Below are 57,671 nucleotides of genomic sequence, written 5' to 3' on the forward strand. Positions count from 1 at the left end.
CAAGGCCATCCGCGACCTCGCCACCGACGTCACGCTGCCCGCCCTCGAGATGTACACCGAGGGCCTGCTGCCGGATTCGTCGACGCTCGAGGCGTACCTGGCCACCGAAGACGGTGCCGCGCAGGCGGCGGCTCCCGCAGAACATACCGACTCCCCGAACTAGGAGCAGCTATGAGTGCGATCATCGAAGTGCGCAACCTGGTGAAGACGTTCGGACGAACCCGGGCGTTGGACGGACTCGACCTCGAGGTCGGCGAAGGGGAGGTGCACGGGTTCCTCGGGCCGAACGGCGCCGGAAAATCCACCACCATCCGCGTCCTCCTCGGCAGCCTCCATTCCGACAGCGGTGAGGCGGCCGTCTTCGGACGCGATCCCTGGCGCGATGCCGTCGCCCTGCACCTCGACATGGCGTACGTCCCCGGGGACGTGACCCTGTGGCCGTCGTTGTCCGGCGGCGAGACCATCGACCTCCTCGCGCGGATGCGCGGCGGACTGGACGAGACCCGCAAGCAGGATCTGATCGAGCGCTTCGACCTCGACCCGCGGAAGAAGGGGCGGGCCTATTCGAAGGGCAATCGTCAGAAGGTGGCGTTGGTGTCGGCGTTCTCCTCGAACGCGCGCCTGCTGCTGCTCGACGAACCCACGTCGGGCCTGGACCCGTTGATGGAACAGGTCTTCCGGGAATGCGTCGCCGAGGCCCGCGACCGCGGTGTGACGGTGCTGCTGTCCAGTCACATCCTGTCCGAGGTGGAGGCGCTGTGTGAGCGGGTCACCATCATCAGGTCGGGACGTACGGTCGAATCCGGGACACTGGCGTCGATGCGGCATCTCAGCCGTACGTCGATCACCGCCGAACTGCTCGGTGACCCCGGCGATCTGAGCCGCATCGACGGCGTGGCGGACATCGAGTTCGACGGGTCGACGCTGCACTGCCAGGTCGACAGCGAACATCTCGGCGAGCTCATCCGGGTGCTCGGCGACACCGGGGTACGCAGCCTCGTCAGTCAGCCGCCGACCCTCGAAGAACTCTTCTTGCGGCATTACGAGATCGACGACGGTACGACGTCGTCCGACACGGTGGAGAAGGTGCGGGCATGAGTACCGCCACGGTGTCCCGGTACCGGCCGGTGGAGCCGGCGCCGGTGTCTTCCTCGGATTTCACGGGGACACTCCACTTTCTGCGGTTGTTCCTGCGCCGGGATCGGATCGCGCTGCCGCTGTGGATCCTGATCTTCGCGTTCGCGCCCGCGCTGTACGTCGCGAGCATCGCCGACATCTACACCTCCGACGCTCAGCTGGCGGAGTTCGCGGCCACCACGGCGGCCAGCCCCGCGCAGATCGCTATGTACGGGCCGATCTTCAACTCCAGCCTCGGTTCGGTGGGGGTCTGGAAGGCCGGGATCTACTACACGCTGATCGGGCTGGTGGTGATTTTGACGGTCATCCGGCACACCCGCGCGGAGGAGGAGACCGGCCGGGCGGAGCTTCTCGACTCCACCTCCGTCGGACGGTACTCGGGCCTGACCGCGGCGCTGCTCCTCGCCGGCGGCGCTTCCGTCGTCACCGGGATTCTTTGTGCGGCAGCGTTGCTCGCCTGGGACCTTCCGGTGGGCGGTTCGGTCGCGTTCGGGACGTCGCTGGCCTGCTCCGGTCTGGTGTTCACGGCGGTCGCTGCCGTTGCGGCGCAGGTGAGTACCGGCGCCCGCGTCGCGCGCGGCGTCGCGTTGACGGTGCTCGGGGTCGCGTTCGCGTTGCGCGCGGTCGGTGACGCCGGGTCCGGCACCCTGTCGTGGTTGTCACCGCTCGGCTGGGACCTGCAGATCCGTCCGTATGCCGACGAACGCTGGTGGGTGGTCGTCCCCAGCCTCGTCACGGCAGTCGTACTCACCTGGGCGGCATACGCTCTCCTGCGCCGACGGGATGTCGGCGCCGGCCTGATCGCTGAACGTCCCGGCCCCACGGACGCGTCGCCGGCGCTCGCCGGAACTCTGGGACTGGCGTGGCGGATGCACCGCGGCACGCTCGCGGCCTGGACCGCCGGGCTCGGACTGTACGGCCTGCTGATAGGCAGCGCCGCGAAGGGGATCGGTGGCCAGGTCGGCGACAGCCAGACGATCCGGGACATCATCACGCGGATGGGCGGTTCGCAGTCGCTGGAGGAATCGTTCATCGGTTACGCGTTCACCATGCTCGCGGTCGCCGCCGCGGCGTACGCGATCTCCGCGTCGTTGCGGCTGTATTCCGAGGAGAACGCCCAGCGCCTCGAACCCGTGACGGCCGGTTCCGTCGGCCGCGTCCGGTGGGCGTCGAGCCACATCCTGTTCGCGTTGCTCGGGCCTGCGGTCGCGATGATCGTGGCCGGAGTGGCCGCCGGACTCACATACGGCGCATCCATCGGCGACGTGGGGGGAGCCCTGCCCGACGTGATCGGGGCGGCGCTCGTGCAGCTTCCCGCGATCTGGATGCTCGCCGGAGTGACGGTCCTCCTGTTCGGTGTGGTCCCGCGGTTCACGCCGGTGGCGTGGGGCGTGCTCGTCGCGTTCCTCCTGATCTTCATGGTCGGGTCGATCGCGCAGTTCCCGCAGACGGTGCTGAATCTGGAGCCGTTCAGCCACGCCCCGAAGCTGCCGGGCGGGCAGTTCGAGGCGACGCCGATCGTGTGGCTGCTCCTGATCACGGTCGTGCTGATCGGGGTGGGCGTCGCGGCGTTCCGGCGGCGCGACCTACGGTGAGCGCCGGCCGGTGTGCACACTGAAGGCATGGCACGTGTGCACACCGGTGAGTCCGTCCTGGCCCGGACGGTGCGGATAGTCGAATCGTTCCGTTCGGACGATTCGTTGCTCACGGTGTCCGAGATCGCGCGACGGTCCGGTCTCCACATCTCCACGACGTCGCGGTTGATCGACGAACTGGTGGGGTGCGGCTGGCTCGAGCGTGAGGAACGCAAGGTGCGGATCGGGGTCCGCCTGTGGGAGGTCGCGTCGCGGGCGTCCCCGACCCTCGGGCTCAGGGAAGCGGCGATGCCGTTCATGGAGGACCTGCACGCCGTCGTCGGGCAGCACACCCAGCTCGGTGTCCTCGAAGGTGACGAGGTGTTGTTCATCGAGCGGCTCACGGCACCGGGTGCCGTGGTCAACTACACGCGCATCGCGGGCCGGATGCCGCTCCACGTGTCTTCGTCCGGGCTGGTCCTGCTCGCGCACGGACCGGCGGAGCTTCAGGAGCGCATCCTGAACGAGCCGTTGAAGGTGTACACCGACAACACGATTCGCACTCCACGGCAGCTGCGAGGAGTCCTGGCCGACGTGCGTCGGCACGGCTACATCCTCTGCGCCGGCCACCTCTACCCGGACACCACGGGCGTCGCGGTCCCGGTGCGGGACGGCCACGGCAAGGTGGTCGCCGCGCTGTCGGTCATCGTGCCGAACGACGAGAAGGCGTACGCGCAGATCCCCGCGCTTCAGGCGGCGGCGAAGGGCATCACCCGCGTGATGGCGGCGGCGCCGCAATGAGGCATGCCCAGGTGGCAGACGCCCACGGATTTGCCGGAATCCGGCGCAATTGCGCGGGCGGCTGACCAATGTCTGTGAGGCTGTGCGCGGTGGACTATCCGCCCCGGCCGTGCCACGGTGGAATCGGAACCACTTCTCCCAGAAAGCGCAGCATCATGGAAAGCACCTCGCAACCCAGCCCCCGGGAATGCCCGGACTGCCACGCGCTCACCGCGGACCTCGAGGCACACAAACTCTGGCACTCCCGGCTCGTCCACGACATCGCCACTGCCGTCGACAAGGACATCAGCCGGAGGGCGCACACCTGATAACTCAGCCTCGGCGGCGTCCGGGCGGGCAGCGAACAGCTTCCGCCCAGTTGAGTGACCCCGGTAACATCCCGACTTTCAACTATTGAAAATGATCTGGCGGCTCACCCCCGGCTCGGAAGATCCTCGAACAAACGCGAGATCGAGGAGTCGAGATGCCACAGAACCCGGTTTCTTCCGGTGCGCCAGCAGACGCGGCGCTGCGAGTTGTCGCCAAAGAGCTTGTCGCGGACGGTGTTGTCGCACTGACCCTGCGCCACCCCGACGGGCGGCGCCTGCCGGACTGGGCGCCGGGGGCCCATATCGACCTGCTGCTCCCGAACGGGCTGACGCGGCAGTACTCGCTGTGCGGCGACCGGTGGGACGCGTACAGCTACCGCGTCGGGGTGCTGCGGGAACCGGCGGGCCGGGGCGGGTCGGCGTACGTCCACGACGTACTCGCGGAGGGTGATCTCGTCGGGGTCGGCGGTCCGCGCAACAACTTCCCGCTCGTCCCCGCACCGAGGTACCTGTTCATCGCCGGTGGTATCGGGATCACCCCGCTGTTGCCGATGGTCCGCCAGGCGGAGCTGATGGGCATCGACTGGCAGCTTCTGTACGGCGGCCGCACCCGCACGTCCATGGCGTTCCGGGACGAACTCGCCGCCTACGGCGACCGGGTGTCCGTCGTGCCGCGGGACGAGCAGGGCCACCTCGACCTGTCGGCGCATCTCGCCGCTGCCGACGACGACGCGAAGGTCTACGTGTGCGGGCCCGGGCCACTGCTCTCCGCCGTCGAAAACTGTTGCGCGGACTCGCCCGTCGGCATGCTGAGGACCGAACGCTTCGTCCCGAAGGATCGCGGCGCGCCGCTGCGTGACGAACCGTTCGAGGTCGAACTCGCGCGCTCCGGCCTCGCGGTGACGGTGACACCCGGCGCCAGCGTCCTCGACGCCGTGCAGGCGGCCGGGGTCAATATCCTGTCCTCGTGCCGCGAGGGCACGTGCGGGACCTGTGAGACCACCGTCCTCGCCGGCGCCCCCGACCACCGCGATTCCGTCCTCGACGACGAGGAGCGGTCCGCCGGCGACTGCATGCTCATCTGCGTCTCCCGGTCCTGCTCCGACCGCCTCGTGCTCGACCTCTGACACACCCACCCGAAGGGAATCACCGTGACGATGTTCGCCCCCGCTCCCGCGTTGCCCGTCAGCGACGCCGACCCGTTCGCCCTCGACGTCCTGCAGGACCCGTTGCCGTTCCAGGCAAATCTGCGGGACGCCGGCCCCGTCGTGTACCTGCGGCGGTACGACGTCTTCGCGCTGGGCCGCTACGAGCAGGTCCATGCCGCGCTGACCGACTGGCAGTCGTTCCAATCCGCTGCCGGGGTCGGCCTGAGCAACTTCCGGTACGAGACTCCGTGGCGTCCGCCGAGCATCCTGCTCGAGGCCGATCCGCCGCATCACGACGCTCCGCGTGCGGTGCTGAGCAAGATTCTGGGCCCCCGCGCGCTGCAGAAACTGCGGGCAGCGTGGATTCAGGATGCGGAGGCCCTGGTCGACCAGTTGCTCGCGAACACAACCGAATTCGACGCGGTCACCGACCTCGCCGCCGCGTTCCCGCTGCGGGTCTTTCCGGATGCCGTCGGCATTCCCGATGCCGGACGGGAGAACCTGCTGCCGTACGGGGACCACGCATTCAACAGTTTCGGTCCTGTCAACAGTCTGGTGGAGAAGGGGGCGCCGCGGGTGGCCGAGCTTTCGGGCTGGGTCAACGCGCAATGCGCTCGCGATGCGCTCACAGGCGACGGTTTCGGCGCGCAGATCTGGGCGGCGGCGGACCGCGGCGACATCACGTACGAGCAGGCGCCGCTCGTCGTGCGGTCGTTGCTGACGGCGGGGGTGGACACCACGGTCAACGGACTCGCGGCCGTGCTCTACGCGTTCGCGACGCATCCGGAGCAGTGGGCGAGGCTGCGGGAGAACCGCACGCTGGCCCGGACGGCGTTCGACGAGGCGGTCCGGTGGGAGTCGCCGGTCCAGACGTTCTTCCGCACCGCCACCCGCGACACCGAGATCGGCGGTACGACCATCCCGGATGGCAGGAAGATCCTGATGTTCCTCGGCGCCGCGAATCGGGATCCCCGCCGGTGGGAGAATCCGGACGCGTTCGATCTGGGCCGCAACCCGTCCGGGCACGTGGGGTACGGGATGGGAATTCACCAGTGCGTCGGCCAGCACGTCGCCCGGCTCGAATCGGAGGCGCTGCTGACGGCACTGGCCTCCCGAGTGGACTCCCTGGAGATTGCCGGGCCGGTGCACCGGCACCTCAACAACACGTTGCGGTCCTGGGAATCCGTGCCGGTCACGGTGCGGTTATCGTAGGCGAGAAAACCATACGTACGTATGTATTGACCGTCGCACCGACGGTCCCGCCGACACGATGCTCTCCCCGGCCGCCGCGGGCGATCACCGAGCAAGCGGCGGCGGCCGGGGGGAGCAGCTGGTTACGACGTGGCGGAGGTGGACTCGTCGATGTCGAAGAGTTCGCCGATCAGGCCGCCGAGGAATCGTCGGTGTTGTGACGATATTTCGGCGGCCGCTGCTTCGTCCCGGGCCGCGCACAGTGTGATCAGGTTGTCGTGGTGTTCGATGGCGTCCTGCCAGCCGCGGAGGCTGGAGAACTTGCGGTAGTAGATCCGGTGGATCTGCGGGTGCACCTGGTGCATGAGGCGCTTGAGAAGTGGGTTGCCGGCAGCGTCGACGATGACGCCGTGGAAGGTGTCGTCCGCAGCGAGGGCCGCACCGATGTTGTCGGTCTTGATCGCCTGCGCGAGGTCGTCGTTGGCGGTGCGCATCACGTCGATCATGTCGTCGGTGAGGTTGGGCACCCCCGTTTTCACGGCCAGCTGATCCAAGACCTCCATCACCGCCAGCGTCGCCTCGACATCGGCGCGGTTCAGCGGGGTGATCCGGGTGAAGGCGGCGGGTTTGGCCTCGACGAGTCCGGTGTCGATCAGCCGGGTCAGAGCCTCACGCACCGGGGTGCGGCTCAGACCCAGATGTTCGGCCAGCTCGCTGTCCTTGACCTTGGATCCGGGCGCGAGCTCACCGGTGACGATCGCGTCGCAGATCCGCTCGAACGCGACGTCGCTCATGCGGGGGCGCTCCACCGGATTATCACGCAACATACTGGATACTGTACTCTGCACGCCGCACGCTCCCGGGGTCCGCGTGGGTGAGTGCCGGGCGCCTTGTCGCGACGATACCGGGCGCGTCTTCGTCGACTGTTCATTGTCCGGGCCCCGACTACCCATCCGCGCTGCGTCGCCCGGCGAGAACCTTGTCGCCGAGTTCGTCGCCAGGCCCGCCCCCGGCCGCAGCCGGCCCGGAGCTGGGCGTTGCCGCAGACCGACCGGCCTTCGCCTCGGCTTTCTCCTCGGACTTGTCGATCACCGACGCGGCGAGGGAGTTTCCGACGACGTTGACCGCGGTGCGGGCCATGTCGGCGATGAAGTCCACCCCCAGCAGGAGCGCAACGGCTTCGGCCGGAAGGCCGATGGTGTTACCTGCGGCGATGAGCACCACGATAGAGGCGGAGGCAACACCGGCCATGCCCTTCGACAAGATGACCAGCACGCCGACCATCAGCAGCAGAGTCGGGATCGAGGTGTCGACGCCGTAGGCGTTGGCGAGGAAGACAAGGGCGACAGCCTGGTAGAGCACGGAGCCGTCGGTGTTGAACGAGTAGCCGAGCGGAACGACGAACGAGGTCGTCGAGCGGCTGACTCCGAGCCCCTCGAGCTTGAGCAGCAGGGGCGCGAGCACTGCCTCGGAGCTGCGGGTGACGAACGCGAGGCCGACCAGATTTCCGATGGCCTTAAGCATGGTGACGTACTCGACGCGGAAGATTGCGGCGATGATCGGAAAGATGACGCCGAGGATGATCGCCATGCCGACGTAGACGACGGCGAGGAAGCCCAGCAGGCTCGACAGGTTCCCGAACCCGTAGTGCGCGACGTCGTAACTGATGAAGCCCAGGACGCCGAGGGGTGCGAGGCGAATGACGTAGCCGACCACCTTGAACATCGCGTTGGCGAGCGAGTCGAGCACGGACGTCATCGGTTTCGACTGCTCACCGATCGCGGCGAGTGCGACGCCGACGAATCCGGCGAACACGATCACTGCCAGCAGGTTCCCCTCCGCGAAGGCGGCGAAGACGTTCTTCGGGACAGCGTGCAGGAGTAGTTCGTGGAAGTCGATGCCCTGCTCGAGGGTCTCGACGGAGGCTTCGTCGGCGCCGGCGACTGGGGCGCCGGAACCGATGTCGAGCAGCTTCGCCAGCGCGACGGCCATCAGAAGGATGATCGTGGTGACGATCTCGAAGTACAGGATCGCCTTGGCGGCCATGCGCCCGACCTTCTTCGCCGAATCCATGCGCGCGATTCCGAGCACGATGAGCGGGAAGACCAAGGGGACGACGATCATCTGAACCAGGTTGAGGAACACGTCGCCGGCCAGTTTGAGTTGCTCGCCGACGGCGGGGGCGAACGTGCCGATGAGTGCGCCGACGCCGACGGCGATCAGTGACTGCACACCGATCGGCAGCTTCCAGAACTTCCACCACTTGCGTGGTGTGCGAGACGTATCGGCGTCCTCGGGTGCTGTCGCCGAGTCGGCAGGGATGGCGGGGGATGTCGTCATTCAACGGCTCCAATATATTGGATGTGGTGTACTGTGCGACAACAGTGATCGACGTCATAGGTCCTGTCAAGTAGAACGGCGAAATAGGTGTTGGTGGAAAAATTGAGCGACAGCGATGTGCGGATCGAGCACGACTCGATCGGAGATCTGGCGGTACCGGCGGCGGCGTACTACGGCGTCCACACCGCCCGGGCGATGGAGAATTTCGCGATCACCGGGTCCACCATCGGTCAGTACCCGGCACTGGTCGCGGCGTTGGCGACGGTGAAACAGGCTGCCTGCCTGGCGAACCGGGACCTGGGCCTCCTCGATGACCGGCGGGCTGATGCGATTGTGGCCGCGTGCACGGAGATTCGTAATGGGGCACTACTCGACCAGTTTCCGATCGATCCGATCCAGGGCGGAGCGGGCACCTCGTCGAACATGAACGTCAACGAGGTCATCGCGAACCGCGCACTCGAGATCCTGGGGTTCGGACGCGGCGCCTACACCGAGCTCGACCCCCTCACTCACGTGAACCTGGGGCAGTCCACCAACGATGTGTATCCGACCGCGATCAAACTCGCGCTGGTCGAGCATCTCCGACTGTTGATCGCCTCGCTCGTTCGGCTCGGGGAGTCATTCGAGCGCAAGTCGATCGAATTCGACGACATCGTCAAAATGGGTCGCACCCAGCTGCAGGACGCGGTACCGATGACCCTGGGGCAGGAGTTCGCCGCCTACTCGATCATGCTGAACGAGGACTGCGCCCGGCTCTCCGAGGGAGCGCTTCTGCTGCTGGAATCGAACCTCGGCGGCACCGCCATCGGTACCGGGATCAACGGTCACCCCGAGTACTCCGCGCTCGCCTGCAACTACCTGCGCGAGCTGACCGATGAACCGGTCGTCCCGGCGGGCAATCTGATCGAGGCAACCCAGGACTGCGGAGCATTCGTGCAGGTCTCCGGCATCCTCAAACGCGTCGCCGTGAAGTTGTCCAAGACGTGCAACGATCTGCGGCTCACCTCCTCCGGGCCGACCGCCGGGCTCGGTGAGATCAATCTGCCTCCGGCCCAGGCGGGTTCGTCGATCATGCCCGGCAAGGTCAACCCGGTCATCCCCGAAATGGTGAACCAGGTCGCGTTCGAGGTGATCGGCAACGATCTGACGGTCACGATGGCCGCCGAGGGCGGGCAACTCCAGCTCAACGCGTTCGAACCCGTCATCGTCTACAGTTTGCTGCGCTCGACGACGCACCTGGCCGCGGCATCGGACGCCCTGGCTGTGAAGTGCGTCGACGGGATCACCGCCAACCGCGACCACCTCGAGCGGGGTGTTCGGCGCTCGATCGGCATCGTCACCGCGCTCTCGCCGTTCATCGGATATGCCGCCAGCGCGGATATCGCCAAGAGGGCCCTGGCGACCGGCGCCTACGTCGGCGACCTCGCCGTCGACGACGGTCTGCTCACCCGCGCGCAGGTCGATGACATCCTGTCCCCCCGGCGACTCGCCGGCCTGCTCACCGCACCCACGGTGGACCGCGAATTCTCCGCACTCGACGATCTCACCGGTGTCGCCGCGCACTGATCGACGCATCACACCCAGCACCTCGAATGCAGGACAGCGCAGTCCTCGCCCGAGTAGAAGTTCACATCGAGAGGAAACGAGAATCGGATGACCCCCACATCGTCGGCACACGCCGCCATTGTCCCCGCGACACATGCGCGCTCCTGGCTGCTGGTCGCTGGCTCACGTCCGGACGAGTTCGCCGCAGCCGCGAACTCGGCGGCAGACGCGGTGATCTTCGACCTCGAGGATGGTGTTGTTCCGTCCTCGAAAACACAAGCCCGCGATGCCGTCAGACAGTTCCTCGCCGGTGGGGGCACCGGGTGGGTGCGCATCAACGACGTCACCACCGCGGACTGGACCGCTGATCTGGACGCGATCCGGGGGCTCCAGGGACTGAGTGGTGTGATGCTCGCCAAGACCGAATCCGCGGACCACATCGATCGCACGGCTGCCGAGCTGCCCCACACCCCGATCCTCGCGCTGGTCGAATCGGCGCGTGGCGTCGAATTCGCCTTCGACATCGCCTCGGCCGACGCTACGACCCGAATTGCCTTCGGCACCGGCGACTTCCGTCGGGACACCGATGCGGGCGCCGAACCCGACGCGCTGGCCTACGCGCGGGGACGGCTCGTCGTTGCCAGTCGGGCGGCCGGCCTCCCCGGTCCCGTCGACGGCCCGTGCCTGACCGGCGAACCCGATCTGTCCGAGGCCTTGGCCGTCACCCGGTCGATGGGCATGACCGGCAAGCTGTGCATGCACGTCGGTCACACAGCGATCGTCAATCGCGAACTGTCCCCGCTACAGAGCGATGTGGCCTGGGCTGCCGAGGTCATCGCACACCTCGGCGCGCAGGGGGAGAACATCGCCGACGGCAGCGATCGCCCGAAGCTCGCGCGTGCCCTTCGGATCACCCACCTGGCCGACGTCTTCTCGGTGTCGGCCTGAGCTTCCCGCTGCGCACCGACTACCCGACATCCCCGATCACGTCGCGCAGTACCCGCGTGACCGTCTGCACTGCGGGCGACGGGTTGGAGTCCTGCCAGGCCATGGCGATGGGGAGGGTGGGGGGGCCGCCGGCGATGGGCAGGTATTCGACGCCGTCCATCGTGAGGTGCGCTGTCGAATCCACCACGACGGCCACGCCGACACCGGCGCCGACCATTGCGAGCAAGCTGTACGGGTCGGGCGCCTCGTGCGCAACGACGGGGGCGAATCCCGCTGCCGCGCACAGGGCGAGCGTGGCGTCGCGGACCACGGAACCGTGTTCGGCGGGGTAGATCACGAACCGTTCGCTCGCCAATTCCTGCGGCACGACGGCGCCCGCGTCGACGAGACGGTGCCCGGCCGGGATCGCGACCATCAGTGCCTCCTCGAGCACGGTGTGGGTGGCGAAGCCCCGCGGGACCGGCAACCCCACGATGCCCATGTCCAGGGTTCCGCGGGTGAGGGCGTCGAGCACCTCACCCGAGTACATCTGCGGGCGTAGATCGAGTTCGATGCCGGGGTAGGCGTCGGCGAGGGAACGGGCGAGAACGGACAGTACCGTGTAGCCGCCGGCACCGCCGAAGCCGACGGTCACGCGGCCGGTCTCCCCGGCGGCCGCCGCCTGCGCGATGCCCCGCACGATCCCGACCTGCGCCTCGATGGTCCGGGCCGGACCCACCAGCGCCTCGCCCGCAGCCGTGAGCCGGACAGAGCGGGTGGTGCGGACGAACAGGTCGGTGCCAAGTTCCCGTTCGAGGGCCCGCACGGTCTGGCTGAGCGGGGATTGCGCCACATGGAGACGCTCGGCGGCCCGGCCGAAATGCAGTTCTTCCGCGACCGCGAGAAAGGCGTGCAGGTGACGGAGTTCCACGACCCCTCCTCGGAACTATGTGTCTGAATCACCTAAACAAGCTGAATTAAGTCTTGGACTCTACACGGAATCCCGGCCATAGTGATGCACACCACCCCTACCTCGGTGTGACGCCCAAGAGCACGAAAGTCAGGGAGAACCGTGAACCCGAATCCCGGCCGCGACGCGGCACCACCCGAATACAGACCCGGCAGGCCCGCAAGGCCGGTGTCACCGCGTTCGTCGGCACCACCATCGAGTGGTTCGACTTCTACATCTATGGCACCGCCTCCGCACTCGTGCTGGGCCGGCTGTTCTTCCCCGACGCCTCGCCCGCGGTGGGCACCCTCGCCGCCTTCGCGACGTTCGCGATCGGCTTCGTGGCCCGCCCGCTCGGCGGGATCGTGTTCGGTCACTTCGGCGACAAGTTCGGCCGCAAGAACGCCGTGATCATCACGCTGATCCTGATGGGGATCGGAACGGTCGGCGTCGGCTGTCTCCCCACCTACTCGCAGATCGGAATCTGGGCGCCGATCCTCCTCGTCGCGCTCCGCGTGGTCCAGGGCATCGCGATGGGCGGTGAGTGGGGTGGCGCCGTGCTCATCGCCACCGAATTCGCGCCACCGAACAAGAAGGTGCTGTACGGCGCATTCGCGCAACAGGGATCGCCAGTCGGTAATCTGCTCGCGACCCTGGCGTTCCTGGCACTGACATTGTTGTCGGACAGCGTGTTCGAGTCCTGGGGCTGGCGTCTGCCGTTCCTCGCGTCCGCCGCGCTCGTCGTCGTCGCGCTGTACATCAGGCTGCGGATCTCGGAGACACCGGAGATGAAGAAGGCCGTCGTCGCCCAGGAGCGCACCCGGATGCCACTCGTGGAGGTGCTGCGCTCGCACCCGGCCGAACTCGTCCTCGGCGTCGGTGCCGTGGTTGCGGGTGTCGCCATCACCTACGTGAAGACGACGTTCGCACTCGCCTGGGCCACCGCCGACCTCGGATTCGACCGCGGGGACTTCCTGCTCGTCATCACCGTCGCGTTGGTCGCGCAGGTACTCGTGCAGCCGTTCGGCGCCGTGCTGGCCACGAAAATCGATCCGTCGCGGGCGATCCGGTGGATGCTGCTGCCCGAACTCGTGTTGCTGCCGTTGATGTTCCTCCTCGTCCAGACCGGGTCGGTGCCCCTGGCCATGCTCGGCATGGTGCTGGCCACCGCACCGCACGCGATGTACTACGCCGCGCTCGCCGGCATCCTCGCCCAGGTCTTCCCGACCAACGTCCGCTACACCGGGATCTCGCTGTCGTATCAGCTGTCGACGGCGATCTTCGCCGGAACAGCTCCGATGCTCTGCCAGTTCCTGCTCACCCACACCGACTCGATCTGGCCGGTCGTCGCCCTCGGACTCGGCTACGTCGTGCTCTCGCTCGCCCGCATGACCCTGCTGCTCCGCCGCGGGAAAGCCCGGTCGGGCGGGACCGCCGCCGAGTCCCGTCCCGAACAGTCCTCGACCCGGAAAGATGTTGCTCACTCATGAATTTCGCTCACTCCGATCCCGCCCTGCGCGCCGTCGTCGCCCGGTGGGCCGCACCGTCCGACCGCGACAAGCTGAACACCTTGCTCGACCGTCTGGGCGCCGACGCCGGCGGGCGACTCGACGCCCTCGCCGCCACCGCCGACAAGAATCCGCCGGTGCTGCAGCAGTTCGACCGTGACGGCGAACGCATCGACCGGATCGCGTACCACCCCTCCTACCAGGAACTGTGCCGAGCCGCATACAGCGAATACGGACTGTCGGCACTGTCGCATCGCGGCGGCCTGCACGGCTGGGACGACGTCCCGCCGCACCTGGTGAAGTACCTCGCGTCGTACGTCTTCGTGCAGGCCGAGTTCGGGTTGGCGTGCCCGGTGTCGATGACGGATGCCGCCGCCCGCACGCTGCGCATGTTCGGTGACCCGGACGTGTTCGGACCGTGGATCGACGCACTGACGTCGACGGACCCCGACGGCGCGATGACCGGCGCGATGTTCATGACCGAACCGCAGGCCGGCACCGACATCGCCCGCACGGAGACCCGGGCCGAGCGTGACGGCGACGCGTGGCGGCTGACCGGGAAGAAGTGGTTCGCGTCCAATCCCGACGCCGACGTCATCGTGACCCTGGCCCGGTTCCCCGGCGGCGACGACCAGTCCACCCGTGGCGTCGGAATGTTCATGGTGCCCAAGGCTCTGGCGAACGGCGAGCGCAACAGCTACACGATCGACAGACTGAAGGACAAGCTCGGCACCCGCTCGATGCCCAGCGGCGAGGTGTCGCTGACCGGTGCGTACGCCCTTCAGGTGGGCGAACTCGACCGCGGGTTCCGGCAGATGGCCGAAATGGTGAACACGTCGCGGCTGTCGAACGCGATGCGGTCGAGCGCGCTGATGCGACGAGCCGTGCGCGACGCCGTCGACCACACCCGGGAGCGGGTCGTGTTCGGCAAGGCCCTGTTCGACCAGCCCCTGATGCGCGCAACCCTGCTGCCGCTCGCGCTCGACGCCGAGGCGGCGCTCGCCCTGGTGGCGTACAGCGCGCAGTGCCTGCAGGCGGCGGACGCCGGTGACGACTCCGCACGTGCCCTGATCCGGGTCCTCACCCCGCTCGCGAAGCATTACATCTGCAAACGGGCGCGCGTGGTCACCGGCGAGGCCATGGAGGTGCGGGGCGGCAACGGCTACATCGAGGAATGGGCCCACGCCCGCCTGGTCCGCGACGCCCACCTGGGGTCGATCTGGGAAGGCTCGAGCAACGTCATCGCCCTGGATGTGCTGCGGTGCATGCGCAAGCTGGATGCGCATCACCGGCTGGCGGACACGATGCGCGGCGTCCTCGCCGGACTCGGACCCGACTGCGGCCCCGGCGCCGACGTTCTCCGCCGACGCTGGGACGACCTGGTCGCGGAAGGCGACCTGCTGGTCGCCGGAGACGACGACACCGCGCAGGCCGGGTGCGCGCGCTACGCGAACGAACTGGCCCGAGCGGCGATGGCCACCCTGCTCTACGACCTCGCCGACTTCGCGATCACCGCGGGCAGCGGCTACCGGTCGCTGCTCGTCGCCAACGCCTACCTGTCCGGCGACACCGGGCACCTCCCTGGGGCGGCCCTCGACCACCTCGCGGCCGTCGTCGACGGTACCGACGTCACCGCGGATGCCGCGCAGGCCGCCGCACCCCGATCCGACTCTGCGACAGGAGTTCTCCTGTGACCACGACCCACACCGGACCGGCGCCCCTCGCGGGGGTGCGGGTGCTGGACCTCTCCAAGATCCTCGCCGGACCGTACGCCACCATGTCGCTCGCGGACCTCGGCGCCGACGTCACGAAGGTCGAACACCCCGACGGCGGCGACCCGACACGGTCGTGGGGTCCGCCGTTCGTCGGCCCCGACGCCACGTACTACCTCGCGATCAACCGGGGCAAGAAGTCGGTGACCGTCGACCTCAAATCGGAAGAGGGACAGGACGTCATCCACCGCATCCTGGAGGAGACCGACGTCGTCGTCGAGAACTTCAAGCCCGGCAGCGGATTGCAGCGGATCTTCGACTACCGGACGCTGTCCGAGCGGTACCCGCATCTGGTCGTGCTGCACATCTCCGCGTTCGGGGAGGACGGTCCGCTGCGCGACGAACCGGGCTACGACATGATCGCGCAGGCCGCGGGCGGACTGATGTCGCTGACCGGTGAGCCGGGTGGGGCGCCGATGAAGGCCGGATTCGCGATGGGGGATCTGGGGGCGGCGCTCTTCGGTCTGATCGGCGTGCTCGCTGCCCTCGTGGAGCGGTCGCGGACCGGCCGAGGGCAGTACGTGACGACGTCTCTGTTCGAGTGCCAGCTCGCCCTGCACGTGAACTGGGCGACCAACTATTTCGCGACCGGCGAGCGTCCCGGCGCGCTGGGCTCCGGTCACCCGAATCTCGCTCCGTATCAAGCTTTTCCCGCGAGCGACGGATACTTCGTGGTCGCGGTGGGCAACGACAGCCAGTGGGGGAGCCTGTGCTCGGCGATCGCACGCGAAGACCTGACGACAGACCCGCGATTCGAGCGCAACCGTGACCGCGTCGCGAATCGCGGCGATCTCGAGCGGGAATTGTCGACGGCTTTCGCGTCGGGCACCGTGGAGCACTGGTGCGACACACTCGCCGCGCACGCCGTGCCCGTGTCACCGATCCGGCACCTCGACGAGATCTACGCCGACCCGCACACTGCGGCACTCGGGATGATCGGCACGGTCGACCACCCGACGCTGGGCAACCTGCAGCAGATCGCGTTCCCGGTCAGTTTCGCCGGCGAGCGCCCGCATCTGACGTCCGCGCCGCCGGTACTCGGCGCCGACACCGACGAGATCCTCGGTGCCCACCGGCCGCAGTCGGTGGTCGGCGGGTAGACCCGGTTATCCGCCCTCGCGCAGCAGCGCGACGTCGGACACCATCCGGATGTGATCGGCCATCGCACGGGAAGCGCCCGCGGAGTCCTGGTCTCGAATCGCCGTCGCAATGCGGCGGTGCCCTTCGAGCGAGGCCCGCGGGCGTTCTGCTTGGGAGAGGGATTCGATCCGGGTCTCCCGGATCAGCCCGGAAATCTCGTGCATCAGCTTGGCCAGCAGTGACGAGTGCGCCGCGACGGTGATGGCCTCGTGGAACTGCTCGTCGCCGACGACGCCGCGATCGCCCGCGGCGATCTCGGCTTCCATCGTCGCGAGGGCGGAATCGATCTCCGCCATCTCCGCGTCGGTCCGGCGCTCGGCGGCGAGCCCGGCAAGTTTGACCTCGAGTGCCTCGCGCGCCTCGATCACCTCGGGGAGACGGTCGGCGTGTTCGCGCAGCGCCTTGACGGCTCGTTCCTCGATGGGGCGGCGGACGAGCACGGCACCGTCCCCGTGCCGCACCGACACCACACCCTGCACCTCGAGGGCGACGAGCGCCTGACTCAGGGAAGCGCGACTCACGCCCAGTTGAGCGGCGAGTTCACGCTCGGCGGGGAGGCGGTCGCCCGGCGTCATCTCGTGGTCGGCGATATGTGCGCAGAGCTGTTCGACGATCACCTCGTACAGCCGCGGTCGTGCTACCGGACGCAGTTGCTCAGCCACTGGGCCACCCACTCTCCATTCCACTGAAACTACTCCACGGTATCTCGCACAGGCATGTAACCGCACCCACAGTTCCTATTGACAGTGATTCACGACACTGCTTTTATGAAGTGGCTAGGCCAATCTGCCACTGAGTCAATTTGCTCGCCGGCGGCGGTCGAGACCAGATGCCACTGCCACAGAACCGGAGACTTTCATGTCGACCGAGCTGATCCCCATACTTGCGCTCGCTGTCATGTTCCTGGCGGCGACCGTGCTGCCCGTGAACATGGGCGCTCTCGGCTTCGTTGCCGCCTTCTTCGTCGGAACCCTGTCGCTGCACATGAGCAGCGACGACATCATTGCCGGATTCCCCAGCAGCCTGTTCCTGACGCTGGTCGGCATCACCTACCTCTTCGCGATCGCCCAGAACAACGGTACCGTCGACCTCATGGTCCGCGGGGCGGTCCGGCTGGTCCGCGGGCGTGTCGCGCTGATCCCCTGGGTGATGTTCGGGATCACGGCGGTACTCACCGCGATCGGCGCGCTCGGCCCCGCCGCCGTCGCGATCGTCGCGCCGATCGCTCTCGGCTTCGCCGCCCGCTACAAGATCAACGCTCTCCTGATGGGCATGATGGTCGTCCACGGGGCGCAGGCAGGCGGGTTCTCGCCGATCAGCATCTACGGCGTCACGGTCAACGACATCGCGTCCAAGGCGGGATTGACCAACAGCCCGCTCACTCTGTTCCTCGGAAGCCTCCTGTTCAACGCCGCTATCGGGGTACTGCTGTTCGTCTTCCTGGGCGGACGGGACCTGATCGGGCGCAGCGTGCACGACGACGCCGCCGAGGGCACGGGAGGAAGCGGCGCCGGTGGTTCGGGCGGAGGAGTGCCCGCGACCGGAGGCGACTCGGGATCGGGAGGGGCCACCGCGACCAAGGTGCGCCCGACGGCGACCCTCGCGGGCGCACCCGCACGCTCCGGAGTCACATTCGATCAGGCCCTCACGCTGGTCGGTCTCGCCGCGCTCGCCGTGTTCTCGCTGATCCTCGACCTGGACGTGGGATTCATCTCGATGACGGTGGCCGTCGTCCTGGCGCTCGCCTCGCCGAAGGCGCAGAAGGGTGCGATCGCTCAGATCAGCTGGTCGACCGTTCTGCTCATCGGCGGCGTGCTCACCTTCGTGGGGGTCCTGCAGGAGGCGGGCACCGTCGAGTACGTCGGAAACGCGGTCGCGAGCCTGGGGATGCCTCTCCTCGTCGCCCTTCTGCTCTGCTACATCGGGGCCATCGTCTCCGCATTCGCGTCGTCCACGGCGATTCTGGGAGCGACCATTCCGCTCGCCGTCCCGTTCCTCCTCGCCGGCGAGGTGGGCGCGGTGGGTGTCATCGTCGCGCTCGCCATCTCCTCGACCATCGTGGACGTCAGCCCGTTCTCGACCAACGGAGCGCTGGTCCTCGCGAACGCACAGAATGTCGATCGAGACCGCTTCTACAAGCAGATCCTGAAGTACAGCGCCCTCGTCGTCGCCATCGGGCCACTCGTGGCCTGGGCGATTCTCGTGGTGCCCGGCTGGCTCTGACGCCCGGCGGGGAGGCGACCCGGCCTGCCTCCCCCGCGTCATTGCGTCGATTTTTCTCCTCTTGACATCGGTCGGATCAGATGTTCCATTTAATTGGCTAGTCCACTAGGTCACTGCACCAACAGTCCAGCTCTCGCGGCTCTCGCCAGGAAGTAACGGGTGGTTTCACATGTCCACGAACACGATGGAGCGCACAGGTCCGCTGCAAGGAGTGGTCGTCGTCGATCTGACCCGCGCACTTGCGGGCCCCCACGCGGCGATGATGCTCGGCGACCTCGGCGCCGACGTCATCAAGATCGAGACCCCGCACGGCGGCGACGACACCCGCGGATGGGGGCCGCCCTTCGTGGAGCCGGCGGACGCCGAGCGGGAATCGACGTACTTCCTGTCCGCAAATCGAAACAAGAAGTCGATCACCCTCGACCTCAAGGCCGAAGACGGACGGGCCACCCTCGAATCCCTCGTCCGGCGCGCCGACGTCCTCATGGAGAACTTCCGCACCGGCGTCCTCGACCGGCTGGGATTCACCACCGAACGGCTCGCGGACCTGAACCCGCGCCTGGTCGTCCTGTCCATCAGCGGATTCGGTCACGACGGACCCGAAGGCGGACGCGCGGGGTACGACCAGATCGCGCAAGGCGAGGCCGGGCTGATGTCGCTGACCGGCCCCAATCCCGACGACGTCCAGCGCGTCGGAGTGCCCATCGCGGACCTGCTCGCCGGCATGTACGGGGCGTTCGGCGTCGTCGCCGCCCTGCAGGAACGTGAGCGCACCGGACGGGGCCGCGTCGTGCGAACGTCGTTGCTGGCCAGCGTCGTCGGCGTGCACGCCTTCCAGGGGACGAAGTGGACCATCGCCGGCGAGGTCGGCGAGGCGCAGGGCAACCACCATCCCTCGATCTCGCCCTACGGGCTGTTCCGCACCGCCGACGGCGCCGTCCAGATCTCCGTCGGCAGCGAAGGACTGTGGAAGCGGTTCTGCGCGGGCTTCCACCTCGATCCGGACACCCCCGGAATGGCCACGAATCCCGAACGCGTCGAGAACCACAAGCAGGTCCTGGAACTGGTCGAGGATGCGTTCGGCGCGTACACCAGCGACGAACTTCTCATCGAACTCGACCGCATCGGGGTGCCCGCCGGACGCGTCCGGACGATCTCCGAAGTCTACGAATGGGAGCAGACCAAGTCGCAGGGACTGCTCGTCGACGTCGACCACCACACACTCGGCAACATCACGCTGCCCGGCCCGCCCCTGCGGTTCTTCGAACCGGACGGCACCGAGGTGACCGAGACCCGGCACACCGCACCGCCGGTGCTCGGCGCGGACAACGACACCGTGTTGTCGTGGCTGAAAGAGTGCAGCTGATGGCTCGCCTGACAGCTCCCGAACTGCTCGACCTCGTGGTCGACGCCAGCACCTGGGAATCGTGGGACACGCCTCCGATCCAGGTCGCGGCGGACTCCGAGTACGCCGACGAACTTCTTCGCGCACAGGAGAAGACCGGCCTCGACGAGGCGGTGCTGACCGGGGTGGCCACCATCCGCGGCCGCCGAACGGCAATCCTCGTCTGCGAATTCGGCTTTCTGGGCGGCTCCATCGGCGTTGCCGCAGGCGAGCGTCTGGTCGCCGGGATCCGGCGCGCCACTCACGAACGCCTTCCGCTGCTCGCCCTGCCCACGTCCGGGGGCACGCGAATGCAGGAGGGGACGACCGCGTTCCTGCAGATGGTCAAGATCACGGCGGCGGTGATCAAGCACAAGGAGGCGCACCTGCCGTATCTCGTCTACCTGCGCAGCCCCACGACCGGCGGTGTCTTCGCATCCTGGGGGTCGCTGGGGCACGTCACCATCGCGGAACCGGGAGCGCTCGTCGGCTTCCTCGGACCGCGCGTGTTCGAGGCCCTGTACGAGTCGCCGTTCCCGGCGGGCGTCCAGACCGCCGAGAACCTCCACGCGCACGGACTCATCGACGCGGTGCGGCCGCCGGACCAACTCGCCGAGATCGTCGACCGCGCGCTGCGCATCATCACCTCCGGCCGTGGTGGCCGGCCGTCACTCGCGGACGCCCCCGTCCACGAGAGTCTTCCGGACGTCCCCGCCTGGGATTCGGTGGTCGCCTCGCGCCGCGAGGACCGGCCGGGTGTGCGTGAGGTGATGTTCCACTCCGCGTCGGATGTTCTTCAGCTCAACGGAACCGGTCAGGGTGAGGTCGATCCGGGTTTGATCCTCGCTCTCGTCCGGTTCGGTGACATGCCGTGCGTCCTACTCGGACAGGACCGTCGAGGGCAGACCACGCGGTCGCCGCTCGGCCCGGGCGCGCTGCGGGAGGCCCGCCGGGGAATGCGGCTGGCGGCGGAACTGAACCTGCCGTTGGTGACGGTCATCGACACCGCGGGCGCGGCATTGTCGAAGGAGGCGGAGGAAGGCGGTCTTGCCGGTGAGATCGCGCGTTGCATCGCCGACATGGTCTCGCTCGACGTCCCCACCATTTCCCTGCTGCTCGGGCAGGGCACCGGCGGCGGCGCGCTCGCGTTGATCCCGGCCGATCGGGTGCTCGCGGCCCAGCACGGCTGGCTGTCGCCCCTGCCACCCGAAGGTGCGAGCGCGATCCTGCACCACGACATCGCGCACGCGCCGGACATGGCCGCCCGCCAGGGAATCCGGTCGTCCGATCTCCTTGCGAGCGGCATCGTGGACGAGGTGATCCCCGAATTCCCCGATGCTGCAGAAGAATCTGCGGCGTTCTGCACCCGGGTGGGTGCGGTGCTCCACCGCGAACTGTCGCTTCTCGATGCGGCAGACACCACCCAGCGACTCTCCGACCGTGCGGAGCGATTCGACCGGATCGGTCTGTTGCAGCCCGCACATGCGTGATCGCGGTGCCGGGGATCCCGATCGGATCCCCGGCACCGCGTCCATTCACTGGTCCTCGAGGACTTACGTCAGCATTCGACGAGATTCACCGACACATTCACCGCGAGACCCCCGGTGGACGTCTCCTTGTACTTCGAGCTCATGTCGGCACCGGTGGCCCGCATCGTATCGATCACCTGATCCAGACTGACTCGGTGCGTGCCGTCGCCGCGCAGCGCCATCCGGGCGGCGTTGATCGCCTTGCCCGCCGAGATGGCGTTGCGCTCGATGCACGGAATCTGCACCAGGCCGCCGATGGGATCACACGTGAGACCGAGACTGTGTTCCATCGCGATCTCCGCCGAGTTCTCCACCTGCTCTGGGCTGCCGCCGAGGATCTCCGCGAGCCCGGCGGCGGCCATGGACGCCGCGGAACCCACTTCGCCCTGACAGCCCACCTCGGCCCCGGAGATCGAGGCCCGTTCCTTGTACAGGGATCCGATTGCGCCGGCCGCCAACAGGAATCGCACCGTCGTGCCGTCCGGGTCGGCCTTCCCGGCGGGGGTGTAGTGCAGCGCGTAGTGCAACACCGCCGGGATGATGCCGGCCGCCCCGTTGGTGGGGGCGGTGACGATCCGTCCACCGGACGCGTTCTCCTCGTTGACGGCGAGCGCCACCAGGTTCACCCAGTCCTCGGCGAACGCGGGATCACGACCGGGATCCTCCACGTTCAGCCGCTCGTACCAGCCGCGGGCGCGTCGGCGCACCCGCAGGCTTCCGGGCAGATACCCGTCCCGGCCGATGCCGCGTCGCTGACACTCGACCATCACGTCACGGATGTGCAGGAGCCGCGCCCGGACCTCCGGCTCGGGCCGGAGGGCGCGTTCGTGTTCGAGCATGACCTCGCTGATCGTGAGACCGTAGTGCTCGCTGAGGGCGAGCAGTTCACGCGCGGACCCGAACGACAGCGAATTCGCGCCGGCGGCGACGGACACCTCCGGTTCGGTGTCGGTGACGACGAATCCGCCGCCGATCGAATAGTACGTCTGCGCGTGCAGTTCACGACCGGTGACGCTAGTCGCGGTGAGGGTCATGCCGTTGGGGTGAAAGTCCCGAACCGTCAACGGGTGCAACACCATCTCGTCCTCGGCGAGCGGGATGTCGACCGTCCCGCCGAGGCGGATCCGCCGACTCGCCCGCACCGACTCCAGCCGCGTCTCCATCTCCTCGGTGGCGATGGTCTCCGGCCGGTACCCCTCGAAGCCGAGGAGGATCGCCGACATCGTGCCGTGGCCGGCGCCGGTGGCCGCGAGCGATCCATACAGATCGACACGGACACCGGCGACGTCCCCGAGAACGCCGCGTGTGTCGAGGTCGTCGACGAACGTGCCCGCCGCCCGCATCGGCCCGACGGTATGCGAACTCGACGGTCCGATACCGACAGAGAACAGGTCGAACACACTGATCGTCACGACTTACAGACCCGGGTAGAGGGGGTACTTGTCGGCCAGTGCCTGGACTTCGGCGGCGAGTCTTGTCGTGTCGGCGCCATCCGCTGCGGTGAGTGCCTGGGCGATCAGGTCGGCGACCGACACGAAGTCGTCCCGGCCGAAGCCGCGGGCGGCGAGTGCCGGTGTGCCGATGCGCAGGCCGGACGTCACCATCGGCGGCCGTGGATCGAACGGGACGGCGTTGCGGTTGACGGTGATTCCGATCGCGTCGAGGCGGTCCTCGGCCTGCTGCCCGTCGATGGCGGCATCCCGCAGGTCGACGAGGACGAGGTGCACGTCCGTGCCGCCGGTGAGGACGCTGATTCCGGCTTCCTTGACGTCGGGTCGGCTGAGCCGTTCGGCGAGAACCTTCGCACCGTCCAGGCAGCGTTCCTGGCGCTCCGCGAATTCGGGTTCGGCCGCCATCTTGAATGCCGTTGCCTTGCCCGCGATCACGTGCTCCAATGGGCCGCCCTGCTGGCCGGGGAACACCGCGGAGTTGATCTTCTTCGCGATGGCCGCGTCGTTGGTCAGGATGATGCCGCCGCGGGGTCCGCCGAGGGTCTTGTGCGTCGTCGACGTGACGACGTGCGCGTGCGGGACGGGAGACGGGTGGAACCCGGTGGCGACCAGGCCCGCGAAGTGGGCCATGTCGACCATCAGGTACGCGCCGACCTCGTCGGCGATCTCCCGGAAGCGGGCGAAGTCCAGGTGCCGGGGGTAGGCCGACCAGCCGGCGATGATCAGTTGCGGGCGGTGCTCGCGCGCCGCCTTCGCCACCTCGTCCATGTCGATGCGGTAGTCCTGCTCGGACACCCCGTACGCGGCGACGTTGTAGAGCTTGCCGGAGAAGTTCAGGCGCATGCCGTGCGTGAGGTGGCCGCCGTCGGCGAGCGAGAGACCGAGGATCGTGTCGCCCGGTTTGATCAGGGCATGCATCACCGACGCGTTCGCGGTGGCGCCGGAATGCGGTTGCACGTTGGCGTATTCGGCGGCGAACAGCGACTTGACGCGGTCGATCGCGAGCTGCTCGATCGTGTCGACGTGCTCGCAGCCGCCGTAGTAGCGCCGGCCCGGGTACCCCTCGGCGTACTTGTTGGTCAGCACGGAACCCTGCGCCTGCATCACCGAAAGCGGTGCGTGGTTCTCCGACGCGATCATCTCGAGGCCGGTGCGCTGACGCTCGAGTTCCTTGCCGATGAGTGCGGCGACATCGGGATCGAAATCGGCGAGATCGCGGTTGAGGACGCTCATGCCTGCACTCCGTTCTTCTCCGCGTACTCTGCGGCGGTGAGGAGCTCGCCGGTGGCGGACGGCTGGACGGCGAACAGCCAGCCCTCCCCGTACGGGTCCGAGGTGACCAGGCCGGGGTCGTCGACGGCGGCGGTGTTGATCAGGGTGACCCGGCCGCTCACCGGCGGATACAGCTCGGACACGGTCTTGGTCGACTCGACCTCGCCGCACGATTCGCCGGCGACGATGGTCGCACCGACCTCCGGCAGGTCGACGAAGACGAGTTCGCCGAGCGAGTTGACGGCGACCGAGGTGATGCCGACGCGGACCGGCTCGTCGGGGAGCGTGGCGCCCGGCTCGATCAGGACCCACTCGTGGTCGTCGGTGTAGCTGCGGTCGTCAGGGAAGGCGTGCGAAGACATGTGTGACCCTTCGGGGCTGAAGTGGGTGGGAACGGCTCAGGAGCGGCGGTAGAACGGCGACGGAGTGACCACGAACGGCTCCTTCTTGCCGCGGATGTCCACGGTGAGTTCGGTGCAGGGTTCGCGGAACGCGACGTCCACGAACGCGAGCGCGATCGGATGCCCGAGCGTCGGAGACAACGCCCCGGACGTGATGGTGCCGACCGCCGACTCGCCGGCCGCGTCCAACACGGTGTACTCGGCGCGGGCCGCCCGGCGCCCGCTTCCGGCGAGGCCGACGAGCACCCGCCGCGGGACCTGCTCCGACAACGTCTGCAGGGCATCGCGGCCGACGAAGTCCTTGTTCAGCCGGACCACCTTGCCGAGCCCGGCCTCGTACGGATTCGTGCCGAGGGTCAGTTCGTGGCCGTACAGGGCCATTCCGGCCTCGAGGCGGAGGGTGTCGCGGCACGCGAGGCCGGCGGGGACGCCGCCGCGGGCGGTGGTGGCGTCGAGCAGTGCGCGCCACAACTGCACGGACAGTTCGTTCGGCACGTACAGCTCGAACCCGTCCTCCCCGGTGTACCCGGTGCGGGCGAGGAGGACGTCGATGCCGGCGACCACCGCGCGCGTGACCGCGTAGTACTTCAACTCCGCCACCGTCTCGACCTGCTCGGTGGGAACGAGGGACTGCACGACGTCGTGGGCGGCCGGTCCCTGCACCGCGATCAGCGCGGTCTCCGAGGACTGATCGTCGACGTTCGCGGAGAAGCCCTCGACGCGCGCCGCCAGTTCGCGGTACACCGTCGGCGCGTTGGCCGCGTTGGCGACCACGAGGAAATGCTCGTTGGCGAGACGGTAGACGACCAGATCGTCGATGACCCCGCCGTCCGCGTTGCACAGGAGGGAGTACTTGGCCCGGCCGACGCCGATCTTCGAGAGTTCGCCGGCCAAAGCGTAATCCAAGACAGCTCCGGACTCGGGCCCGGTGACCGCGATCTCGCCCATGTGCGAGAGGTCGAACAGTCCGGCGGTCTTGCGGACGGCGTGGTGCTCGGCGAGTTCGCTGTCGTACTTCAGCGGCATCTGCCAGCCCGCGAAGTCGGTGAAATGGGCTCCCAGCGCGCCGTGCTCGCCGAGCAGCGGGGACGCGGGCGTCGTGGTGAGGGTCATGCGAAGGCCTCCTCGGGGGTCTCGGCGATGGCCGATGCGTCGATGTCGGTGGGGTTCTCGAAGGCCTCGGGCGCGGGGCACGAGCAGACGAGGTTGCGGTCGCCGTGGACGCCGTCGATGCGACGCACCGGGGGCCAGTACTTGGCGGCGCGAAGCGGCGCGACGGGGTAGGCGGCCAGGTGGCGCGGGTAGGGCAGATTCCACTCGTCCGCGGTCACCTGTTCGGCGGTGTGCGGGGCCTGACGCAGCGGGCTGCGCTCGAGCGGCCACACACCGTCACCGATCAGGTCGATCTCGCGGCGGATCGAAATCATCGCCTCGATGAAGCGGTCGAGTTCGGCCAGATCCTCGGACTCGGTCGGTTCCACCATCAGCGTGCCGTTGACGGGGAACGACAGGGTGGGCGCGTGGAAGCCGTAGTCGATCAATCGCTTTGCCACGTCCTCGGCGGTGACGCCGGTCGCCTTGGTGACTGGCCGGAGGTCGAGGATGCACTCGTGTGCCACCAGACCGGACGGTCCCGTGTACAGGACGGGGAAGTGCTGATCCAGTGACCTGGCGACGTAATTGGCTGCGAGCACCGCGGTCTTGGTCGCCTCCGTCAGCCCGTCGGGTCCCATGAGTGCGATGTACGCCCAGGTGATGGGCAGGATGCCGGCCGATCCGTAGTTGGCGGCCGACACCGGGGTGCCGAGCTGATCGCCGCCCAGCGGGTTGCCGGGCAGGAACGGCGCCAGGTGCGTGCGCACCGCGACCGGCCCGACGCCGGGGCCGCCGCCGCCGTGTGGGATGCAGAACGTCTTGTGCAGATTCAGGTGTGAGACGTCGCCGCCGAACTTGCCGGGCTGGGCCAGACCGACGAGAGCGTTGAGGTTCGCGCCGTCGACGTACACCTGGCCGCCGGCCTCGTGAACCAGATCGCAGACCGTCCGCACGTCGTTCTCGTACACGCCGTGCGTGGACGGGTAGGTCAACATGATCGCGGCCACCGCGCCCTCGTGCGCCGCGATCTTTGCGCGCAGGTCGCCCAAGTCGATGTTGCCGTTCTCCGCGGTCGCGACGACGACGACCTTCATGCCCGCGAGAACCGCGGATGCGGCGTTCGTGCCATGCGCGGACTGGGGGATGAGGCAGACGTTGCGTCCGAAGTCGCCGCGGGATTCGTGATAGCCGTGGATCGCGAGCAGCCCGGCCAGCTCGCCCTGGGCTCCTGCGTTGGGCTGCAATGACACCCGGTCGTAGCCGGTGATCTCGCCGAGCCAGCGCTCCAGGTCGGCGACGAGCTCGAGGTAGCCAGCCGTCTGTGCGACCGGGGCGTACGGGTGGATGGACGCGAAGCCGGGCCAGCTGATGGGTTCCATCTCGACAGCGGAGTTGAGTTTCATCGTGCACGATCCGAGCGGGATCATGGTGCGGTCGAGGGCGAGGTCCTTGTCGGACAGCGTGCGCAGGAAGCGGAGCATCGCGGTTTCCGAGCGGTGCTCGTGGAACACGGGGTGCTGCAGGTAATTCGACGTCCTGGCGAGTGCCGACGGCAGTTCGGGCACCGCGACGGTCGTCGGCTGCGCACCGAACACGGCGACCACCCGCCGGACGATGTCGTCGGTGGTGCACTCGTCGCAGGCGATCGCGACGTGATCGGCGTCGACGAGACGGAGGTTGATGCCGTCCCGATCGGCCGACTCCACGATCGCCCCGGCGCCCGCCGGGACCCGCACGAGAACCGTGTCGAAGAAGCTGTCGTGCACGATCGTGTGACCGGCGGCGCGCAGGCTTCCGGCGATGGTCATCGCGTGGGCGTGCACCCGGTTCGCGATGGCGCGCAACCCTTCCGGCCCGTGGTAGGCGGCGTACATCGCGGCGACGTTGGCGAGCAGCGCCTGCGCCGTGCAGATGTTGCTGGTCGCCTTGTCACGCCGGATGTGCTGTTCGCGGGTCTGCAGTGCCAGCCGGTAGGCCGTCCTCCCGTCGACGTCGACGGACACCCCGACGAGGCGGCCGGGCAGCATGCGCTCGAGTCCGCCGCGCACGGCCATGTAGCCGGCGTGCGGTCCGCCGAAGAACAGCGGCACACCGAATCGCTGCGCCGACCCGACGGCGATGTCGGCGCCCTGCTCGCCGGGCGGCGTCAGGATCGTCAGCGTCAGCAGGTCCGCCGCGACGGTGGTCAGCGCGCCGCGCGCCTTCGCCGCGGCGATCATCGGAGCGAGGTCGCGCACCGCGCCGCTCGCACCGGGCGCCTGGAAGACCACCCCGAACATGTCACCGTCCGGCAGTTCACCGGACAGTTCCGCGACCACCACCTCGATGCCCACCGCCTTCGCTCGTCCCCGGACGACGGCCAGTGTCTGCGGCAGGCAGTCCGCGTCGAGGACGACGCGGTTGGTGGCGGACTTCGACTTGTTCGCGCGCCGCATCAGCAGCACCGCCTCCATCACGGCGGTCGCCTCGTCGAGCAGCGACGCGCCGGCCAGGGGAAGGGCGGTGAGATCCTCGATGACGGTCTGGAACGTCAGCAGCGCCTCCAGCCGGCCCTGGGAGATCTCCGGCTGGTACGGGGTGTAGGCGGTGTACCAGGCGGGGGACTCGAGCATGTTCCGCCGCAACACCGCGGGCGTGATGGTGTCGGAGTATCCGAGGCCGATCATCTGGACGCGGGTCTCGTTGCGCTCCGACAGTGCCCGCAGGTCGGCGAGCACCTGCTGCTCGGACCTCGCCGCGGGCAGATTCAAGGGCTGTGAACTGCGGATCTGCGCCGGCACCGCGCTGTCGATCAGGTTCGCGAGGGCGTCGTAACCGAGGGCGTCGAGCATCCGCCGCGACGAGGAGGCATCGGGACCGATGTGGCGGGACGGAAAGTCGCTGGTGAGAGGCGCGCCCTGGGTGGCGGTGCGGGGTTCTGCTGGCACGAGGTGACTCCGGTTTCGTTGAGTCCGGACCGCACCGGACATCGACAAGGGGGCACCTCCCCGCTCTGTCCTGAAACCTGAGAGTTTGGGCGCACCGCATCTGCGGCGTGCTCTTCACCTTCGGTAAGTTCCGGCCATACGGCCGATTCTTTCTCCAGAGTTGCCTCTGCGCTGCGGTACTGGGGCCTGAGAGATTCCCGGGGAGGAAGTTGCTCCTACGGCGCCTCCGAGACGGAGGTTCTCCCGCTGCGCGTCAACGGCGTCTTCAGTTGTGATTGGCCAAACAGTACACAGACGCCGCGGGTTTGTCTCCTCGGACCGACGGTCTTGCCAAAAGTCCTCGTCGTTTGGCATCCTCGATGCATCTTCGCTCGGACGTGACCGCACACGCCGGACGATGAGAGCCCAGATGCCCGCAGCCGCAACGGTTGTCGATGTGTGCTCGCTCTCCCCAATCACATGCCCTGGTTCCGCGCTGTCCACCGCGCGGGTCCGACGACGCATACCGACCGGTTTCGACCGGTCCTAGGAGTTCCCCACATGACTGCGCCTGAGCCACCCCACGTCGCTGCGGATGGCCGCCGACTGCTCCGCCTCGAAGTCCGCAACGCTCAGACCCCGGTCGAACGCAAACCGTCGTGGATGAAGGTGCAGATGCGGACGGGCCCCGAATACCGGGACCTCGCTGCCCTCGTCGACCGTGAGAACCTGCACACCGTGTGTCAAGAAGCGGGATGTCCCAACATCTTCGAATGCTGGGAGGACCGTGAGGCGACGTTCCTCATCGGCGGAAGCCAGTGCACCCGGCGGTGCGACTTCTGCCAGATCGACACAGGCCGCCCCGCCGCACTCGATCGGGGCGAACCCAGGAGGGTCGCGGAGTCGGTGCAGACCATGGGCCTGCGGTACGCCACCGTCACCGGCGTGGCCCGTGACGATCTGCCGGACGGCGGCGCCTGGCTGTACGCCGAGACGGTCCGGCAGATTCACGAACTGTGCCCGGGCACCGGCGTCGAACTGCTGATCCCCGATTTCAATGCCGACGCCGCGCAACTACGCGAGGTGTTCGACACCCGCCCGGAAGTACTCGCGCACAATGTGGAGACCGTTCCCCGGATCTTCCGTCGTATCCGGCCCGCCTTCACGTACGAGCGGTCCCTCGAGGTGATCACGCGGGCTCGGGAGGACGGCCTGATCACCAAGTCGAACCTGATCCTCGGGATGGGGGAGACCACCGACGAGGTGATCCAGGCCCTCCGGGACCTGCACACCGCCGGCTGCCAGTTGATCACCATCACGCAGTATCTCCGGCCGTCGGCCCGGCATCACCCGGTGGCGCGGTGGGCGACGCCGGACGAGTTCGTCATGCTCGACGGGATCGCCCGCGAGATCGGATTCCTCGGCGTCCTGTCCGGTCCGCTCGTGCGCTCCTCCTACCAGGCCGGCCGCCTCCACGCAGAGGCCGTAGCCGCGACCGCAATTCACTGAACCCCATTCTCTTCCGTTCCAGCAAGGAGTTCCCATGTCCCACCGATCTGCAGATGTCGTCGTCCTCGGCGGCGGTTCCGGCGGCTACGCGGCCGCCATCCGCTCGGCCGAACTGGGCCGTTCGGTCATTCTCGTCGAAGAGAACGAACTCGGCGGCACGTGCCTGCATCAGGGCTGCATTCCGACCAAGGCGCTGCTGCACTCCGCCGAGGTCGCCGACAGTGCCCGCACGGCCTCGCAGTTCGGCGTCGACGTCACGTTCGACGGTGTCGACCTCGAGAAGGTGCTGAGCTACCAGAACACGATCGTCACCCGCCTGCACAAGGGACTGCAGGGCCTCGTCGACTCGTACGGCGTCACCGTCGTCAACGGCCGCGGACGGTTGGTCGGACCCAACGGAGTGGAGGTCGACGACGAGTTGATCACGGGCGGCGCCGTCGTCCTGGCAACGGGGTCGTCGCCGAAAACGCTGCCCGGCATCGGCATCGGTGGCCGGGTCGTCACCAGCGACCAGGCGCTCGTGTTGCCGTCGGTCCCGAAGAAGGCGATCATTCTCGGCGGCGGCGTCATCGGCGTCGAATTCGCCAGTGTCTGGGCGTCGTTCGGTGCGTCGGTGACGATCGTCGAGGCGATGCCTCGGCTGGTGCCGAACGAGGACGAGACGATCTCCAAGTACCTCGAGCGGGCGTTCCGTCGCCGCAAGATCACCGCGAAGACAGGTGTGCGGGTGACGGAGGTGACGCAGGACGCGGATGCAGTGTCGGTCACCCTCGGCTCCGGCGACATCTTCGACGCCGACGTCCTGCTGGTCGCGGTGGGGCGCGGACCCAACACCGCGTCCATGGGGTACGAGGAGACCGGAGTGATGCTCGACAAGGGCTTCGTGGTGACCAGTGATCGACTGCGCACCACGGTGCCGAACGTCTTCGCGGTCGGCGACATCGTCCCCGGGCTCCAGCTGGCCCACCGCGGGTTCCAACAGGGCATCTTCGTGGCCGAGGAAATCGCCGGGCTCCGTCCGGACGTCATCGACGAGACCGGCATCCCTCGTGTCACCTACTCCCACCCCGAGGTCGCGTCCGTCGGGTTGACCGAGACCGCGGCCCGGGAGAAGTTCGGCGAGAACGTCGAGACCGTCACCTACGACCTCGCCGGCAACGGCAAGAGCCAGATCCTGAAGACGTCGGGGGCGGTCAAACTCGTGGTGGCGCCGACCGGGGTCGTGGTCGGCGTGCACATGGTCGGCGACCGAGTCGGTGAGCTGATCGGTGAGGCGCAGCTGCTCTACAACTTCGAGGTCGACGCCGCGCAGGCGGCGAAGTTCGTGCACGCCCACCCCACCCAGGGCGAGGCGCTCGGTGAGGCGCTGATGGCAGTGGCCGGCAAACCACTCCACGTCCACGGCTGACCCCCATGTGAGTGGCAAAGTGTGCTGGCGCACGCTTTGCCACTCACATGGGTTTTCCGGTATGCGAACGCGCACTGGTGTTTTCCGCCCGGGAGTGCGAGTTAACACACCGGAACGGTGAAGGCATGCTTTCGTAATATGTCTGCGGAACAGTACGTCCCGAGCGCTGATCGCGCAGACGAACATCGGAGCGAAACCGGGAACCACGCCGGCCGAACTCGCTGCGGTCCTGGCGATCTGCGGCGCCGCGATGGTGCACCTCGTGTCGCTGGCCGTGTTCGTGGGGCTGCTCGGCACCTGGCTGATCAGCGTGATTCCCGCCGACATCGTGACCGTCACCCGTTCCTACATCCTTCCCTCGGTCTTGGGGGGCGGTCCTCATGCAGGCGATCGTGTCGATGAAGCAGCCCCGGGCCACCGTGGTCGCGCTGCCGCTGCGGCCACGACACGCACGTCGCCACCCTGCTCACCGTCGCCGAACTGCGAGGCCGCCGCATCCGGGGCGCCGAAGCCGCTGATCGAGGAGCTGTACACGTTCCCGCGCAACTACAACGATCCCGATGCCACCGCAGAACTCGTCGCCGGACTCCAGAAGGTGCTGGGCGAGAACAACGTCGAGCTGTCGTCTCCGATGATGGGTTCGGAGGACTTCGGTCTGCTGGCCGAGGTGATCGGCGTGCCGTCGGTGTTCTGGATGTTCGGTGGCCACACCGCGGAGACCCTCGAGAGCGGAAAGCCTGTGCCGGTGAACCACTCACCGTTCTTCGCGCCCGTCGCGGAGCCCACCCTGTCCACCGGCGTCCAGGCGGCGATGACGGCGATCCTGTCGAAGGTCGGGCTCTAGGCCCACGGGTGGCGGAGCCGCCTCAGTGGGTAGGCAACGGTGCGTCTGCGGTGGCGTCCCCGGTGTCTACTCCGGTCTTCTCGAATCGCAGTCGTGACACGGCAAGTCCGGCGAGGACGAAGGACGCGGCGACCAGGATGTACAGCTGGGTGGGCGACCAGTCGCGGTCGAGGAGGGCGCCCGCGACGATCGGGGACGCGATGGCGCCGACGCGGCCGATGCCGATGCCCCAGCCGACGCCGGTGGCCCGAACGGCCGGCGAGTAGACCGACGGCGTGATCGCGTACAACCCGGCGATGCAGCCGTTGGCGAAGACGCCGATCAGGGCGCCGAGCCCGAACGCGATGACGATGGACGCGGTGGCGGGCACGAAAACGACGAGCAGTACGCCCGCGATCGCCATGTAGGCGATGAGCACACGCTTCAGCGCGAAACGTGCGGACAGCGCCCCGAGCAGGGTGGCGCCGAAGATGCCGCCGAGGTTGAGGAGCACTCCGCCGGTGACGCCCTGGTTCGCGGACATGCCCGCCTCGACCAGCAGTTTCGGGGTCCAGCTGGTGACGAAGTAGAAGCCGAACATCGCCATGAAGAACGCGAACCACACCAGGAGTGTGCTGCGGCGGCGCTGCGGGGACAGCAGGACGCGCATCGCGAATCCGGCGTCGGCGGTGGCGGCGGCACGCGGTGCGGGCAGCTCGTCGAGTCGCGGCTGACCGACCCGCTGGGCGAAGGCGTTGATCCGGTCGAGGGCGTTGGCCGGTCGCCGGACGAGCAGGAAGTCGATCGATTCGGGGAGCCGGGCGTAGACGACGGGGATGATCGCCGCCGTGCACAGTCCACCGAACAGGAACACCGAACGCCAGCCGAGTGAGTTCTGCAGGACGACGGCGATGATTCCGCCGAGGGTGGCGCCGACGGCGTAACCGGTGGAATTGAGACTCACCGCGAGCCCGCGCCAGCGGTTCGACGCGTACTCACTGGCGATGACGTTGCTGCTGGCGAGGATTCCGCCGATGCCGACGCCGGTGAGGGCGCGGAGCAGGCCGAGTTGCATCGCGTTCTGGCTGACCGCCGACAGCAGCATGCCCGTCGACGCGAGTGCCAGGCACAGCAGGATCATGGCGCGGCGGCCGATGGTGTCAGCCCACGGTGCCAGGAACAGCGATCCCGCGGCCATGCCGAACAGTCCGGCGCTGAGCAGGAGGCCGACGACGGAGCCGGACAGATCCCACTCCTGCGACACCGACTGTGCGGTGAACGCCATGACGAGGACGTCGAAGCCGTCGAGCACGTTGAGTAGACCGCAGATGGCGATGGCGCCCCATTGGTAGCGCGTCATCGGGCTGCTGTCGATGCGTTCGCGTAGGTCGAATTGCATGCTCGGAACCTGCTCTTCCTCGGAGGTGGGCTGTGATATGGCTCACGACTCACCTACCGTGGCGGAGAGGTCACTCGTTTCCAACTTCGCTTCCGAATGTCGGAATGCAGAAGTGGCGGTGGGATGCGGTGCTGGGTGATCATTTCAGTGATGACAACTGGATGGGGACCGGGCGACCGGCAGTGGGCGAAAGGTCCATGGATGTGACTGGCTCGGGTTTCGGTAACTCCTGGTCGGCGGATCGATTGTTCGCCGGGCCGGGCGAGACACGGGAGCGGCTACGCCGCACCGATTGGGCGGCCACGCCGCTGGGCCCGGTCGAGACCTGGTCTGTCGAACTGCGGGCGGCAGTACGGACCGTGCTGCCCTCCGAGGTCCCGATGCTGCTCTGGTGGGGGCCTGAGCTCGTGCAGATCTTCAACGACGCGTACACCCGGGTCCTCGGTGCCAAGTACCCCGCGGCGATCGGTGAACCCGGGGCGCAGTGCTGGGCGGAGATCTGGGACGAGGTGGGACCGCTCGCCGAGCAGGTGATGTCGGGCGGCGCAGCGACCTACACGGAGAATCAGCCGCTGTACCTGCTGCGGCACGGGTACCTCGAGGAGACGTACTGGACGTTCTCCTACAGTCCGGTGCAGGACGAGGACGGGAACGTCGCCGGGATCTTCGTGGCGACGACCGATGTGACCGCGACCGTGCTCGGCGAGCGCCGACTCGAGACTCTGCGGCAACTGGGCACGGTTTCCACCGCAGGCGGCGACGATCCGCTCGTCGATGCCTGTCGTGCGGTCGTGCGGGTACTCGGCGACAACGGACAGGACGTTCCGCTGGCCGCGATCTATCTTCGCCGCGAGGTCGTCGGCGGCGCGGGTGACGACGAGCCCGAGGACCTCGTGCTCGTCGGTGCCGCCGGGGTGGACGACGACGGCGAGTTCAGGCCCGCCCGGATCCCGGCGACCGACGTCACCCGCCACCGTGTCCGGGCGTCGGGCGTGGCGTTCGAGCCTGCCGGGTCGAAGGCGGTGACGGAGGTGAGGCTGTGCCCGTTGATCGTGACGGGTCACGCGGAGCCGGTAGGTGTGCTGGTGCTCGGGATCAGTCCGTATCGCGCCTTCGACGACGCGTATCGGGGCTTCGTCGAGCTGGTCACGGCGAAGGTGTCGACCCTGGTCACGGACGCCCTGGCCTACGAGTTCGAGCGGGACCGCGCCGCTGCACTGGCGGAACTCGACGCTGCGAAGACGCGGTTCTTCCAGAACGTCAGTCACGAGTTCCGTACCCCGCTGACCCTGTTGCTCGGACCCCTCGAGACCGTGCGCGAGCAGTCCGAGGACGAGTCTCCCGCAGATCGGCGCGAAGCGATCGCGGCCGCCTATCGTGCGGCGGTCCGGCTGCAGCAGCTCGTCGACGGCCTTCTCGATCTGTCCAAGGCGGAAGCCGGCCAGCTTCTGCCACACACGGAGCCGACCGATATCGGCCAATTGACGGCCGACTGCGTGAGCATGTTCGATTCCGCCGCCGCGCAGGCGGGACTCGCGCTCCGAACCGATCTCGACGAAGCCTCCGGCCTGGTCGAATTGGACCGCGAGATGTGGGTGAAGATCGTGCTGAATCTCGTGTCGAACGCGGTCAAGTACACCCGGTCCGGCTCCGTGTCCGTAGCGCTCCGCCAGGACGCCGGCCAGTTGGTGCTGAGCGTGACCGACACGGGTGTGGGGATTCCCGCCGAAGAACGGGAACGCGTATTCGACAGGTTCCATCGCGTCGAGGCCGGCGGGTCGGGCAGCGGTGGGGGCGTCGGCATCGGGCTTTCCCTGGTGTCCGATCTCGCCGCGGCGCTCGGCGGTTCCGTCGACCTCGACAGCGCCCCGGGCCGGGGCAGCACCTTCACCGTCCGCGTACCGCGGATCCCGGCACCGGACGGCGCGACCCCGCGGGCAGACGACCGGCCCATCGGCGCGGTAACGTCCTTCGGCGATGTCGAACAGCGGGAACCGTCCGTCGGGGTCGACGGTTCGAACGAACGCGGAGCGGACGGCCACCGCATCCTGCTCGTCGAAGATCACCCGGACCTGCGGGCGTACCTCACCCGATTGCTGCAGGAGCAGGGATGGGACGTCGACGCCGTCGCCGACGTGGAGTCCGCGCTGAAGCATGTCGCCGCCCGCACACCGAATCTCGTGCTCAGCGACGTCATGCTTCCCGGTCGCGACGGCATCGACTTCCTGCGCGAGCTGCGGTCGGAGCAATCGACGGCGCGGCTGCCGGTCATTCTGCTCACCGCCCGCGCGGGAACGGAGTCGACCGTCGACGGGCTGAACCAGGGAGCCGACGACTACATCGTCAAGCCCTTCCAGCCGAGCGAGCTCGTCGCGCGGGTACGTGTTCATCTCGAAATGTCCTGGCTTCGTGAAACTCTGATCACGGACAGTGAGCTCGAGTCGACACATCTGCGCACGGCACTGGATACCCGCACCACCCTCAGCCAAGCTGTCGGGCTGACCATGGCCGCGTTCCAGTGCGACGCCGACACCGCCTTCGACAAGCTCGCGTCCTATTCGCAGAATCGCAACGTCAAACTTCGGGACATCGCGGCGGAGGTCGTCGCGAACTTCACCGCAGCCACTAATCGCGAGTAGAGCCGAAGGAAGGCCACAGTTTCCGCGAGCCGGGTTCCGGGTAGGCGTCACCGATGAACGACGATCAGCACGCCGAACCGGACCCCGACGATCCGCGGAAGCCGGATTCGCCCGTGGACCTGACGAAACCTTCCTGGTGGTACGTCATCAGGAAGACGGCGCACGAATTCACGCGCGATCAGTGCACCGACCTGGCCGCCGCACTGACGTATTACGCGGTCCTCTCGCTCTTCCCTGCGCTGCTGGCGCTGGTCTCGTTGCTGGGAGTGTTCGGTCAGGGGCAGCGCACCACCGATGCGGTCCTGCAGATGGTCGACGACCTCGGGCCGTCCTCCGCCGTGGACACGTTGCGTGACCCCATCGCGCAGTTGGTCGAGACTCCGACCGCGGGCATGGCACTGGTCCTCGGCCTGCTGGGTGCGGTGTGGTCGGCGTCCGGCTACATCGGGGCGTTCGGACGAGCCATGAACCGCATGTACGAAGTCGAGGAGGGGCGTCCCGTGTGGAAGCTCCGGCCGCTGATGCTGGCCGTCACCATCGTCGGTCTGGTCCTGGTGGCCGCCGCTGCGGCAATGCTCGCGCTGAGCGGCCCCGTCGCACGCTCGGTGGGTGATGCGATCGGATTCGGCGACACCGCCCTGACCGTCTGGAACATCGCCCGCTGGCCGTTCGTCCTCGGCGTCGTCGTGGTCGCCGTGGCCATCCTCTATTACGTCACGCCCAACGTGAAGCAACCGAAGTTCCGCTGGGTCAGCGCCGGCGCGTTCCTCGCCATCGTGACGTGGATCCTGGCGTCGGTCCTGTTCGGTCTGTACGTCGCCAACTTCGGCAGCTACAACAAGACGTACGGCTCCCTGGCCGGCGTGATCGTGTTCCTGCTGTGGCTCTGGATCACCAATCTGGCGTTGCTCTTCGGCGCCGAACTGGATGCCGAACTCGAACGCGGACGCGAATTGCAGGCCGGCATGCCGGCCGAGGACGAACTGCAATTGCCGCCCCGCGATACGCGCGTCTCCGACAAGAACGCCGAGAAGTACGAGCAGTACGTGCAGGAGGGCAAGGCGCTGCGCGAGAGCGAGGCCGCGGGCCCGTGAGTACTTGTTAACCTCCCGCGGTTAATAAGTACTCACGGGCGGAACGCCATCGCGTCGTCCACGACCTTGCCGTGCCGCAATGTCAGAAGGTCGCGGAAGTAGTTCATCCGCAGCCGCCACGGCGCTTCGGACCCCTGCTTCGGGAACGACTCCACCGACCGCAGGACGTAGCCGGCGGCGAAGTCGAGGAACGGCTCCTCCTCGACCGAACTGTCACGCGCCGGGGCACACTGGGCGAACCCGTTCGCGTCCATGTGCGCGAGCAGACGGCAGACGTACTCGCACACCAGGTCGGCCTTGAGCGTCCAGGACGCGTTGGTGTACCCGATGACGAACGCGAAGTTGGGCACCCCGCTGAGCATCATCCCCTTGTACGCCATGGTGTCGGCGAGGTCGATGTCGCGGCCGTCGACGGCGAGCGTCGTTCCGCCGAACGCGAGCAGGTTCAAACCGGTCGCGGTGACGACGACATCGGCGTGCAATTCCTCACCGGACTTCAGCGTGATACCGGTTTCGGTGAAGGTGTCGATGTGGTCGGTCACGATCGACACCTCGTCGTTCCGGATGGACCGGAACAGATCCCCGTTGGGCACGAGGCACAGTCGCTGATCCCACGGGTTGTACCGGGGCGTGAAGTGGGTGTCGATGTCGTAGCCCTTCGGCAGCCACTTCTCCTGCATCTGCCGGATGCGCCCCTTCATGAAGTCCGGATAGCGCTGGCACAGTTGGTAGATCGCGGTTGCGACCGACGCGTTCTTCAGGCGGGTGAGGCCGTAGGCGAGTTTGGCGGGAAGGTGCCGGCGGAGCCGGTTCGCCAGCTTGTCCTTGGCCGGCATCGAGATGATGTAGGTGGGCGAGCGCTGCAACATGGTCACGTGCGCGGCCTCGGCGGCCATCGACGGCGCCAGCGTCACCGCGGTGGCCCCACTGCCGATGATGACCACCCGCTTACCCGCGTAGTCGAGGTCCTCGGGCCACTTCTGCGGGTGCACGACCTGCCCGGCGAACCGGTCGAGGCCCGGGAACTCGGGGGTGTAGCCCTCGTCGTAGCGGTAGTAGCCGCTGCAGGACATCAGGAAGTTGGCGGTGAACCGGACCGTCTCGCCGGTATCGGTGCGCTCGGCGTCGACCGTCCACTGGGCGTCCGGGGTCGACCACTCGGCACGAACGACCTTGTGCCGGAACCGGATGTTCCGGTCGATCCCGTGCTCGGCGGCGGTCGTGCGGACGTACTCGAGGATCGACGGCCCGTCGGCGATGGACTTCTCACCCGACCACGGCTTGAACCGGTAGCCCAGGGTGTACATGTCGGAGTCGGAGCGAATACCGGGGTAGCGGAACAGGTCCCACGTGCCGCCGATCGACTCGCGGCTCTCCAGGATCGCGTAGGTCCGTCGGGGAAAGTTGTCCTGCAGGTGGTATGCGGCACCGATCCCGGACAGTCCGGCTCCGATGATCAGCACGTCGACGTGTTCGACGGGCGTATTCGCCCCGGTGGTCTCGGCGGCGGTCTCGGCGTGTGACATGAACACTCTCTCGCTGGCTGGGAAGGCTACTTCGGGTCTACGGCGACGTCGTCGAGAGCGACATTACGTGCGCTGGTCGACCGGCCGAGTTTCGCGACCTCTTCGTCCATCAACGGAAGAATGCGGGGGACGTGGGGCAGCAGGCTGCGATCCCCGATCGGCGACGTCACCACCGCTTTCAGCCAGCCGACGAGCTCGACCCACCGCGGCACGTAGACGCGGCGCTTCCGCCCGGCCAGGGCGTCGACGAACGCGTCGACGCACGCGTCCACCGACGTCGTCCTGCCGAGCGGTCCCGGCAGGACGGCGAGAAGCTGGTTGAATGCGGTGAGGTCGGCTTTCGCGTCCTGAACGAGCGGGGTGTCGATCCACGACATGTGGGCCGAGCCCACGGTGACGCCGTGGTGCGCGACTTCGAGACGCAGCGCGTTGGCGAAATGCTCGACGCCGGCCTTGCTGGCGTTGTATGCGGCCAGCCCGGGTGCGGGCGCGAACGCGGCGAGCGACGACACCACCAGGATGTACCCCTTGCGCTCGATCACGGAGGGCAGTGCGGCTCGGACGGTGTGGAAGACGCCGAGGATGTTGATGTCGATGACGCGCTTGAACGTGGCCGGATCGACGTGCAGGACCGAGCCGTAGCTGGCGATGCCGGCGTTCGCGAGGACGAGGTCGATGCCGCCGAACTTCGCGACACCGGCGTCGACGGCCTTCTCCATGGCGGCCAGATCGCAGACGTCGGCGGCCGCGGCGAGCGCGACGTCGTCGCCGAGTTCGGCGGCGAGGGCCTTCAGCGGCTCGGCGTCCAGATCGATCAGAACCAGTTTGACGCCCTTGCGGGCGAGGGCGCGGGACGTTTCCGCGCCGATGCCACGCGCGGCTCCGGTGACGAGTGCGACTTTGTTCCTGAGCGTGGGCATGGGATCTCCTGGCGTGTGATCTGGCACCGTTCGGTGTCAGTTTGTATCTGGAACTGTGCGGTGTCAATATGGGGGCGTGAGTTCGCCCAAGCTCGACGAAACGGGCCGCACCTACCGCGGTGCGGGTCCGCGTCAGCGTCAGGAAGAGCGCCGCGTGCGCCTCGTCGACGCGGCCGTCGAAGTGTTCGGGACCAGCGGATACCGGTCCGCGACGGTCGGCAAGATCTGCGAGACCGCCGGGCTCACCAAGCGCTACTTCTACGAGTCCTTCGACGACAGCGAGGCCCTGCTCCTGGCCGCGTACGCGAGCGTGACCGACCGCCTGCGGGACAGCGTCCTGCGCGGTGCGGGGGAGGGCGGCACCGATCTCGACGCGCGGGTTCGCGGCGCGCTGACCGCATTCTTCCGATCCGTTGCCGACGACCCGCGGATCCCGCGGATCGCATTCCAGGAGGTCCTCGGCGTCGGGCCCGAGGTCGATCACGCCTACCGCCGCGTCACCGTGTCGTTCGTGGACGCCGTTCTCGTCGTCATCGGCCCTGCCGTCGACCGAACGGCATTTCCCGACTTCCACCTGCGAACCCTCGCAACCGGCCTGGTGGGAGCCGTGCTGATGATCGCCCAGCAATGGGTGCTGTCGGAGAACCCGCAGCCGATCGAGTCCGTCATCGGCAGCGCGCACACCATTCTCTCGGCCGTCCTGGGGCAGCTCGGTCCCCAGCCCATGTGAGTGGCGCGGCGTCCGGGCGCACGCTTTGCCACTCACATGCGCTTACCTGGGATTGCATTCGCCGGAGGCAATCCGGGCAAACCTCTGACGCCATCACATATATGTTGTTAAATACCTGACATGCCCGGTGCTGTGCACTGCCAATCGCCATCGGTCCACAACACGACGATCCGCGCGGTGCTCGTCGCGCTGCTCGGGATGGTCGCGCTCGCGGTACCGACGCCGATCGTCGCGCACGCCGCCGGCTACGAGGGCCTGATCGATATCACGCCGGCGAACGCGGCAGCGGAGTCGATCGGCGGACTCGACCCCCGGCTGCCCACCGAGTCCGCTGTCCTCAGCGCCGCGCTGGCGGCCGCCCGCTCCGACGGTGTCGCTCCGACGCGGTATTCCGCTCTTCTGCAACAGTATTGGCTCGCTCGTGGATCGGAGGCGTCCGGCATCGACCTGGCCGCGTGGGATCCGAACGCGGGGCTGATCGCCAACGCTGCGGTGGTCGACCGGGTCTACGAGAACTACGGCCGCTACCAACTCCAACGCACCGAGCTCTACTGGTCCGGGATGGCCGGGCTGGCGGGAGGTTCGTTCGCCGCCGGCTTCTGGGACCTCGACCTCGGCCGGACCGTGCTCGGAGTCGATGCCGTCCACACGCTCGGCAACGCTGTCGCGTCCACGGTCCGTGGATTGCCCGGCGAGGCGATGGCGCTCCTGCCCGCGGACCCGAGAACACTCGCGACTGTCGGGCCGGCGATGACCGCCGACGACCTGGACTGGTACCAGAAGCGCCTGCTGATGATGCAGAAGCACATCTACTTCGACATGGTGCCCATGCACGAGGCGTATTTGACCGAAGGCAGGGCGGCTGTCGAGGAGATGGCCGCCGCCGGAGTGCTCGACGAGAACGCCGAGATCGCCTGGAACGGCATCTTCGCCGGCACTCAGGCCGGGTACGCGGACGCGCTGTTCCGGATGGCGTCGCGCGAGCAGAATCAGATCATCGCCGATCAGTGGGACGTCACCGCTGCAGCCCGCGACGGCGTCGGCCGCGCGGTCACCTACGCCACCACCCTCGCGGCGCAACCCTCCGTTCCCGGCTCACGCGCACCGGGAAAGGTTGCGGCGATGTCGGTCAACGGCGACGTCAACGGCTCGGCCTACCGTCTCCGCACGCCCCTGCCCGGCTTCAACTGGGCCGATCGCGAACCGCGCTGGCAGTACATCGTCAGTGACATCGCCTCGTCCTACCAGGGGCTCGCCGAGGGGCGTCCGGGAGAGTTGCGGGCTCTGCTCGCCATCCCGTTCCGCGACTTCGTCGAGAGCCAGCGGGTGCTGCGGCGGGTGCCCGACCTCACCCGCGACTTGAGCACCGGCTGGGAGTTGTCCCCGGCGCATCCGTAGCGGTAGCCGTGTCCGGGGCGCGAGGCAGGGTTTCCAATAGATGGATGTGACGTTGCGCACGCGTAGGCGTGATTGGCACGTTGTGTCACACCACGCCAGGCCCGATCGCAGGAGAGTCGATGAACGTATCCGCCGTCACGCACGACAGCCCGACGACCGCGACACCCACCGAGGTCGCGAAGACGCCGAAGAAGGCGGCGCTCGCGTCGTTCCTCGGAAGTGCGCTCGAGTACTACGACTTCTTCATCTACGGATCCGCCGCCGCCCTCGTCTTCGGGCACACGTTCTTCCCGGCCGGCAACGACGCGATCGGCACGGTCGCCGCGCTCGCGACGTTCGGCGTGGGCTACGTGGCCCGGCCTGTCGGCGGAATCGTGCTGGGTCACTTCGGAGACAAGCTGGGCCGCAAGAAGATTCTGCTGCTGACGCTGCTCATCATGGGTCTGTCCAGTTTGGCGATCGGGTTCCTGCCCACGTACGAGCAGATCGGCATCGCCGCCCCTATTCTCCTCGTGCTGTGCCGCCTCGCGCAGGGATTCTCCGCGGGCGGTGAGGCCGCCGGAGCCAGCACTCTCACGCTCGAGCACTCACCGGAGGGGCGGCGGGCGTTCTTCACCAGCTTCACCATGACGGGATATGCCGCGGGGATGGTCCTCGCGACCCTCGTGTTCATCCCCGTCGCCGCGCTGCCGAAAGACCAACTCGACAGCTGGGGTTGGCGAATCCCGTTCTGGTGCAGCGCCGTGATGCTCGTGGTCACCTACTTCGTGCGCACCAAGCTCGACGAGACTCCGGTGTTCGAGGAGTCGCGTGAGCACGCGGAAGTGCAGAAGCTGCCCGTCGTCACCGTCGTGACCACCCAGTGGCGGGACGTGCTGCGGATCGCGCTGTGCTCGCTGTTCGCGGTCGGGCAGACGGTGTTCACGGTCTTCGGGCTCGCCTACGCCACCGGACCCGACGTCGGCATCGACCGCACCACGATGCTGTGGGCGTCGTCGGTGTCGATCGCGGGCTCCATCGTCGCGATCCCGCTGCTCGCCAAGCTGTCGGACCGCGTCGGACGCCGCCCCGTCTGGATCACCGGTGCCCTCGGGTGCGCCGTGACGATCTTCGGGTACTTCTGGGCCATCTCGGTCGGCTCCATTCCGCTGATCTTCGTCGCCGCACTGCTCACGATGACGCTGTTCTACTCGATGGTGAACGGCCTGTGGCCCAGCTTCTTCACCGAGATGTTCGCGGCGCCTGTGCGCTACTCCGGTTTCGCGGTCGGTACGCAGATCGGCTTCCTCATCGCCGGCTTCGCCCCGGCGATCGGCTGGGCACTACTGGGCACCGGGGTGAACGCGTGGGTCCCCGTCGCGGTGTTCACTGCCCTCTGCATGCTGGTCTCGTCCGTCGCCGCCTTCACCGCCCGCGAGACGTACCGGGTGCCGCTGGCCGAACTCGGGCGTCCGTCGACCCCGCAGGAGTAGCCGGAGGACAATAGGGCGATGTCACGGACACCGACAGGCGAATCGGTCACTACCCGCGTCGTGAGGGTCTTGTCCTCCTTCGACGCGGACACACCGTCCCTGTCGGTGTCCGACATCGCGCGTCGGTCCGACCTCCCCGTAGCGACGGCGCACCGCATCGTGGGGGAACTCGTGAAGTACCGACTCCTCGAACGCAATGACACCCGCATCAGCATCGGCGTGCGGATGTGGGAACTGGGGTCCCGCGGCTCGCACACCCTGAGCCTGCGCGAAGCCGCGATGCCGTTCATGGAAGACGTGAACGCCGCGATCAAGCAACACACCCAGCTGGGCATCCTCGACGGCAACGAGGTGCTGTTCGTCGAACGGCTCTCCACGCGCGGGTCCGTCGTCAACGTCACCAAGATCGCCGGGCGTCTGCCGGTGCATGCCTGCTCGTCCGGTCTGGTTCTGATGGCGAACGCCTCCCGCGACGTGCAGGACGAACTGCTGTCGCAGCCGCTCGAACGCTACACCGACGCCACGGTCACCGATCCCGAGCAGATGCGACGTCTCCTCGCCGAGGTCCGGCACCAGCACTTCGCGGTGGCTGCAGGTCTCATCACGCCGGGAGCGACGGGAGTCGCTGTGCCCGTGCGGGACACCGACGGCGGGAGGGTGATCGCCGCCCTGTCCGTCGTCATACCGCACGATCAGGCCAACCCGCAGTCGGTGGTCGCGGCGCTGACGACGGCGTCGCGCGGCATCACCCGGGCGATGACGCGCGGATCGCGGCACTGACAGAAACCCTTTCCATCCATTGGAGTCGCACTGTGACTCGGGTCTCGGGTCGGTCAGAGTGGTTGTCACGAACACACCGCCACCGATCACGCATCGCGATCCGAAAGTCACTGCACACCAGCGCTTTCGCCGATGCCTGATCGAGTGCCGACTCTCCAGGGAAGGTCCAAGCATGAGCTCGAAAACTGTTAAATGCGACCTGTTGGTCATCGGATCCGGGGCCGCAGGCATGGCCGCAGCACTCAAGGCGGCGAGCGAAGGGCACAGCGTCATCGTCGCCGAGAAGTCGCAGTGGCTCGGCGGCACCACCGCGATCTCGGGCGGCTGGGCATGGGTGCCGGGCAACAAGCAGGGCGTCGCGCAGGGTGACACCCGTCTTGAGATCGAAACCTATATCCGCGCACTCGCCAAGGACTGCTACAAGGCCGAGATGGTCGACACGTTCCTCGACGAGGTGCCCGAGGCCATCGACTGGCTCGAGCGTGACACCGACGTCGAATTCGTCTATCCGGAAATGGCTCCCGACTACCAGATGGACGCGCCGGGCGCGAAGCCGTCGGGACGCGCGATCTCGGGCAAGGTGGTCGACGCGCGCACCCTCGGTGAGAATCGGCTGCGGTTGCGCCCCTACCTCGACACCTACACCGTCTTCGGTTACATGCCCGAGGTCGGACCCGACATCGCCCAGTTCCTCCACGCCAACCAGTCGTGGAAATCGTTCGCCTACGTGTCGAAGAAGCTCCTCGAGACGTGGGTCGAGACGGTGCTCTGCCGCCGATCGTTCGACAGGACCAACGGCAATTCGCTGATGGTGCGGATGGTGTCGTCCGCCGCGAAGCTCGGCATCCGGATGTGGACCGAGACGCCCGTGACGAAGATTCTGCAGTCAGAGAACGGCATCGTCACCGGGGCGGTACTCGCGGGAGTACATGCGGGAACCGTGGAGGCGCGACTCGGCGTCGTCATCGCGGCCGGTGGTTACTCCTCGGATCCGGCGCTGCGAGCCGAGTATTGGGGTCATGACCCGCACGGCGACAACCACTTCACTCCCACGGTCGGGCACGACGGCGACAACGTGCGCCTGGCCGCGCCGCTCGGCGGGCACGTCGACACCGACGTCCACGAGCCCGCCGCGTGGGCTCCCGTGACGGTGTTCACAGGTTTGCGCGGGCAACAACGGATCTTCCCGCACCTGCGGGCATTCGGGCTCCCCGGGCTGATCGCCGTGAACCGCAAGGGCGAACGTTTTGCCAACGAGTCGAGCTCCTACCACGACTTCGGCATGGCGATGATTCAGGAGAACGCCGGCCAGGACGAGACGTTCGGCTACATCATCGCCGACGCGAAAGCCATGAAGAAGTACGGTATCGGCTACGCGAAGCCCTGGCCGATCCCGCAGGGCTATTTCAAGAAGACCGGTTTCCTCCACAAGGCCGACACGGTCGAGGAACTCGCCCGCGAGATCGGTGTCGACGTCGCCGGGCTGAAGAAGACCCTGACCGAGTTCAACACGGGAGCCGCGAAGGGAGAGGACCCGAAGTTCAATCGCGGATCCAACTGGTTCCACCACTTCAAGGGCGACATGGAACACCAGCCCAACCCGAACCTCGAGCCGCTCGACAAGGGACCGTACTACGCCGCGAAGATCGAGATGGGCGACCTCGGAGCCTATTCCGGCCTGGCCGTCGACCGGCACAGCCAGGTCCTCGACGACGACGACCAGCCGATCCCCGGCCTGTTCGCCGCCGGCTCCGCGGCCGTCAGCATCTTCGGTGGCGGCTACCCCGGTTACGGCGCCAACATCGGGCCCGCCCTCGTCTTCGGATACACCATCGGCAGGGACGCCGAGATCCTCGCGTCGCTGCGCACCGAATCCGTCGAGTCGACCGTCCTGGAAGAGGTATGACGTGCCGTTTTTCCTCGTCTGCTACGTATACACCGGCGACACGGCCGGCCGGGACGAGCACCGTCCCGAACACAAGAGCCACCTGCAGGCTGCCGCCGATCGCGGGCTGATCCTCGGGTCCGGACCGTTTGCGGCAGGAGAAGACCCCGGCGCGGCGATGATCTACGAGGCCGCGGGCAGGCAGGTCGTCGTCGACGTCGTCGAGGGCGACCCGTTCCGCACGCACGGATTCGTCGCGTCGTACGACATCACCGAGTGGATTCCGATGATCGGCCCGTGGGCCGTCGCAGCAGTGGGAGGTCGGTCATGACGGGTCGAGTGGCAGGGAAGGTCGCCGTCGTCACGGGGGCGAACGGTGATCTGGGTGGCGCGACCGGGCGGATGCTCGCACGAGAGGGGGCGTTTGTTGCGGCCCTCGACCTCAAAGTGCCTGATGCGCCGTGGGATTCGGCGACGATCACGTCGTTCGCGGTCGACGTCACCGACGAGGCCAGCGTCGCCGAGGCCGTTGCTGCAGTGGTGGATACCGTGGGTGTTCCCGACGTCCTGGTCAACTGCGCCGGCATCATCGGCAGGCCCGCGCCGTCGCACGAGGCGTCGGTCGCCGAGTTCGACCAGATCTTCGACGTCAACGTCAAGGGTGTCTGGTTGACCACCAAGTACGTCGTGCCCCACATGATCGGTCGGAAGAAGGGCAGCATCGTGAACTTCTCGTCGATCCACGGGTTGACGGGAGGCTCCAACGTCCCGCTGTACCACGCGTCGAAAGGTGCTGTGCGACTGCTCAGCAAGGCGGACGCCGTCACCTACGGGCCGCACGGAATTCGCGTCAACTCGATCCACCCCGGGTCGATGCGGACGGCGATGAGTCAGCGGTCGGCCGAGGGCAGCGCGATCGGCCCGGAGAAGTACTACCGCCAGCTCGTCTCGGGCAACCCCCTCCCGCGGCAGGGGGAACCAGACGAGATCGCGTACGGGGTGCTCTACCTCGCCTCGGACGAGTCCGGCTTCACCACCGGCACCGAACTCGTCGTCGACGGTGGGTACACGGCGCACTGATCTTTCGTGTCGCCCGATGTCGCATTGGTTCAGTCCGACTGCACCGGTGTGACATTGGGCGAGGCCGTCAGCCGAAGTGCCGCACCAGACGGTGATGCCGGTGCGCGAAGAACGCGCCCAGGATGCGGGCGAGCACCGGCGTCAGCGGCACCAGCGGCAGCCTCGGCTCGAACGTGATCCGGTCGTGGACGCCGGTGCTCCCGTCGTCGAAGGGCCGCAGCGTCCGTTCGTGCTCCCACCGGCGCATGCTGAGCATCGTCGACTTCTCGTGGAACCGCCGACACGGTTCGAGTTCGGCGATGGTCAGATCGTCGTAGTCGAACGGGACGAGCCCGAACAGCCGCAGCCACGCCCGCCCGAGCGGTTCGCCGATCGGGACCGAGTCGATGGTGATCGACTCCCGGCCCCGCGGGATGCTCATCGTCATCCACGGACGCATTTCGTCGTTGATCCCCTCCGGGTCGACGACCCTCGCCCACACCTGCCCGATCGGCGCGCCGACGACGGAGCTGCGTTCGATGATCACCGTTCCATCTTCGTTCGATCACCTGAGGGCGCGCAACGGCTTCCTTTCCGTCTGCCGTCATACGGACGACGCGCGGGGAACGAGGATTGTCAGCGGGGAAACTTCTTCGTTCAGCGCCGTGTTGTTCGCCTCCGTGATGTCGGGAGAGATGGGCTGTGCGCTCAGGGTGGACGTCGCGTTGTCATATCCGACCACCGTCTGCGTTAACGGTAGGCCGGCAGGGTCCCGCCGAGGCTCAGGATGATCTGCGATCGCGTGGAATCGACGAAAGAACATCGATACGTGATGACACGCCGAATGATTCCTATAACCTGCGGCAGCACAGTCATATTACGTTTCGGCCTATTTCCATCCCGATGGGGAGGAGGAAATCTTGATGGCATAATCCACTTGACGATCACGGCGTAATCTTCTTGACGCTCTCGGTGTCGTCGGGTCGCGCCGTCCGGAGTCGGTCGATCAGGTCCGCCACGGCCAGCAGCCCGTCGGTGGTGAACGCGCACCGTCCGTCGGCGACGACCACGAACGGGTCGACCGGGGCGATATCGGTCCACCCTGCCGGCAGGGAGAACAGCTCCCCGTTCTCGTCGTGCAGGTGGACCCGGTACTCGCCCCAGTTCTGCCGGTGTGCGACGAACTCGAAGTCCCGGCCGAACAGTGGATGGAACCGGTGTGTCACCCGCACACGTCGGTACCGATCGTCGAGATTGGGTGTAGTTGACGACGTGGGACAAACCCCGGGTCGAGCGCACCGTGCAATCTGTGCGCGGAAGCTACTGGGCTGGTGAGGAATTCACCGATCTCGCCGAGGCGCACCAGCATGCCGAGGTGTGGTGCCGGGACACCGCCGGGATGCGGACGCACGGCACCACCCCGCCCGCCCGCTCGCGGTGTTCGACGAGGACGAGGCACCGATGCTGCTGCCCGTCCCACCGGGCTACGACGTGCCGATCTTCAAACAGGTCACGGCGCACCGCGACTTTCATGCCGAGGTCGCCAAGGCACTGTATTCGATCCCGGGACAGTGAATCGGCAGTGTGTTCGAGGTGCGGGCCGACAGTGCGCTGGTGAAGTTCTATCTGCGCGGAACCCTGGTGAAGGTGCACCCGCGCCAGCCCGCCGGTGGGCGCAGCACCGACCCGGAGGATCTGCCCACCGAGAAGGTCGGATACGCGATGGAAGGACGTGGACCGACTGATCGGCACCTGCGCCGGGCACGGCCGCGCCGTCGGCATCTACGCGCAGAGACTGCTCGACGATCCGCTGCCCTGGATCTTCGATGCGGCCGGTCTACCGGCTGCTCGGGCTGGTCCGCCGCTACGGGTCCGGCCGGTCGAAGCGGCGTGCAGCACGGCGCTGGATCTGGATGTGGTGTCGGTGAGCAAGATCGCCTCGATGCTCGAACGCGCCACCGAGACCACCGCACCGCTGCTGGCGGCCGCCGGATCGGCGGCACCGTCCCGGTTCACCCGCGACCCCGCCGAGTTCGCCACCGACAGGACCGGCCCCGCCACATCTGGGACCACCGTCGCCACTGCCAGGACCGGTGTTGCCACCGAGAGGACCACCGTCGCCACCGAGAGGACCGGGCATCTGACGGTGATCGCCGGCGGCAACACCGACACGAAGGAGGCGCGATGAACACCCCACCCGCCCCCGCGGGGCCAGTCGATCCGATCGGCGCCGACCTGATCGCCCTCCTCAAAACACTCAAACTCGGCGCCCTCAAGGACACCCTGCCCGAGCGACTCGCCCTGGCCCGCCAGCACCGGCTCAGCCACGTCGCGTTCCTGGAGCTGCTCCTCGCCGATGAGGTGTCCCGGCGGGAATCACGCTCGGCGACTTTGCGATCGGCGAAGGCCGGATTGGATCGATCGATGCGGATCGACACCTGGAACGCCCTCGACGACCTCCGCTACGACCGATCCCCGCTGTCTGATCTGGTGTCGCTGCGGTTCGCCGAGGCCGGCCACTCGGTTCTGGTTCTGGGTCCGGTCGGAGTCGGCAAGACGCATCTGGCGACCGCCCTCGGGCACGTCGCGATCCGGCGGCGGATGACGGTGCTCTGCGCCCGCGCCGACAAGCTGTTCGCCCGTCTGCGCGCCGCCCGGCTCGACAATTCGGTCGAGGCGGAGATGCGGCGCATCGCCACCGTCGATCTCCTGGTCCTCGACTTATCCCGACCCCGGAATTATCCCGAGATGGGGATCGGGGTGGTGACCGGATGTGTTGTTCGGGTGGGGTTCTGGGATGTGTGGGCGTGAGGTGTCGTCGGGATAATTACAGGCTTTCGAGGAATGCGAGCAGGTTGTCGGGTGGACGGTAGCGGCCCGGTTTGGAGGTGTGCGGGGTTGTTCGTGCGAGGGCACGTTCCTTGATGCTCATGTCGGCGTGCAGGTATGCGTTGGTGGAGCGGATGTCCGCGTGACCCATCCACAGGGCGATGACCGCGACATCGACGCCTGCCCTGAGCAGGGTCATGGCGCAGGTGTGACGGAGCACATGGGGGGTGAGGCGTTTGGCCGTCAGGGAGGGGCAGCGCCGGGCGGCGGTGGTCGTGTGGAGGGCCAGACGCGCTTCGACCGCGTCGTCGCTGAGCCGGCGACCGGTCCGAGTCGGAAAGGCGGGGTCCGTGCGGGTGCCGGCTCGCTCTCGGAGCCATACTCGCAGGATCGCCGCCGTGGTAGTGGTCAGGGGGACACATCGTTGTTTACGTCCCTTGCCGGTGCACCGGACGTGCGGTTGACGGTCGAGTTCGATGTCGCCGCGGGTCAGTGCGGTCAGCTCGGACAGTCGTAGACCGGTCTGGACGGCCAGGGTCAGCAGGGCACGGTCGCGTCGGCCCTCCCATCGGTGCGGGTCGGGGGCGGTGAGCACGGCCTCGACCTCGTCGGGTTCGAGGAATGATACGTCGGCTTTGTCGTGACGTTTCTGGGGAATCGCCAGGACCTGGGCGATGAGCGCGGCGTGCTCGGGGTGGCGAAGAGCGGCGTAGCGGAACAGCGACCGCAGTGCGGCGAGTCGGGCGTTGCGGCTGCGTGCACTGTTGTGCCGGTCGGTTTCGAGGTGGTCCAAGAACGCGGAGATCGCCTCGGCATCGAGATCGGCCCAGTCGAGCGTGGCGGGGGCCTTGCCGGTGCGGTCCTGCACGAAGGTCAGCAGGAGTCGGAAGGTGGTGCGGTAGGAGCCGATGGTGGCGGGGCTGGCCTGACGCTGCTTGATCATCCGTTCGGTGAAGAACCGTTGCATGGTGGGGGCCAACGCGGTCATCTGTCTGTTCCCCTTGCCCTCTCCAGACGGGTGGCCGCGAGGTCCAGGAGTTCGGGTGCTGCGGACAGATACCAGTAGGTGTAGGTCGGGGTGAGATAGCCGAGGTAGGTGGACAGCCTCGGGAGCAGGGCACCGACGTCCTCACCGGCCCGATACCAGCGCACCAGCGTCGCGACGGCGAACGAGTGCCGCAGATCGTGGATCCGCGGAGGTCGGGGTGCGTCGGCGCCGACCCCCGAACCGGCGATCAGCGCACGAAACATGGCCCCGAAGTCTCTGTAGATGATCGGTGTCCGTTTGGCGGAGACGAAGAACGTCGAGCGACCGGGCGTGGGCACGTGCCGGTCGCGAATCTCCTGGTAGGTGGCCAGGGCATCGACGGTGGTGGGGTGCAGGGGCAGCTCCCGGGACTTGCCGAACTTGGTGTTGCGCACGATCAAAACACCTTCGGCCCAGTCGATGTCGCCGCGTTCGAGGGCGATCACCTCGCCGATTCTCATGCCGGTGGCCGCCAGCAGTCCGATCATGGTGGCGAAGGTGGCGGCCCGCAGCGGTGTCGGGACGACGCGGGATACCTGCGCCATCAGCGCCTCGACGTCGTCGGCGGAGTAGATGAACGGGGGCCGCCGGTGCTGCCGGAAGACGATCAAACCCACCGGGGGGGATCTCGGTGGCGGGGTCGATGCCGGACATGTGGCGGGCGAAGCCGCGCACCACGGTCATCCGCCGCGCCCACACCGAACTGGTGGGATCGGCGTCGGGACGTTGCACCCACTGCAGGGCCACGTCGACGGTGATCGTCGTGACGCCGGTCGCGTCGAGGTAGGCGACGAAGCGGGGAAGCAGTCGGGCGGCCTGATCGAGCCTGTGCCCCAGGGCTCGACGCAGCCGCAGGTACTGTTCGGCCTGCTCGGCGAGCGCGCTCATCGCCGTGTCCCGGGCCAGGGCTGGGCGACCGTGCGTAAGACGGCCCGATCGATCTTGGCGTAGCCGGAGGTGGTCCCCAGATCCGACTGTCGCAGCACCTGGGCGATCTCGATCAAATCGGCCCCCTGGCGTAGCAGCTCGGTCGCCAGCGCGTGCCGGAGCCGGTGACCACCGACCCGTGCCAGGCCGGCTCGCCGACACGCACGGTAGACGATCCCGGTGATCGTGCTCGGGTGCAGTGGCCGTGGAGGCGCGTAGATGGTGAGCAGCAACTGCGGACACCCGCACACCGGGCGTCCGTCGGTGAGGTAGTCGACGAGGGCCTGACCGACGTCGACGGGGAGCGGGAGACGATCGCGGCGGCGGGCCTTGCCGCGCACCACGATCTCCCCGGCCCGCCAGTCGACGTCGCCGAGCCGAAGGGCGGCCACCTCCCCGGCGCGCAGACCCAGCCGCGCCAGCAGCATCAAGACGGCCCGGTCACGCCGTCCACTCGCGGTGCGGCGATCGCATGCGGCCAACAGGTTGTCGACGTCCGCGGCGCTCATCGTCGCGGGTAATCGGGCACCGCGCCAGCTCGCCACCGGCGGCATGGCGCCACCCAGGTCCGTCTCGAGGATCCCGTCCAGATACAGAAAGCGCAGCAGCGCCCGCAGATCGGCGGCCTCTCGCTTGGCCGACTCGACCGTCAGCCGCGAACCGGCCTCGAGCATCCACTGCGCGACCTCCGTGCCGGTCAGATTCCCGATACCGATCTCGTCTCCGGTGTGCGATGCCCGACCCGCCAGGAATCGGCGCGCGAACCGCTCGTAGCGTCGAATCGTGGTCGGGGCCAGTCCCCGCACAGCAATCAGATGGTGGCGATAGCGGACCAACATCTCGTCACGACTCGTCGGCGACGCCGGCGTCTCGAGCGGGACCACCTGCAGCTCCCGCAGATACTCCAACAGGCGCGCCACAGTCGCCACCGTCGGCACCCGCCGACGACCACTCGCCCGCCGGGATGTCAAGAATCCCTCCACCAGAGCAATACTCAGGTCCTCGACCGCAAGACCCTCGCCGGTGAGCCATCGATCGAGCTGTCCCATCAACACCAGGTGGTGCCGGATGGCACCGGGTCGATGCCCGAGTCTGCGCAACTCCTCCTCGAAGCCCTCCGCGAACGGCACCAGCGGTCCCGCACCACGCATCCATGAAATCGTGCCCATCGGACACCTCCTCCGTCGGTGGAGCAACCTGCCCCACCGACGGAGCCTGGAACACGCGGGATTATCCCGACCCGAATTCATCCGGATCTATCCGTAGACGCTCCTCACCTGCATCAATGCCGCCGCTTCGATACCCGTATCGGGATAATTCCGGGGTCGGGATAAGTCGAGTAATCCCGATTTCGGGATTACTCGACGATTTTGCGCTTCGGCCCCTGGATGCGACCGAGACCAACGACTTCTACGAGTTGGTCGTGGAGCGCCACCGCCGCAAGGCGACGATCGTCAGCTCGAATAGGTCCCCAGATGAGTGGCTGTCGATGACCACCGATGCCCTGCTCGCACAGTCGGCGATCGACTGGCTAACCTCCGCGGCGCACACCCTCGTCATCGAGGGCCCGTCCTACCGACGCCCCGGGCGTGGTGCCATTGACAATTCAGAAGGCGAGGTCGATGCTCGATGACACCGTCGGGTGGTCCCATGCTCGTGGCAACGAGGTGGTCCCATCACCCTGGCAAGCGACAAGCAGACTCGGGCAGATCCGGACCATCCCCGTCGACCAGGCAGTGAGCGGCGACCTCCTTCTCGTCGCTCGGGCAAGGTAGGGCGGACGTACGACACAACTTCGCGATAGTCGAGAGCGTCGGACAGAGCCGATCCGCCGATACTCACCTTGCTGGCAACCGGTGCGGCTGAAAATGATGAACCCAATAGCGGTGCTATCAAGCTCATAGCTGCGGGCCGAAGGTCACTACCGCGACTGTGGACGATGAAGAGGGGCGGGTGTGCGTGACGGGATCAGGTCGACAGCCCGCCTCTCATCGGGAACAGATTCACACGGTCACCTCAGGCTCGCGCCGTACCGTTGCATGCTGCGGATCCAACGGTCCCGATCAGCAGCCTTGCGCTGGTGCATTTCGAGGACCTCGGGGTGCGGCAGGACCAGGAACCGCTCGTCGGCGATGGCCGCCATCACCACATCGGCGGTGTCCAGCGGCGAGAGCACGCCGCCGGCATCGGTGACCGCCCGGGAGGCGACCCGCTCGAGTTCGTCGGGTGACTGCATGCCGGCGCGCAGCATGTCGGTGTCGACGCCCATCGGACACACGCAGGAGACCCGTACGCCGGCTGCGCCGTACGTCACCGCGAGCCACTCCGAGAACGCGACCGCGCCGCCCTTGGTGACCGAGTACGTCGCGGAGCCGAGTTGAGTGAGCAAGCCGGCGGCGGAGGCGGTGCTGATGAAATACCCTTCCCCGCGCTCGAGCCAGTCGGGCACCAACAGCCGGGCGGCACGCACATGCGCCATCAGGTTCACATCGATGGCGACCTGCCACTCGTCGTCAGTAGCCTCGAGCCCGGGGCCGCCGCCGACACCGGCGTTGGCGAAGTAGAGGTCGACGGGGCCGAGGGTCTGTGTGGCCAGGGCGAGCAGGCTGGAAATGTCCTCGGCAACTGAGGCGTCCACGGCGCGTGCGACCACGTGATCGACGAACGCCGCGGCAAGGGCACTGGCGGTCTCCTGTAGGCGGCTGTCGTCCAAATCGGTGAGCAGCACGCGGGCGCCACTCTCGAGAAGTCGTTGGGCAAGTGCGGCGCCGATCCCGCCGGCCGCTCCAGTCACCACTGCTGTCTTGTTGCGTACGTCCATCGATCACGCCTTTCCTTTTCGGTACTGGACTTCCCGCCCGTGCAACGGCGAACGGCCGACGGGCGGGCACCGACCGGCGTGTGGCCGACCGGTGGGCCGGCTCAGAGCTGGCGCCGGACCACACCCGGAGCATTAGTCGCGCGGTCCCCCGGCGACATAGATGACCTGGCCGGATGCAAAGCCCGCCTCCTCACTGACCAGGAACCGCACCGAGACTCGAGGAGCAGTAGCGGTTCACAGTCGCGCCGGGGGCGGTGTCGAAACCGGGCCTCACCGGCAGGCTGGCCGCTGCCGAGGATCGGGTCGTCAATCTGGGTCAGGTCGAGTTTGGGCACCTTCGCCAGAGCTGCCTGGACTATCTGGGCGGCGAGGTCGTCGGGACCCTTGTCCTCGAGAGAACCGCATCTCGGCTCCTGTCTTGCAGCTGAACCCATCTATCGCGAGATCAGGTCGAACACGTGCCCTCCTGACGGGTCGGTCGAACCGTTGTGCAGACCGGTGATGACAGCGGGCGCATCATCGAGACCCGAATGCTCGACGAGCGTCATCCACGGTCGTCGAGTATCGGCGATCCGCTCGAGGAAGATTCGCTCGTCGCGCAGGTAGCGCTGCATGAAAGAGCGCAATTCTCCGGCTGCCTTGTAGGAGTCAAGTTGGAGCGCAGCGAAGAAGAACACCGGGTCGGGTCCGGGGAGGTCCTCATCCTGCTCAGGAAAGCTGGTGGACTGGGTCGACCCGACGAGGCAGTCGAACGCCAATCGATCGCGGAAGTGCTCGTGAACCCTGCGATGGAGCGTGTCGTCCCCGGACAGATCAACGTAGACGGTCGATTTCGTCGGATCGATGTCCGTCAGTTCTTCGTATACATAGACAGCGTCGTAGCATCCCAGTCCCTCGACGAACGACTTGTTGCGCCTTGATGTTAGACCGATTTTAGGTGTCGGAACGTCGGAGAGGCAATGCGCGATTCCGTACGCGGTCTTGCTGGAGGCACTCGAGATCACGAATTGCTCGGCTTTGAAGTAGTGCCGTTCCCGCAGATAGTCCGCCGCGGTGTACGAGGTGATGAACAAGGCGCGGAAGAGCGAGATGAGGCTGTCCATACGCGGATCGGGACCCTGGGGCTGAATCTCGTACAGGTTGTACACCTTGGGAGTGCCTGTGCGGTGGCCGGCACCGTCGACGAAACTGCGAGAGGTGACCGCAGTGGGTTTCATCGCCAGGTGGGTCGCGATGGGAAAGTATCCGAATACGCGAGTGCCCGTTGGGATCTCAGGTACCCGAGACTCGATGATCTCGGCGTACCCCCACGCCGGCATGCAGCCATACCCGGGCTGGGTCGCAGGAAACAGGTTCCAATATCCAATGGAATCGCCATAGACGGCATAGGTCATGTTGTTGGTCGTCAGCGCAATGCGCTCGATGCGCACCAAGACCTCTCCGTCGGCCAGCGGCGACGTCGGGAACTCCACGGTCCCTGTGACTCCCAGATCACTCTTCAACGACTCTATGCGAACATTTTGAACCATAGTTCATGGTCCTTTCATTATTTTCGAGGGTGGGGTGTTCATCGCGAGAGGACAAGTGCGCTACAGCCGTCAGGGGGGACCTGACCGGTCGTACAACTGCTCGATCCTGTCGGCATACTTCTCCATGATCGGCCGACGCCGGAGCTTCATCGTCGGCGTCAACTCCACTCCGCCGGGGAGCCACTCTGCGTCCACGACGGTGAACGTCTTGATCTGCTCTACCCGGGCCAGGTCGGCATTGGCGCGATCGATAGCTGAGGCAATTTCGGAGTGCACGTCCGGGTCGCTCGCTGGGCGACCGGCCAGAGCTTCGGAATCGGGCACGACCAAGGCAACGTTGTACGGCCGGGCGTCCCCGATGCACACAACGTGCCCGACGAGTGGCGAGGCGGCCTTGAGGACCGATTCGATGTTCGCCGGTGACATGTTCTTGCCGCTCGCATTGATGATGATGTCCTTCTTGCGGTCAACGATGCGGACGTAACCGTCGTCGTCGACCTCGGCCAGGTCTCCCGTGTGCAACCAGCCTTCCTCGTCGAGGGCCTCGGCGGTCCGGGCCGGATCCGCGCGGTAGCCGCGCATCACCATGCCGCCCCGCAGGAGCAGCTCGCCGTCGGGGGCCGTACGCAACTCGACGCCGGGCAGGGGAAGTCCGACCGACCCGGCCTTGATCCTTTCAGGAGGTGTGGCCGTAGCGAGCCCTGCGGTTTCGGACATGCCCCAGACGTCGCAGAGCGGCAGACCGAGTCCTGCGAAAAACTCGATGACCGAGGGCGGTGTCGGGGCTGCGCCGACGATGCCGAAGCGGCAGTCGCCGAGGCCGAGGCTCTCGAGCGGGCCGGGTTCGCCGGCATCGTGTCGCAGGCCGCTTCTTTCGATGGTGTCCTTCAGCTTCTCCCAGGTTCGCGGCACGGCCCCGAAGTACGTTGGCCGGACCTCCTTCAGCGTCGTGTGGAGGTCGCGGGGTTCCGGTACGCACGTCACCTCTGCGCCCACGAGCACCGGCCAGTAGTGGTTGGCCCACCTGTCGCCGATGTGCGCGGCAGGCAGATGGGACACGGCACGTCCGCCGGGCTGCATCGAGAATCGTTCGGTCATCGCGCGCAGGACATGCAGCACATTGGCGTGGGTGAGCTCAACGCCTTTCGATGGACCCGTCGTCCCAGAGGTGTAGATGATCGTGAGTAGGTCCTCAGGATCGACGGCGCGCCATGTTTCCTCGACGTTGATTCCACTTCCGATGGGCGCCTCGAGTTCCTCCAATCTCAGGACGCCCTCGACACCGGAGTCGGCAT

At 67.4% G+C, this 57,671-nt stretch carries 49 protein-coding genes, 3 pseudogenes and 1 riboswitch (2 of these 53 running past the window's edge); of the genes and pseudogenes, 32 read left to right on the plus strand and 20 right to left on the minus strand.

Annotation, left to right across the window (positions count from 1 at the left end; all coding sequences use genetic code 11):
* The 7 genes from GO592_RS00260 to GO592_RS00290 all read left to right on the plus strand — a co-directional run.
* Window positions 1-163, plus strand: partial view of a TetR/AcrR family transcriptional regulator gene (locus tag GO592_RS00260; RefSeq protein WP_007301767.1) — the 3' portion only. Its footprint begins 539 nt before the window's first position; the window shows 163 of its 702 coding nt (coding positions 540-702); its start codon lies off the left edge, out of view; the stop codon is at window positions 161-163.
* Between the two features lie 8 nt (window positions 164-171).
* Window positions 172-1,098, plus strand: coding sequence for an ABC transporter ATP-binding protein (locus tag GO592_RS00265; protein WP_007301766.1), 927 nt, complete (start codon window positions 172-174; stop codon window positions 1,096-1,098).
* The gene (locus tag GO592_RS00270; RefSeq protein ID WP_007301765.1) at window positions 1,095-2,732 is read left to right on the plus strand and encodes an ABC transporter permease; all 1,638 of its coding nucleotides are present in this window, start codon (window positions 1,095-1,097) and stop codon (window positions 2,730-2,732) included. Before GO592_RS00265 ends, GO592_RS00270 begins: the two co-directional genes overlap by 4 nt.
* A gap of 27 nt (window positions 2,733-2,759) precedes the next feature.
* The gene (locus GO592_RS00275) at window positions 2,760-3,512 is read left to right on the plus strand and encodes an IclR family transcriptional regulator (RefSeq protein WP_007301764.1); all 753 of its coding nucleotides are present in this window, start codon (window positions 2,760-2,762) and stop codon (window positions 3,510-3,512) included.
* Window positions 3,513-3,667: 155 nt separating this feature from the next.
* The gene (locus tag GO592_RS00280; protein WP_005256569.1) at window positions 3,668-3,820 is read left to right on the plus strand and encodes a hypothetical protein; all 153 of its coding nucleotides are present in this window, start codon (window positions 3,668-3,670) and stop codon (window positions 3,818-3,820) included.
* 155 nt (window positions 3,821-3,975) lie between these two features.
* Window positions 3,976-4,947, plus strand: a complete 972-nt coding sequence (locus tag GO592_RS00285) for a PDR/VanB family oxidoreductase (protein ID WP_007301763.1) — start codon at window positions 3,976-3,978, stop codon at window positions 4,945-4,947.
* A 30-nt stretch (window positions 4,948-4,977) separates the two neighbouring features.
* Window positions 4,978-6,180, plus strand: a complete 1,203-nt coding sequence (locus GO592_RS00290) for a cytochrome P450 (protein WP_007301762.1) — start codon at window positions 4,978-4,980, stop codon at window positions 6,178-6,180.
* Between the two features lie 122 nt (window positions 6,181-6,302).
* Here GO592_RS00290 and GO592_RS00295 read toward each other — a convergent pair whose 3' ends face one another.
* Both GO592_RS00295 and GO592_RS00300 read right to left on the minus strand, forming a co-directional pair.
* On the minus strand, window positions 6,303-6,986 hold the full coding sequence (locus GO592_RS00295) for a GntR family transcriptional regulator (RefSeq protein WP_005250515.1): 684 nt from the start codon (window positions 6,984-6,986) through the stop codon (window positions 6,303-6,305).
* 118 nt (window positions 6,987-7,104) lie between these two features.
* Window positions 7,105-8,499: a dicarboxylate/amino acid:cation symporter gene (locus tag GO592_RS00300; RefSeq protein WP_007301761.1), complete on the minus strand. Its 1,395-nt coding sequence runs from the start codon at window positions 8,497-8,499 to the stop codon at window positions 7,105-7,107.
* Window positions 8,500-8,616: 117 nt separating this feature from the next.
* On the opposite strand from GO592_RS00300, the gene GO592_RS00305 reads away from it, so the two are divergent.
* Window positions 8,617-10,065 carry an aspartate ammonia-lyase gene (locus GO592_RS00305; protein ID WP_007301760.1) on the plus strand — a complete coding sequence of 483 codons (1,449 nt, stop codon included), beginning with the start codon at window positions 8,617-8,619 and terminating at the stop codon, window positions 10,063-10,065.
* 87 nt (window positions 10,066-10,152) lie between these two features.
* Window positions 10,153-10,992: an HpcH/HpaI aldolase/citrate lyase family protein gene (locus GO592_RS00310; protein WP_007301759.1), complete on the plus strand. Its 840-nt coding sequence runs from the start codon at window positions 10,153-10,155 to the stop codon at window positions 10,990-10,992.
* 19 nt (window positions 10,993-11,011) lie between these two features.
* Here GO592_RS00310 and GO592_RS00315 read toward each other — a convergent pair whose 3' ends face one another.
* On the minus strand, window positions 11,012-11,902 hold the full coding sequence (locus GO592_RS00315) for a LysR family transcriptional regulator (protein WP_007301758.1): 891 nt from the start codon (window positions 11,900-11,902) through the stop codon (window positions 11,012-11,014).
* Between the two features lie 141 nt (window positions 11,903-12,043).
* On the opposite strand from GO592_RS00315, the pseudogene GO592_RS00320 reads away from it, so the two are divergent.
* The 3 genes and pseudogenes from GO592_RS00320 to GO592_RS00330 all read left to right on the plus strand — a co-directional run bounded on the left by GO592_RS00320 (window position 12,044) and on the right by GO592_RS00330 (window position 16,300).
* Window positions 12,044-13,410: pseudogene (locus GO592_RS00320) on the plus strand (MFS transporter).
* On the plus strand, window positions 13,407-15,122 hold the full coding sequence (locus GO592_RS00325; RefSeq protein WP_007301756.1) for an acyl-CoA dehydrogenase family protein: 1,716 nt from the start codon (window positions 13,407-13,409) through the stop codon (window positions 15,120-15,122). Before GO592_RS00320 ends, GO592_RS00325 begins: the two are co-directional and overlap by 4 nt.
* Window positions 15,119-16,300, plus strand: coding sequence for a CaiB/BaiF CoA transferase family protein (locus tag GO592_RS00330; protein ID WP_007301755.1), 1,182 nt, complete (start codon window positions 15,119-15,121; stop codon window positions 16,298-16,300). Before GO592_RS00325 ends, GO592_RS00330 begins: the two co-directional genes overlap by 4 nt.
* Before the next feature lie 6 nt (window positions 16,301-16,306).
* Here the strand turns inward: GO592_RS00330 and GO592_RS00335 are convergent, their stop codons facing one another.
* On the minus strand, window positions 16,307-17,002 hold the full coding sequence (locus GO592_RS00335) for a FadR/GntR family transcriptional regulator (RefSeq protein WP_007301754.1): 696 nt from the start codon (window positions 17,000-17,002) through the stop codon (window positions 16,307-16,309).
* Between the two features lie 196 nt (window positions 17,003-17,198).
* On the opposite strand from GO592_RS00335, the gene GO592_RS00340 reads away from it, so the two are divergent.
* From GO592_RS00340 to GO592_RS00350, 3 genes are all read left to right on the plus strand, one after another.
* The gene (locus GO592_RS00340) at window positions 17,199-18,563 is read left to right on the plus strand and encodes an SLC13 family permease (RefSeq protein ID WP_007301753.1); all 1,365 of its coding nucleotides are present in this window, start codon (window positions 17,199-17,201) and stop codon (window positions 18,561-18,563) included.
* A gap of 169 nt (window positions 18,564-18,732) precedes the next feature.
* On the plus strand, window positions 18,733-19,929 hold the full coding sequence (locus GO592_RS00345; protein WP_007301752.1) for a CaiB/BaiF CoA transferase family protein: 1,197 nt from the start codon (window positions 18,733-18,735) through the stop codon (window positions 19,927-19,929).
* Window positions 19,929-21,437 (plus strand): carboxyl transferase domain-containing protein, encoded by a 1,509-nt coding sequence (locus tag GO592_RS00350; RefSeq protein WP_007301751.1) that lies wholly within the window; start codon window positions 19,929-19,931, stop codon window positions 21,435-21,437. Before GO592_RS00345 ends, GO592_RS00350 begins: the two co-directional genes overlap by 1 nt.
* Window positions 21,438-21,505: 68 nt before the next feature.
* Here the strand turns inward: GO592_RS00350 and GO592_RS00355 are convergent, their stop codons facing one another.
* Genes GO592_RS00355 through gcvP form a run of 5 tightly spaced genes read right to left on the minus strand, consistent with a single transcriptional unit; the run spans window position 21,506 to window position 28,664 of the window.
* Window positions 21,506-22,888, minus strand: a complete 1,383-nt coding sequence (locus GO592_RS00355) for an L-serine ammonia-lyase (protein ID WP_007301750.1) — start codon at window positions 22,886-22,888, stop codon at window positions 21,506-21,508.
* 3 nt (window positions 22,889-22,891) lie between these two features.
* Complete coding sequence (gene glyA, locus GO592_RS00360) at window positions 22,892-24,160, minus strand: serine hydroxymethyltransferase (protein WP_007301749.1); 1,269 nt, start codon at window positions 24,158-24,160, stop codon at window positions 22,892-22,894.
* Complete coding sequence (gene gcvH, locus GO592_RS00365; RefSeq protein WP_007301748.1) at window positions 24,157-24,561, minus strand: glycine cleavage system protein GcvH; 405 nt, start codon at window positions 24,559-24,561, stop codon at window positions 24,157-24,159. The genes glyA and gcvH overlap by 4 nt, the downstream gene beginning before the upstream one ends.
* Window positions 24,562-24,597: 36 nt before the next feature.
* Window positions 24,598-25,713 carry a glycine cleavage system aminomethyltransferase GcvT gene (gene gcvT, locus GO592_RS00370; RefSeq protein WP_007301747.1) on the minus strand — a complete coding sequence of 372 codons (1,116 nt, stop codon included), beginning with the start codon at window positions 25,711-25,713 and terminating at the stop codon, window positions 24,598-24,600.
* Complete coding sequence (gene gcvP / locus GO592_RS00375) at window positions 25,710-28,664, minus strand: aminomethyl-transferring glycine dehydrogenase (RefSeq protein ID WP_039953135.1); 2,955 nt, start codon at window positions 28,662-28,664, stop codon at window positions 25,710-25,712. The genes gcvT and gcvP overlap by 4 nt, the downstream gene beginning before the upstream one ends.
* Window positions 28,665-28,786: 122 nt before the next feature.
* A riboswitch (glycine riboswitch) is annotated at window positions 28,787-28,878 on the minus strand.
* A gap of 284 nt (window positions 28,879-29,162) precedes the next feature.
* On the opposite strand from gcvP, the gene lipA reads away from it, so the two are divergent.
* The 3 genes from lipA (at window position 29,163) to GO592_RS43980 (ending at window position 32,362) form a co-directional block, all read left to right on the plus strand.
* Complete coding sequence (gene lipA, locus GO592_RS00380; RefSeq protein WP_007301745.1) at window positions 29,163-30,110, plus strand: lipoyl synthase; 948 nt, start codon at window positions 29,163-29,165, stop codon at window positions 30,108-30,110.
* A gap of 34 nt (window positions 30,111-30,144) precedes the next feature.
* Window positions 30,145-31,518: a dihydrolipoyl dehydrogenase gene (gene lpdA, locus GO592_RS00385; RefSeq protein WP_007301744.1), complete on the plus strand. Its 1,374-nt coding sequence runs from the start codon at window positions 30,145-30,147 to the stop codon at window positions 31,516-31,518.
* A 250-nt stretch (window positions 31,519-31,768) separates the two neighbouring features.
* Window positions 31,769-32,362 (plus strand): hypothetical protein, encoded by a 594-nt coding sequence (locus tag GO592_RS43980; RefSeq protein ID WP_007301743.1) that lies wholly within the window; start codon window positions 31,769-31,771, stop codon window positions 32,360-32,362.
* A 22-nt stretch (window positions 32,363-32,384) separates the two neighbouring features.
* Here the strand turns inward: GO592_RS43980 and GO592_RS00400 are convergent, their stop codons facing one another.
* The gene (locus tag GO592_RS00400; protein ID WP_005574522.1) at window positions 32,385-33,740 is read right to left on the minus strand and encodes an MFS transporter; all 1,356 of its coding nucleotides are present in this window, start codon (window positions 33,738-33,740) and stop codon (window positions 32,385-32,387) included.
* A gap of 197 nt (window positions 33,741-33,937) precedes the next feature.
* Between GO592_RS00400 and GO592_RS00405 the strand changes: the two genes are divergently transcribed.
* Both GO592_RS00405 and GO592_RS00410 read left to right on the plus strand, forming a co-directional pair.
* On the plus strand, window positions 33,938-36,379 hold the full coding sequence (locus tag GO592_RS00405) for a response regulator (RefSeq protein ID WP_007301742.1): 2,442 nt from the start codon (window positions 33,938-33,940) through the stop codon (window positions 36,377-36,379).
* Window positions 36,380-36,432: 53 nt separating this feature from the next.
* Window positions 36,433-37,473 (plus strand): YihY/virulence factor BrkB family protein, encoded by a 1,041-nt coding sequence (locus tag GO592_RS00410; RefSeq protein WP_007301741.1) that lies wholly within the window; start codon window positions 36,433-36,435, stop codon window positions 37,471-37,473.
* Between the two features lie 32 nt (window positions 37,474-37,505).
* Here the strand turns inward: GO592_RS00410 and GO592_RS00415 are convergent, their stop codons facing one another.
* Together GO592_RS00415 and GO592_RS00420 are read right to left on the minus strand one after the other, a co-directional pair.
* Complete coding sequence (locus GO592_RS00415; protein ID WP_039953165.1) at window positions 37,506-38,999, minus strand: flavin-containing monooxygenase; 1,494 nt, start codon at window positions 38,997-38,999, stop codon at window positions 37,506-37,508.
* 26 nt (window positions 39,000-39,025) lie between these two features.
* A complete protein-coding gene (locus GO592_RS00420; protein ID WP_007301739.1) occupies window positions 39,026-39,919 on the minus strand; it encodes an SDR family oxidoreductase in 894 nt (297 codons plus the stop codon).
* A 76-nt stretch (window positions 39,920-39,995) separates the two neighbouring features.
* On the opposite strand from GO592_RS00420, the gene GO592_RS00425 reads away from it, so the two are divergent.
* The 7 genes from GO592_RS00425 to GO592_RS00455 all read left to right on the plus strand — a co-directional run bounded on the left by GO592_RS00425 (window position 39,996) and on the right by GO592_RS00455 (window position 47,264).
* Window positions 39,996-40,649, plus strand: coding sequence for a TetR/AcrR family transcriptional regulator (locus GO592_RS00425; RefSeq protein ID WP_007301738.1), 654 nt, complete (start codon window positions 39,996-39,998; stop codon window positions 40,647-40,649).
* 120 nt (window positions 40,650-40,769) lie between these two features.
* On the plus strand, window positions 40,770-42,047 hold the full coding sequence (locus GO592_RS00430) for a hypothetical protein (protein WP_039953134.1): 1,278 nt from the start codon (window positions 40,770-40,772) through the stop codon (window positions 42,045-42,047).
* A 119-nt stretch (window positions 42,048-42,166) separates the two neighbouring features.
* On the plus strand, window positions 42,167-43,519 hold the full coding sequence (locus GO592_RS00435) for an MFS transporter (RefSeq protein ID WP_007301736.1): 1,353 nt from the start codon (window positions 42,167-42,169) through the stop codon (window positions 43,517-43,519).
* Between the two features lie 18 nt (window positions 43,520-43,537).
* The gene (locus GO592_RS00440) at window positions 43,538-44,299 is read left to right on the plus strand and encodes an IclR family transcriptional regulator (RefSeq protein ID WP_007301735.1); all 762 of its coding nucleotides are present in this window, start codon (window positions 43,538-43,540) and stop codon (window positions 44,297-44,299) included.
* A 172-nt stretch (window positions 44,300-44,471) separates the two neighbouring features.
* Window positions 44,472-46,205, plus strand: a complete 1,734-nt coding sequence (locus GO592_RS00445; protein ID WP_039953133.1) for an FAD-dependent oxidoreductase — start codon at window positions 44,472-44,474, stop codon at window positions 46,203-46,205.
* A 1-nt stretch (window position 46,206) separates the two neighbouring features.
* Entirely contained in the window at window positions 46,207-46,515 is a 309-nt protein-coding gene (locus GO592_RS00450; protein WP_007301733.1) for a YciI family protein, read from the plus strand.
* Window positions 46,512-47,264, plus strand: a complete 753-nt coding sequence (locus GO592_RS00455) for an SDR family NAD(P)-dependent oxidoreductase (RefSeq protein ID WP_039953132.1) — start codon at window positions 46,512-46,514, stop codon at window positions 47,262-47,264. The genes GO592_RS00450 and GO592_RS00455 overlap by 4 nt, the downstream gene beginning before the upstream one ends.
* 67 nt (window positions 47,265-47,331) lie before the next feature.
* Here GO592_RS00455 and GO592_RS00460 read toward each other — a convergent pair whose 3' ends face one another.
* Both GO592_RS00460 and GO592_RS00465 read right to left on the minus strand, forming a co-directional pair.
* Window positions 47,332-47,790 (minus strand): hypothetical protein, encoded by a 459-nt coding sequence (locus tag GO592_RS00460; protein WP_007301731.1) that lies wholly within the window; start codon window positions 47,788-47,790, stop codon window positions 47,332-47,334.
* Between the two features lie 397 nt (window positions 47,791-48,187).
* Window positions 48,188-48,469, minus strand: a complete 282-nt coding sequence (locus GO592_RS00465; protein ID WP_157234357.1) for a DUF5372 family protein — start codon at window positions 48,467-48,469, stop codon at window positions 48,188-48,190.
* A 151-nt stretch (window positions 48,470-48,620) separates the two neighbouring features.
* On the opposite strand from GO592_RS00465, the gene GO592_RS46210 reads away from it, so the two are divergent.
* From GO592_RS46210 to GO592_RS00480, 3 genes and pseudogenes are all read left to right on the plus strand, one after another.
* Entirely contained in the window at window positions 48,621-48,818 is a 198-nt protein-coding gene (locus tag GO592_RS46210) for a hypothetical protein (RefSeq protein ID WP_039953131.1), read from the plus strand.
* A 157-nt stretch (window positions 48,819-48,975) separates the two neighbouring features.
* Window positions 48,976-49,431, plus strand: coding sequence for a transposase (locus GO592_RS46215; RefSeq protein ID WP_337460068.1), 456 nt, complete (start codon window positions 48,976-48,978; stop codon window positions 49,429-49,431).
* Window positions 49,428-49,964 (plus strand): annotated as a pseudogene (locus tag GO592_RS00480) (ATP-binding protein); the annotation flags it as partial. The gene GO592_RS46215 and the pseudogene GO592_RS00480, both read left to right, overlap by 4 nt.
* 106 nt (window positions 49,965-50,070) lie before the next feature.
* Here GO592_RS00480 and GO592_RS00485 read toward each other — a convergent pair.
* Both GO592_RS00485 and GO592_RS00490 read right to left on the minus strand, forming a co-directional pair.
* Window positions 50,071-51,060, minus strand: a complete 990-nt coding sequence (locus tag GO592_RS00485; protein ID WP_007301728.1) for a tyrosine-type recombinase/integrase — start codon at window positions 51,058-51,060, stop codon at window positions 50,071-50,073.
* A complete protein-coding gene (locus GO592_RS00490; protein WP_237720675.1) occupies window positions 51,057-51,716 on the minus strand; it encodes a tyrosine-type recombinase/integrase in 660 nt (219 codons plus the stop codon). The genes GO592_RS00485 and GO592_RS00490 overlap by 4 nt, the downstream gene beginning before the upstream one ends.
* 26 nt (window positions 51,717-51,742) lie before the next feature.
* On the opposite strand from GO592_RS00490, the gene GO592_RS43990 reads away from it, so the two are divergent.
* The gene (locus tag GO592_RS43990) at window positions 51,743-51,886 is read left to right on the plus strand and encodes a hypothetical protein (protein ID WP_237720674.1); all 144 of its coding nucleotides are present in this window, start codon (window positions 51,743-51,745) and stop codon (window positions 51,884-51,886) included.
* A gap of 97 nt (window positions 51,887-51,983) precedes the next feature.
* Here the strand turns inward: GO592_RS43990 and GO592_RS00495 are convergent, their stop codons facing one another.
* The gene (locus GO592_RS00495; RefSeq protein WP_007301727.1) at window positions 51,984-53,195 is read right to left on the minus strand and encodes a tyrosine-type recombinase/integrase; all 1,212 of its coding nucleotides are present in this window, start codon (window positions 53,193-53,195) and stop codon (window positions 51,984-51,986) included.
* Window positions 53,196-53,383: 188 nt separating this feature from the next.
* On the opposite strand from GO592_RS00495, the pseudogene GO592_RS00500 reads away from it, so the two are divergent.
* A pseudogene (locus tag GO592_RS00500) lies at window positions 53,384-53,659 on the plus strand (ATP-binding protein); the annotation flags it as partial.
* Window positions 53,660-54,037: 378 nt separating this feature from the next.
* Here the strand turns inward: GO592_RS00500 and GO592_RS00505 are convergent.
* The 3 genes from GO592_RS00505 to GO592_RS00520 all read right to left on the minus strand — a co-directional run.
* Window positions 54,038-54,847, minus strand: a complete 810-nt coding sequence (locus GO592_RS00505; protein ID WP_007301725.1) for an SDR family oxidoreductase — start codon at window positions 54,845-54,847, stop codon at window positions 54,038-54,040.
* Window positions 54,848-55,281: 434 nt separating this feature from the next.
* Complete coding sequence (locus GO592_RS00515) at window positions 55,282-56,319, minus strand: DUF2855 family protein (protein ID WP_007301724.1); 1,038 nt, start codon at window positions 56,317-56,319, stop codon at window positions 55,282-55,284.
* A gap of 126 nt (window positions 56,320-56,445) precedes the next feature.
* Window positions 56,446-57,671 carry the 3' portion of an AMP-dependent synthetase/ligase gene (locus tag GO592_RS00520; protein ID WP_039953129.1) on the minus strand. Its footprint extends 445 nt past the window's final position, so the window shows 1,226 of its 1,671 coding nt (coding positions 446-1,671); its start codon lies off the right edge, out of view; its stop codon occupies window positions 56,446-56,448.

Origin of the sequence: Rhodococcus sp. 21391 (assembly GCF_016772255.1) — a bacterium.
In the GTDB taxonomy this organism is placed as follows: Bacteria; Actinomycetota; Actinomycetes; order Mycobacteriales; family Mycobacteriaceae; genus Rhodococcus_F; species Rhodococcus_F opacus.

What these genes read in the sequence shown, in the direction of transcription:
- GO592_RS00270 (WP_007301765.1), top strand. Translation starts at nt 1,095, where the DNA reads ATGAGTACCGCCACGGTGTCCCGGTACCGGCCGGTGGAGCCGGCGCCG.
- GO592_RS00430 (WP_039953134.1), top strand. Translation starts at nt 40,770, where the DNA reads ATGCCCGGTGCTGTGCACTGCCAATCGCCATCGGTCCACAACACGACG.
- GO592_RS00505 (WP_007301725.1), bottom strand. Translation starts at nt 54,847, where the DNA reads ATGGACGTACGCAACAAGACAGCAGTGGTGACTGGAGCGGCCGGCGGG.
- GO592_RS00295 (WP_005250515.1), bottom strand. Translation starts at nt 6,986, where the DNA reads ATGTTGCGTGATAATCCGGTGGAGCGCCCCCGCATGAGCGACGTCGCG.
- lipA (WP_007301745.1), top strand. Translation starts at nt 29,163, where the DNA reads ATGACTGCGCCTGAGCCACCCCACGTCGCTGCGGATGGCCGCCGACTG.
- GO592_RS00485 (WP_007301728.1), bottom strand. Translation starts at nt 51,060, where the DNA reads ATGACCGCGTTGGCCCCCACCATGCAACGGTTCTTCACCGAACGGATG.
- GO592_RS00495 (WP_007301727.1), bottom strand. Translation starts at nt 53,195, where the DNA reads ATGGGCACGATTTCATGGATGCGTGGTGCGGGACCGCTGGTGCCGTTC.
- GO592_RS00340 (WP_007301753.1), top strand. Translation starts at nt 17,199, where the DNA reads ATGTCGACCGAGCTGATCCCCATACTTGCGCTCGCTGTCATGTTCCTG.
- GO592_RS00420 (WP_007301739.1), bottom strand. Translation starts at nt 39,919, where the DNA reads ATGCCCACGCTCAGGAACAAAGTCGCACTCGTCACCGGAGCCGCGCGT.
- GO592_RS00350 (WP_007301751.1), top strand. Translation starts at nt 19,929, where the DNA reads ATGGCTCGCCTGACAGCTCCCGAACTGCTCGACCTCGTGGTCGACGCC.
- GO592_RS00345 (WP_007301752.1), top strand. Translation starts at nt 18,733, where the DNA reads ATGTCCACGAACACGATGGAGCGCACAGGTCCGCTGCAAGGAGTGGTC.
- GO592_RS00445 (WP_039953133.1), top strand. Translation starts at nt 44,472, where the DNA reads ATGAGCTCGAAAACTGTTAAATGCGACCTGTTGGTCATCGGATCCGGG.
- GO592_RS00290 (WP_007301762.1), top strand. Translation starts at nt 4,978, where the DNA reads ATGTTCGCCCCCGCTCCCGCGTTGCCCGTCAGCGACGCCGACCCGTTC.
- GO592_RS00440 (WP_007301735.1), top strand. Translation starts at nt 43,538, where the DNA reads ATGTCACGGACACCGACAGGCGAATCGGTCACTACCCGCGTCGTGAGG.
- GO592_RS00410 (WP_007301741.1), top strand. Translation starts at nt 36,433, where the DNA reads ATGAACGACGATCAGCACGCCGAACCGGACCCCGACGATCCGCGGAAG.
- GO592_RS00310 (WP_007301759.1), top strand. Translation starts at nt 10,153, where the DNA reads ATGACCCCCACATCGTCGGCACACGCCGCCATTGTCCCCGCGACACAT.
- GO592_RS00300 (WP_007301761.1), bottom strand. Translation starts at nt 8,499, where the DNA reads ATGACGACATCCCCCGCCATCCCTGCCGACTCGGCGACAGCACCCGAG.
- glyA (WP_007301749.1), bottom strand. Translation starts at nt 24,160, where the DNA reads ATGAGCGTCCTCAACCGCGATCTCGCCGATTTCGATCCCGATGTCGCC.
- GO592_RS00400 (WP_005574522.1), bottom strand. Translation starts at nt 33,740, where the DNA reads ATGCAATTCGACCTACGCGAACGCATCGACAGCAGCCCGATGACGCGC.
- GO592_RS00275 (WP_007301764.1), top strand. Translation starts at nt 2,760, where the DNA reads ATGGCACGTGTGCACACCGGTGAGTCCGTCCTGGCCCGGACGGTGCGG.
- gcvT (WP_007301747.1), bottom strand. Translation starts at nt 25,713, where the DNA reads ATGACCCTCACCACGACGCCCGCGTCCCCGCTGCTCGGCGAGCACGGC.
- GO592_RS00435 (WP_007301736.1), top strand. Translation starts at nt 42,167, where the DNA reads ATGAACGTATCCGCCGTCACGCACGACAGCCCGACGACCGCGACACCC.
- lpdA (WP_007301744.1), top strand. Translation starts at nt 30,145, where the DNA reads ATGTCCCACCGATCTGCAGATGTCGTCGTCCTCGGCGGCGGTTCCGGC.
- GO592_RS43980 (WP_007301743.1), top strand. Translation starts at nt 31,769, where the DNA reads ATGGTGCACCTCGTGTCGCTGGCCGTGTTCGTGGGGCTGCTCGGCACC.
- GO592_RS43990 (WP_237720674.1), top strand. Translation starts at nt 51,743, where the DNA reads ATGCCGGACATGTGGCGGGCGAAGCCGCGCACCACGGTCATCCGCCGC.
- GO592_RS00405 (WP_007301742.1), top strand. Translation starts at nt 33,938, where the DNA reads ATGGATGTGACTGGCTCGGGTTTCGGTAACTCCTGGTCGGCGGATCGA.
- GO592_RS00325 (WP_007301756.1), top strand. Translation starts at nt 13,407, where the DNA reads ATGAATTTCGCTCACTCCGATCCCGCCCTGCGCGCCGTCGTCGCCCGG.
- GO592_RS00455 (WP_039953132.1), top strand. Translation starts at nt 46,512, where the DNA reads ATGACGGGTCGAGTGGCAGGGAAGGTCGCCGTCGTCACGGGGGCGAAC.
- gcvH (WP_007301748.1), bottom strand. Translation starts at nt 24,561, where the DNA reads ATGTCTTCGCACGCCTTCCCTGACGACCGCAGCTACACCGACGACCAC.
- GO592_RS00280 (WP_005256569.1), top strand. Translation starts at nt 3,668, where the DNA reads ATGGAAAGCACCTCGCAACCCAGCCCCCGGGAATGCCCGGACTGCCAC.
- GO592_RS00415 (WP_039953165.1), bottom strand. Translation starts at nt 38,999, where the DNA reads ATGTCACACGCCGAGACCGCCGCCGAGACCACCGGGGCGAATACGCCC.
- GO592_RS00265 (WP_007301766.1), top strand. Translation starts at nt 172, where the DNA reads ATGAGTGCGATCATCGAAGTGCGCAACCTGGTGAAGACGTTCGGACGA.
- gcvP (WP_039953135.1), bottom strand. Translation starts at nt 28,664, where the DNA reads ATGTCCGGTGCGGTCCGGACTCAACGAAACCGGAGTCACCTCGTGCCA.
- GO592_RS00285 (WP_007301763.1), top strand. Translation starts at nt 3,976, where the DNA reads ATGCCACAGAACCCGGTTTCTTCCGGTGCGCCAGCAGACGCGGCGCTG.